Here is a 55,008-nt window from a genome sequence, read left to right as displayed (position 1 = left end):
TCTTCAGCGCCGATGGTAGTTGGGGGTTTCCCCCTGTGAGAGTAGGACGCCGCCAAGCCATTTAAAAGATCAGCCATCCGGCTGGTCTTTTTTTGCGTCTCAATGATTTAAAAGAAATCGTTTTTATGATATCTCCATCTTTCAAATTGAATTGAATTCGACCTAAAGGGATATGTTGCCTCTCTTCAATGCCCTCAAATTACAAGAGATGTGAATTGAAATAATTCATGGGTGCAAGATACGAATAACTGTACTGATCATGGAACAGGGGGGTTACTTGAGTCTGGCTATAGTATTGGGAAGGGAAGAAGGTTAGGATATTGAATGGATGTATAAATTATGAAGATAGGGTCTTTTTTTTAGACAGACGGCAAATTATGCAAGGAGATTCGGAGAAGACATTAACTAAGGCATTATGGAATCCCTGTAATACTGTAATGAATACTAAAATGGATTTCTTGTCTTACTTGTTCTTTTTCATTATACTAGGAGGAATTTATTAAGATAATAATGCAAATTGGATGTTAAGAAAGAAGGCAAATAAAATGGAATTATGGAAGGGATTTTGGTATTGTGGGTAAAAAAAGTAAGGAAAAGTTTGAAGTTGTTGAGGGTGAGACAATCGATGCTTGTTTAGATCGAATTAAAGCGGCAGGCTACTTTCCTGTAAGGCGGACGGAAGAACCCATCTTTGCCGAGAAAATCGAGAATGGCAAAGTCCAATATGTGCCAGTTGATCGAAAAATTGTATTCGAAGTAAAATTAATCGAGTAAAACACGAACGATTCATTAATATCATGTAAAAATATTCGATTTTAACTTGACATTAAAATGGCCGGAAGGTAAGATGAAGTTACATTAATACATCTCATATAATCATGGGGATATGGCCCAAAAGTTTCTACCTGATGACCGTAAATCATCGGACTATGAGAAAAGCATCTGACTAATTCGGAAACTAGCCAAGTCCTTTTTGTTTTTTTTCAAAAGGGCTTTCTATTCCGGGCAGTTTGCTTTCTCGATGAGGAAGCAAACTGCCCGGTTTTTTTAATTTACATGTTATAGATAATGATAAGCGTCCATCTGCATACTCGGGACGTCATAATATGAGTGTTGGAGGGAAAGATGATATGAAACCACAAGTTGGAGTTATTATGGGAAGTGTCTCGGATTGGGAAACGATGAAATACGCTTGTGAATCATTGGAACAGCTTGAGATTCCCTATGAAAAAAGGGTCGTTTCCGCCCACAGGACGCCGGATTTACTATTTGAATATGCAGAGAGTGCAAAAGATAGAGATATTAAGGTGATTATTGCCGGAGCTGGCGGGGCGGCGCATCTTCCAGGTATGACAGCAGCCAAAACGATTGTCCCTGTGATTGGCGTGCCGATACAATCTAAGGCATTAAATGGGATGGATTCGTTATTATCGATTGTTCAAATGCCTGGCGGCGTACCGGTTGCAACGGTTGCAATCGGAAAAGCTGGCGCAGTCAATGCCGGATTGTTGGCGGCTCAAATATTAGCAGCTTTCGATTCCAACCTTGCTGATAGGTTAGAATCTTTACGAGACGAAACCAGAGAAAAGGTGTTACAGAGCAGTGAACAACTTAAATAATACAATCATTTTACCGGGACAGACCATTGGAATTATTGGCGGTGGGCAATTGGGCAGGATGATGGCCTTGTCGGCTAAGGCATCGGGCTTTAAGATAGCGGTCCTTGAGCCGACTGCAGAAGGTCCATGTGCGCAAGTGGCGGATATTGAAATCATTGGTGCTTATGATGATATCGAAGCATTGAAAAGGTTGGCTGAGGTTAGTGACGTCATAACATATGAGTTTGAAAATATCAGTTCAGAAGCACTGGATTGGTTAAAGCAACATGCATTTCTTCCACAGGGCTCAGAATTATTAAAGATGACCCAGGATAGACTTACTGAAAAAAAGGCCATATCTGATGCAGGAGCTTCGGTTGCTCCTTATCGGGAAATACAAGATATTTCAGAAATTTACCTTCATATAGAAAAATTAGGGTACCCTAGTGTGTTAAAAACGACGCGGGGCGGTTATGATGGAAAAGGGCAGTTGGTCATTAAGGAAGAAGCCGATATCAAAAAGGCAGAATCCCTGCTCAAAACAGGTGTATGTGTGCTGGAAGCCTGGATACCTTTCGTAAAAGAAATCTCGATTATCGTGACGCGTAAGGCAAATGGCGAGGCAAGTCATTTTCCGATAGCGGAAAATATTCATATTGAAAATATTCTTCATAAAAGCATTGTTCCCGCACGTATTAGTCAACAAGCTGAACGGAAGGCTATTAATGAAGCCTTGCAGCTTGCAGAAAAACTTGATTTGGTAGGGACATTGGCGGTCGAGATGTTTTTAACCGCTCAGGATGAGATCATCATTAATGAATTAGCGCCAAGACCTCATAACTCAGGCCATTATACAATGGAAGCGTGTGAGACTTCACAGTTCGAACAGCATATAAGGGCTGTTTGTAATTGGCCGCTCGGTAATACGGCGTTATTGAAGCCGGTCGTAATGTTAAACATCCTTGGTGAGCATATTGGACCCTTAATGGATGAAATTCCGGCGATTTCTGATTGGAAGGTTCATCTTTACGGCAAGAAAGAGGCCAAGTTTAAGCGGAAAATGGGGCATGTGAATATTTTACGTCCAACGATTGAGGAAGCTCTTTTGGAAAGTGATCGAAGCAAAATATGGAATCAATAGGTTGAAACGGAGGAAGTAAAATGATTGAACGTTATACCCGCCCAGAGATGGGAAACATTTGGACAGAGAAAAACCGCTTTAATGCGTGGTTGGAAGTAGAAATTCTAGCTTGTGAAGCATGGTCTGAACTTGGAGTAATTCCAAAGGAAGATGTGAAGCTTCTTCGTGAAAATGCTACGTTCGATGTTGAGCGTATCAATGAAATCGAAAAAGATACACGCCACGATGTTGTTGCTTTTACACGTGCGGTTTCTGAAACATTGGGTGAAGAACGGAAATGGGTCCATTACGGACTGACTTCTACTGATGTGGTCGATACAGCTCTTTCATATATGATAAAGCAAGCGAATGATATCATCTCCAAGGATTTAAATAACTTCGTGGAGATCCTGAAAAATAAAGCGAAAGAACATAAATATACGGTTCAAATGGGACGTACACATGGAGTTCATGCGGAACCGACTACTTTCGGTTTGAAACTGGCACTTTGGTATCAAGAAATGAAACGCAATGTCGAACGTTTTGAAGAAGCTAGAAAGAACATAGAGGTTGGGAAAATCTCTGGAGCTGTCGGAACCTACGCAAACATCGACCCGTTCGTTGAAAAATTCGTTTGTGAAAAGCTTGGCCTTGAAGCAGCACCTATTTCAACACAAACATTGCAACGGGATCGCCACGCACATTATATGAGCACATTGGCTTTAATTGCGACCTCAATTGAAAAGTTCGCAGTAGAAATACGCGGCTTGCAAAAAAGTGAAACACGCGAAGTGGAAGAATTCTTTGCAAAAGGACAAAAGGGATCTTCGGCAATGCCTCATAAACGGAATCCAATCGGTTCTGAAAATATGACAGGTATAGCTCGTGTAATCCGCGGTTACATGATGACAGCATATGAGAATGTGCCATTATGGCATGAACGTGACATTTCACATTCTTCTGCTGAGCGCATCATCTTGCCGGATGCAACGATCGCATTAAACTACATGCTGAACCGTTTCAGCAACATAGTGAAGAACTTGACCGTTTATCCAGAAAATATGAAACGCAATATGGACCGTACACTGGGATTGATTTTCTCACAACGTGTGCTGCTGTCCCTTATCGATAAAGGACTTGTCCGTGAAGAGGCTTATGATACGGTTCAGCCGAAAGCGATGGAAGCATGGGAGCTTCAGGTTCCATTCAGAAGCCTGATCGAAAAGGATGATAAAATCACAAGCTTGCTTACGAAAGAAGAACTTGATGATTGTTTCGATCCTACACATCACTTGAAAAATGTTGATGTAATCTTTGATCGTTTAGGTTTATAAAAGTGAAGGCGGCAAACATAGCACCTCTAAACGGTGATATGTTTGCCTAGCCCGATCAATACAGGATGATTCGAAATATTCACAATGTGGGGGTCTGGACAGATGGAAAAACGAGAATTGTTGTATGAAGGAAAAGCGAAACAGATTTTTGCAACGGACAACAGTGAAATAGTATGGGTGGAATACAAGGATTCGGCAACAGCGTTTAATGGTGAGAAGAAGTCAGAAATCGCCGGAAAAGGTAAGTTGAATAATCAAATTACAAGCCTATTATTTTCAAAGCTTGCCCAAGAAAATATACCGTCCCATTTTATTGAACAGCTTTCCGACCGGGAGCAGTTAGTTAAGAGAGTATCCATCATTCCGCTTGAAGTCGTTGTACGAAATACGGCTGCCGGCAGTTTTTCTAAAAGAACTGGCATTGAAGAAGGCCACCCGCTTAAGAAAACGCTGATTGAGTTTTACTATAAAGACGACGAGCTCGGCGATCCTCTGTTAACGGAAGACCATATTGAAGAATTGGAACTTGCAAGCAAGGAAGATGTAGCCATTTTAAAAGAAAAGGCACAAGAGATCAGTATCGTCTTAACTTCCTTCTTTAAAGAATTGGACATTAAATTAATTGATTTTAAATTAGAGTTCGGTAAAACCCCGAATGGAGACATTCTGCTGGCAGATGAAATTTCACCTGATACCTGCCGATTATGGGATGTTAACACGAACGAAAAGTTAGACAAAGATGTATTCCGCCGTAATTTAGGCAGTTTAACAGATGCTTACGAAAAAATACTAGCAAAGTTGGAGGGTACTCAACATGTATAAGGTTAAGGTATATATCACACTACGCGAAAGTGTATTAGATCCACAGGGAGCTGCAGTGCAACAATCACTTCATAGCTTGACATATAACGAAGTTAGTGATGTTCGAGTGGGGAAATACATTGAACTTACAATTAAGGATACGGATCGTGATTTAGATCAACTTGTGAAGGAAATGTGTGAAAAACTATTGGCCAACACGGTAATTGAAGCTTACCGCTATGATGTTGAGGAGGTTATCACCCAATGAAATTTGCTGTCATAGTTTTCCCTGGTTCCAATTGTGATGTCGATATGTTCCATGCGATAAAGGATGCTCTAGGGGAAGAAGTGGAGTATGTTTGGCACTCTACAGACAATCTAGATCAGTATGATGGGATTCTCCTTCCAGGAGGTTTCTCTTATGGGGACTATTTACGCTCTGGAGCGATTGCACGATTTTCGAATGTAATGGCCGAAATCGTAAAAGCGGCACAAGCAGGAAAGCCTGTTTTGGGTGTCTGCAATGGTTTTCAGATTTTACTTGAAGCAGGACTTTTACCTGGAGCGATGCGCCGTAATGAAGGCTTGAAATTCATTTGCCGCAATGTAGGATTAAAGGTTGAAAATAATCAATCGATGTTCACGACAGGATATGAAATAAATGAAACGATTACGATCCCGGTTGCCCATGGTGAAGGGAATTACTACTGTGATGAAGAAACATTGGCTGAATTAAAACGAAATAACCGCATTTTATTCACTTATGACGGTGAAAATCCAAACGGAAGCTTGGAACAAATAGCGGGAATTACAAATGAACAAGGAAATGTCCTCGGAATGATGCCTCATCCCGAACGTGCTGTTGATTCACTGCTTGGCAGTAAAGACGGCTTAAAGATTTTTCAATCCATCGTAAAAAACTGGAGGGAATCACATGTTATTACAGCTTGAACCAAGTCCGGAAAAAATTAAATCGGAGCGATTGTACGCAAGTATGGGACTATCCGATAAAGAATTTGCCATGGTGGAGAAAATCTTAGGCAGACTGCCGAATTATACGGAAACTGGATTGTTTTCGGTTATGTGGTCAGAGCATTGTTCCTACAAAAATTCAAAACCCATCTTAAGAAAATTCCCGATTACTGGGGAGAAAGTCCTTCAAGGACCTGGTGAAGGAGCTGGTATCGTTGATATCGGTGACGATCAGGCTGTCGTTTTTAAAATAGAAAGTCATAACCACCCATCTGCTATCGAGCCTTACCAAGGTGCCGCTACTGGTGTCGGCGGTATTATCCGTGATGTCTTCTCCATGGGTGCGCGTCCGATTGCGATGCTGAATTCGCTTCGCTTCGGTGAGTTAGACAATGATCGCGTGAAATATTTATTTAAAGAAGTGGTTGCAGGGATTGCAGGATACGGAAATTGTATCGGAATTCCAACTGTCGGCGGAGAAATTCAATTTGATCCATCATATGAAGGAAATCCTTTAGTCAATGCTATGTGTGTCGGTTTGATTGATCATAAGGACATTAAAAAAGGCCAAGCACATGGAGTGGGCAACACAGTCATGTACGTGGGTGCCAAAACTGGACGTGATGGTATTCATGGAGCAACATTTGCATCTGAAGAGCTTTCAGAGTCATCAGAAGAAAAACGCCCAGCCGTACAAGTAGGAGATCCATTCATGGAGAAACTGCTTTTGGAAGCATGCCTTGAATTGATTCAAAATGATGCCCTTGTTGGGATTCAAGATATGGGAGCAGCGGGTCTTACAAGTTCATCTGCCGAGATGGCGAGTAAAGCTGGATCAGGAATAAAAATGAATCTTGATTTAGTACCGCAGCGTGAAACAGGAATGACAGCATATGAAATGATGCTTTCTGAATCACAAGAGCGGATGCTGATCGTTGTAACTAAAGGACGCGAACAGGAAATCGTTGACTTGTTTACGAAATATGATCTAGAGGCTGTTTCCGTCGGTGAAGTGACGGATGACAAAAACCTAACATTATCGCATCAAGGTGAAATTGTTGCAGAGGTTCCAGTTGATGCATTGGCTGAAGAAGCTCCGATTTATCATAAGCCATCTGCAGAACCGCAATATTTCCGTGATTTCCAAAGCATGAAGGCTGAAGTGCCAGTCATAGAAGATTATAAAGAAACACTGATATCACTATTGAAGCAACCGACGATTTCGAGTAAGGAATGGGTTTATGATCAATATGATTACATGGTCCGCACGAATACAGTCGTCTCACCTGGATCGGATGCGGCGGTAGTACGAGTTCGGGGCACAAATAAGGCCCTTGCTATGACGACGGATTGTAACTCCCGCTATATATATTTAGATCCAGAAACGGGAGGTAAAATCGCAGTCGCTGAAGCAGCACGTAACATTATTTGCTCGGGTGCGGAACCTTTAGCGATTACGGATTGCTTGAATTTTGGGAATCCTGAAAAACCTGAAATATTTTGGCAATTGGAAAAAGCTGCAGACGGTATGAGTGAAGCTTGCAGAAGCTTAAGTACTCCTGTAATTGGCGGAAATGTCTCCCTTTACAATGAAACGAATGGTGAAGCGATTTATCCGACACCTGTAGTTGGGATGGTTGGTCTTGTCAGTGACCTTCAGCACATCACTACACAATCGTTTAAAAATGAATCCGATTTGATTTATGTGGTCGGCGAAGCGAAAGTTGAATTTGGAGGCAGTGAATTACAGAAAATGCTTGAAGGTAAAATCTTTGGACGCGCTCCAGAACTTGATTTGGCCGTTGAACAAAAACGTCAGCAGCAAATTCTAACTGCAATCAAAAAAGGACTTGTTGCATCAGCCCATGACCTTTCGGAAGGCGGTTTGGCAGTGGCTTTAGCCGAATCTTTATTCGGGGCTAGCAAACTTGGGGCAAAAGTGAATATAACCGGCGAACCGGTATCTGCATTATTCAGTGAAACGCAATCACGATTCTTACTGTCCATCAATCCTGAAAACCAAACGGCATTTGAAGCACTTGTTGAAGATGCGATATGCATAGGTTCAGTAACGAATAATAATAAATTAGTCGTGGCAACAAGTGATAGCAAAGTATTGGAAGCGGACGTTGAAGATTTACAAACAGCTTGGAAGGGAGCCATACCATGCTTGCTGAAATAAGAAGCCTAAACGAAGAGTGCGGTGTATTGGGAGTCTGGGGACATCCCGATGCAGCACAGCTTGCTTACTACGGTTTGCATAGCTTACAGCATCGTGGTCAAGAGGGAGCTGGCATCGTCGTGACGGATGGTGAGCAGATGTCCATCACTAAGGGTGAAGGTCTTGTCACAGAGATTTTCACGGCCGAAAAAATGCAGGCACTTTCCGGTACCGGAAAAGCGGCAATTGGCCATGTCCGTTATACAACGGCAGGCGGCGGCGGGTATCAAAATGTTCAGCCTTTCTTGTTCAATTCACATACAGGGGGGCTGGCCCTTGCTCATAATGGGAATATCGTCAATGCCCATCAGTTAAAAGCACAGCTTGAAGGACAGGGCAGCATTTTTCAAACGACATCGGATACGGAAGTTCTGGCACATTTGATAAAACGGTCCGGCTACTCAGATATCAGGGATTCCGTGAAGAACAGTTTAAGCATGCTGAAGGGAGCCTATGCCTTTGTCATCATGACAGAAAACCAAATGATCATGGCAAGAGATCCGCATGGTTTCCGTCCACTTTCCTTGGGGAAAATAGGTGATGCATATTTCGCTGCATCCGAAACATGTGCCCTTGATATTGTAGGTGCAGAATTCATCCGCGATATTGAGCCGGGTGAACTGGTTGTCATTAATGATGAGGGAATCACTTCCGAGTACTTTTCACTTTCCAGTCAACAGGCAATGTGTACGATGGAATATGTGTATTTTTCCCGTCCGGATAGCAACATTGATGGGATCAATGTTCATACGGCACGAAAAAACCTTGGCAAGCAAATGGCACTGGAAGCTAAAATAGAAGCAGATGTAGTTACAGGTGTACCCGATTCCAGTATTTCGGCAGCGATAGGCTATGCTGAAGCGGCCGGCATTCCCTATGAAATGGGCTTAATAAAAAACCGTTATGTTGGACGGACGTTCATTCAGCCATCCCAGAGTCTGCGTGAACAAGGCGTGAAGATGAAACTTTCACCTGTAAGAGGGGTCGTAGAAGGTAAGCGGGTCATAATGGTTGATGATTCAATCGTCCGTGGGACCACAAGCAGAAGGATTGTCCGCATGTTAAAAGATGCAGGAGCCAAAGAAGTGCATGTTGTAATCAGCTCGCCACCGATCAAGAATCCATGTTTTTATGGAATAGACACGTCTAAAAAGGAAGAACTGATTGCGAGCTCTAAATCGGTGGAGGAAATAAGGGAAATCATTGGTGCTGATTCATTAACTTTTTTAAGTGTCGAAGGTATGGTCGAAGCAATTGGCCGACCATTTCCTGGAGAAACGCGCGGTTCATGCCTAGCTTGTTTCACTGGAAATTATCCGACTGAAATTTTTGAGTACGAACGAGAAAAAACAAAATGTTAATCAAGTCGGCAATGAAGATTGATTTTCGGAGGAGGATTTCAAATGGCTAATGCATATAAACAGGCTGGTGTGGATATTGAGGCTGGTTATGAAGCGGTAAATCGAATGAAAAAACATGTAAAGCGCACATTTCGTCCAGAAGTAATGAATGGTCTTGGCGGTTTTGGAGGCATGTTTGACTTATCTTCCTTGAACCTTAAAGAACCTGTGCTCATTTCAGGTACGGATGGAGTGGGTACGAAACTTTTGTTGGCGTTCATGATGGATAAACACGATACAATTGGTGTGGATTGTGTAGCTATGTGCGTCAATGATGTTGTCGTTCAAGGTGCTGCACCTTTATACTTTTTAGATTATATTGCCTGCGGTAAAGCAGATCCAGAACGAATTGAAATGATCGTCAAAGGAATTGCAGATGGCTGTGAGCAGGCAGGCTGTGCTTTAATCGGCGGAGAAACGGCGGAAATGCCGGGCATGTATGAAACGGAAGAATACGATGTTGCAGGCTTTACTGTAGGTGCAGTTGAAAAATCACGTCTAATTACGGGTGAGGCAATCACGGCGGGTGATGTCGTTATTGGACTTGCTTCAAGCGGCATCCACAGTAATGGATATTCTCTTGTTCGTAAAATCCTTCTTGAAGACTCAGGTATGGGGCTTCATGACTTCGTACCGGAATTGGGTTGCAAGTTAGGTGAGGAATTACTGAAACCGACAAAAATCTATGTAAAATCCATTTTATCAACATTAGAAAAATTTGATGTTAATGGTCTTGCCCATATTACGGGTGGCGGGTTCATCGAAAATATTCCCCGTATTCTACCTGAAGGATGCGGTGTGGAAATCGAGCTAGGAAGTTGGGAAATTCCATCTGTATTCGCGTTCCTTGAAGAAAAAGGGAACCTTGTAAAAGAGGAAATGTTCAATATTTTCAATATGGGTATTGGAATGACGGCTGTCGTGAAAAAAGAAGTGGCATCTGATGTGGTAGCCCATCTACGGTCTTGCGGCGAAGAAGCATCGGTTATTGGAACGATTGTGGACGGAAATGGAGTGTCGTTTAAATAATGAAGCGCCTTGCTGTCTTTGCATCAGGTAATGGTAGTAATTTCCAATCAATAGCTGAAGCAATAAAAAGTGGAAAATTGGCGGCGGAAATCTGTCTTGTCGTTTGTGATCGGGAAGACGCTTATGTACTTGAGAGAGCAAAGCTTGAGAACATTGATTCTTTCGCCTTTTCAGCGAAGAATTACTCTAACAAGACTGAGTATGAATCGCTAATCCTGGAGAAACTTCGCCAATATGAGATAGAGTTTATCATTCTGGCTGGCTATATGCGTTTGATTGGTCCGACATTATTACAAAAGTATACACAGAGAATTGTGAACATCCACCCTTCACTCTTGCCTAGTTTTCCAGGCAAGGATGCAATTGGCCAGGCTTTTGACGCTGGAGTGAAGGAAACGGGGGTAACCGTTCATTATGTTGATGATGGAATGGATACAGGACCGATCATTGCCCAAAATGCAGTGCCAATTCTTGAGGGGGATACGAAAGACATTCTTCAAAAAAGGATTCAGGAAATGGAGCATGACATGTATCCGTCAGTTTTGCAGGAGCTATGCCACAAGAAACTTACTTAATGGAGGGACCAACATAACATGAAGAAACGTGCTTTAATTAGTGTATCGGATAAAACAGGTATCGTAGAATTTGCTCAAGGTTTAATTGAGGCAGGTTTTGAAATTATTTCTACAGGCGGTACCAAAAAAACACTGCAGGATAATGGCGTTGATGTAATTGGAATCAGTGATGTCACTGGTTTTCCGGAAATCTTGGATGGACGTGTAAAAACACTTCACCCGAATGTCCATGGAGCAGTGTTGGCAAAACATGATGACAAGGATCACGCAGCACAGCTTGCAGAGCATAATATTGAACCCATTCAACTTGTCTGTGTAAACCTATATCCGTTCCAAGCGACTATTTCCAAATCAGAAGTCACTGTGGAAGATGCTATTGAAAACATCGATATCGGTGGACCGACAATGCTTCGTTCTTCTGCTAAAAACCACGAATATGTGACTGTTATCGTTGATTCAAATGATTATCCTACCGTATTGGCTGAGCTGAAACAAAACGACGGAGTATCAAAAACCACGAATCGCCGTTTGGCTGCAAAAGTCTTCCGCCATACAGCTGCATATGATGCTGTCATTTCGGAGTATATGACTGAGCTTACCGATGAAGAGAATCCTGAATCATTGACTGTTACCTATGAATTGAAACAGTCCCTTCGTTATGGGGAAAATCCACATCAAAAAGCAGCATTCTATAAAAAACCGCTTGGTTCCGTTTTCTCAATTGCTGAAGCGCAGCAATTACATGGAAAAGAGCTTTCATACAACAACATTAATGACGCTGATGCAGCACTTCAAATCGTTAAGGAATTCAATGAGCCGGCTGCTGTTGCTGTTAAACATATGAATCCTTGCGGCGTCGGTGTAGGAGCGACCATTTTAGAAGCGTATGAAAAAGCTTATGAGGCAGATGCTACTTCCATTTTCGGTGGAATCATTGCTTTGAACCGTGAAGTTGATAAAGCGACTGCGGAAAGGCTTCATGAAATTTTCCTTGAAATCATCATTGCTCCTGGATTTACAGATGAAGCAGTGGAAGTATTAACAAGCAAGAAAAACCTTCGTTTATTAACGATCGATTTCGATGCGGCTAAAAAACCTGAGCGTAAATTGACTTCCATTGAAGGCGGATTACTTATTCAAGATCGAGATGCACATAGCTTAAAGGATGCAGAGGTAAAAGTTGCAACGAAACGTGAGCCTACTCCTGAAGAATGGAAAGCCATGGAACTTGGCTGGAAAATCGTAAAGCATGTAAAGTCGAATGCAATAGTGGTTAGTAACGGTCAAATGACCTTAGGTGTTGGCGCAGGTCAAATGAACCGTGTCGGTGCTGCAAAAATTGCTCTGGAACAAGCTGGGGAAAGAGCGACAGGAAGTGCATTGGCATCAGATGCTTTCTTCCCAATGGATGATACTGTAGAAGCGGCAGCAAAAGCGGGCGTCACGGCAATTATTCAGCCTGGTGGATCTGTAAAAGATCAAGATTCAATCAAGAAAGCTGATGAATATGGGATTGCAATGGTATTTACAGGAATTCGTCACTTTAAACATTAATCAAAAATAGAGGTGCGATAATGAATGTACTAGTAATTGGCCGGGGCGGCAGGGAGCATGCCATAGCCCGCAAATTATTTGAAAGCAAACGGGTTGGGACAGTTTTTGCAGCACCTGGAAATCCAGGTATGACAGATGTAGCGACTCTTGTTCCAATTGAAGAAAACAATCATGAGGAATTGGTTGCCTTCGCAAAAAAGAATGCAATTTCATTAACGGTGATTGGGCCCGAAACGCCATTGTTGAATGGACTTGCAGACGACTTTACGGATGCAGGCTTAAAGGTATTTGGCCCTAATGGCCGTGCTGCAGTCATTGAGGGAAGTAAATCCTTTGCTAAAGATTTAATGAAGAACTACAGCATTCCGACAGCGGAGTATGAAACATTTTCTGATTATGATTCTGCAAAGGCATATATCGAAAAAATGGGTGCCCCCATTGTCATAAAAGCGGATGGCTTGGCTGCAGGAAAAGGTGTCGTTGTTGCAATGACGATGGAAGAGGCGTTAGACGCCATCCATGATATGCTAGTCGGGGCAAAGTTCGGCGAAGCTTCTGCCAAAGTCGTTATTGAGGAATTTCTCGATGGCGAGGAATTCTCATTGATGGCATTCGTGAATGGGGAAAAAGTGTATCCGATGGTCATTGCTCAAGATCACAAGCGAGTTTTTGATGGAGATCAGGGTCCGAACACAGGTGGAATGGGTGCATACTCACCAGTGCCGCAAATTTCCGATGAAATGGTTCAGACTGCAGTCGAAACAATTCTTCAGCCTACAGTAAATGCGATGATTTCAGAAAATCGGCGTTTTACAGGTATATTATATGCCGGGTTGATTGCTACTGAAAAGGGCACAAAAGTCATTGAGTTCAATGCACGTTTTGGCGATCCGGAAACACAAGTTGTTTTACCACGCCTAAAAACCGATTTCGTAGATACGCTTGAAGCGGTTCTTTCTGGGGAGGATTTACAACTTGAATGGCATGAAGAAGCTGTTCTTGGAGTGGTCGTGGCAGCTGATGGATATCCAGGGGATTATAAGAAGGGTTCAATCATTAAAGGCTTGGAAAAGATTGATCCGAATGCCCATGTTTATCATGCTGGAACGGCTAAAAATGATGAGGGGAATTTCATCTCAAACGGCGGACGTGTACTTCTGGTTGCTGCAAAAGGGAATGATTTGGCCTCAGCCCAAGCTGAAGTATATAAAGAGTTGGGGCATATTGAGAAAGACGGCTTATTCTGGCGAACGGATATTGGATACCGTGCAATTTAATGCGATTTTTCATTATAATAAAAAGAAGCTGACTCTAAACGGAGTCAGCTTCTTCTTTAGAAAAAACTTAATATGAATTGGACTCTCTATCCTGTTTTGGTTCATTTTTCATTAAGGTTTGTCCATTTTCCATTGCATCCGTGAGGGGGCAATAGCGGAGAATGCCTTCGCCTATTTTCATTGCAGAAAGCATGACCACAATAATATAAGATTGGTTTTTCCAGGGTTTCTTTACCATTCTAGCCATTGCCCATGTTAGAAAGGTAAAACCACACGTAATTCGCATTAAGGCATTTATTATACTGATATTTTGTTTAAACTTCATATTTTGTCCATCCCTTCACAAAAATTTAACAATATTCTGGATAACGATACTGTTCTAATGAGGTAAGTATGTTACTATGAAATAAAATTGGATTGAAAATGGTTTTTTCATACATCTGTTTCTAAAAAATTATGGGGGAATGTTTATGCTTGAACAGCGCTATAGATGGAAAAATAAACATCTAAGAGAACATATAGATGTGCTGGATGGCAATAGGGCACCACACATTCTGCTTAAAAATACGACTTATTTAAATCAGGCTTTACGAAAATGGGTGAAAGCGAATATATGGATATATGATGATCGCATCATATATGTCGGCGATAAGCTTCCGGATAATATAGACCGCTGTGAAATGGTTGACTGCACAAACCAGTATTTAGTCCCGGGTTATATTGAGCCGCATTCACATCCTTCTCAATTATATAATCCCCTTTCTTTTTCACGTTATGCATCTCATTTTGGGACAACGACATTGATCAATGATAACTTGCCGTTTCTATTGCAGTTGGATAAAAAGAAAGCGTTTTCTCTTTTGAAAGAATTACGCAATATTCCTGTAACGATGTATTGGTGGAGCCGTTTTGACGGACAGACGGAATTGATCGATGAAGATACGGTATTTTCCCATAGGGCAGTTAAATCCTGGCTGGAGCATGATGCCGTATTACAGGGCGGGGAGCTGACAGGATGGCCGAAGCTTCTCGATGGGGATGACATGATGCTGCACTGGATTCAGGAAGCCAAGCGGATGAGGAAGAAAATAGAAGGACACTTTCCAGGTGCTTCAGAGAAGACCTTAGCAAAAATGACCCTGTTCGGCGCCGATTGTGATCATGAGGCAATGACAGGCGATGAAGTCATGGCGCGCTTGCTGCAAGGATATTATGTATCACTAAGACATTCTTCGATCCGGCCTGATCTTCCAAAGATGATAAAGGAAATTCATGAACTGGGCATCGATCATTATGACAAATTCTTTTATACGACAGATGGTTCGCCGCCGTCTTTTTATGAGGGTGGTCTCATAGACTGCTTGATCAAAATAGCGATAGAGCATGGCGTTCCGGTCATCGATGCTTACAATATGGCAACTATCAACATTGCACGATATTATAATATTGAATACCTTCATGGCAATATTGCCACTGGAAGGGTAGCGAACATTAACTTCCTGACCGATGTAAAGGAACCCGCACCGGTTTCAGTAATGGCAAAAGGGAAATGGGTGAAAAGGGATGGTGAAATCATTCCTGATTTACAGGAAATCGAATGGAGTGATTTTGATTTTAAACCACTTGATCTTGATTGGGATCTTAGTTTAAAGGAAGATTTTGAATTCTCCATGCCGTTTGGGATTGAATTGGTCAATAATGTAATTACGAAACCGTACTCCCTTTCCAATGATGTAGGGTATGAAGAGCTGAACTTCGAGGATGATGAATGCTTTTTCATGCTTATTGATCGGGAAGGGAAATGGCGCATCAATACAATATTAAAAGGGTTTGCGGATAAATTGTGTGGCTTTGCTGGCTCTTATACCAATACCGGTGATATCATACTAATCGGTAAAAGGAAAAAGGATATGCATTTGGCATTTAACCGGCTGAAGGAAATTGGCGGTGGAATCATTTTAACGGAACATGGAAAGGTGATCCATGAACTTCCTCTTAAACTAATGGGAGTCATGTCCACCAAAGAGGTTCCTGAATTGATAAAAGAAGAAAATGAATTGAAACATTTGCTGCGTGAGAGGGGATATCGCTTCGATGATCCTGTTTACACCCTTTCATTCTTTTCGACAACCCATCTGCCATATATAAGGCTAACCCAGCGAGGAGTATATGATGTCATGAATAAAACTATACTCTTTCCCACTATAATGCGTTAAAATATAAGAGAAGAAATGGCTAATAATTCAGAGGAGTGGAAAGATGAATTTAAAGAGAGTTCTTTTCATCGTTATTGCTATTTTACTGCTGGCAGGCTGTTCGGCGAAAGAGGATCCTGCATCGGATGACAGTAAGCCAAAAGATCCGGCTGTCATCAAAAATAGAGATGTGAAAAATGAATCTTCCAATGAGTTTCCACTTACAGGTATATCCACCGATGAAGGCAGTGAGCAAAGGGCTGTAGCAGTGATGATTAATAATCATCCGAAAGCACGCCCGCAATCGGGCCTCTCAGAAGCCGATATGGTCTACGAAATGCTCGCAGAAGGTGACATAACCAGATTTTTAGCTATCTTCCAAAGTGAAACGCCAAGCCGAATCGGTCCGATTCGGAGTGCAAGGGACTATTATATCGAATTGGCAAAAGGCCTGGATTGCATCTATGTGTGTCATGGGAATAGCCCCGAGGCAAAAACCATGCTGGACAAAGGGTATATTGATAACTTGAACGGATTATATTATGATGGTACTTTGTTTCATCGTTCGGCAGATAGAAAAGCACCGCACAATTCCTACATCTCTTTTGAGGATATCCAAAAAGGCGTGAAGGAAAAGGGATATGAGATGAATGGTGCACCGGAACCTTATACTTTCCTTTCAAAAGAAGAGGCGGCTGGCCTTCAAGGGGAACAGGCACTGAAAACCGAGATATCCTACGGATCAGACGAGTATGATGTAAAGTATGAATACGACGCCACGGAAGAGAAATATAAACGTTATTCGAATGGTGAGCAAACAGTCGAATATAAATCGAATAAACCTATTTTACTGGATAATATATTGATCATTGAGGCCACTCATCAAGTGATCGACGATAAAGGTCGCCGTAAAATCGACTTGAAAAGTGGTGGAAAAGGTTATTTACTTCAAAAAGGAACAGCGAATGAAGTAGAATGGGTTAATAAGGATGGTCGGATTATACCAGTGAAAAACGATAACGAAGTAGGGTTGATTCCAGGGAAAACTTGGATCAATATTATTCCGAATGAACCTGGTTTAGTAGGAGACGTCTCATTTTGATACCCATGAATTGAGGGGGAGTAACATGCAAATTGATAAGTTAAGAGGAAAAGAAACGGATCAGCTGTTTAAGTCGATCCTTTCCTTGCGTGATTTGGACGAATGTTATCGATTTTTTGATGATTTATGTACAGTTAATGAAATTTCATCGTTAGCACAGCGTCTTGAAGTAGCCCGGATGCTTGAAGAAGGTAAAACCTATCATAAAATCGAAACGGAAACAGGTGCAAGCACGGCTACGATTTCCAGGGTCAAACGCTGCTTGAATTACGGAAATGACGCTTATTCAATGGCTCTTAACCGTATTAAAGAAAACGTTGAGGAAACAACTGAATCTTAATGCATTCGATTTTTTATATGGTGAATCAGAAAAAGCCGAGGAATTCATTTCCCGGCTTTTTATTTTGAGTTTGGCCTTTCTTTTGTCAGCTGTCTTTTTGCCGTATCCGTGTTATATTGGTTTTTAGATTCAGAGGTTTCCATTTGGTAAACATTTTATCGATACTTCTCTTTTTTAATGAAAAATCTTAATGCTATAATGGTGTAATGGGAAGTGTGAATGGAGGATTATTATGTACGATTTTCGCGAGTGGAAACATGTTTTCAAACTCGATCCAAATAAAGAAATAAGTGATGAGGCTCTTGAAAAAGTCTGTGAATCCGGTACGGATGCAATCATGGTCGGGGGAACGGATGGAATCACGCTTGAGAATGTGCTTCATTTAATGGCACGGGTCAGACGATATACCGTCCCATGTGTAATGGAGATTTCTTCTGTTGAAACGGTGACGCCAGGGTTTGATTTATATTTCATTCCAAGTGTCCTGAATAGCACCAACCCGGATTGGATGATGAAACTGCATCAGCAAGCAGTCAAAGAATACGGATACCTTTTGAATTGGGATGAAATTTTCGTTGAAGGGTACTGTATTCTGAATGCCGAGTGTAAGGCTGCTCAATTGACGAAAGCCAATACCCAACTGGATATGGATGATGTGGGAGCATACGCGATGATGGCAGAAAAGATGTTCAACCTGCCGATTTTTTATCTGGAATACAGCGGTGATTATGGCGATATCCAGATGGTGGAAGCAGCCAAAGAGAGCTTGGAGAATACCGTACTTTTCTATGGCGGTGGGATAAAATCAGTTGAACAGGCCAAAGAGATGTCTAAGTTTGCGGATGTCATCGTTGTTGGCAATGTGATTTATGAAGATTTGAAAGCGGCACTTGCAACTGTTACGGCAGTTAATGAAAACATGAAATAAATATAGTATACTAAAACATAAAACGGAAACGAATGTTCGTATAGGTGGTGTGATAATGCAATATTTAGCGGAAAAATTACTAATAGGTTTGAATGAACAGCAACAAAAAGCAGTAAAGTCAACTGATGGCCCACTTTTAATCATGGCTGGGGCAGGAAGTGGAAAGACGCGTGTGCTGACTCACCGAATAGCTTACTTGATGGTCGAGAAGGAAATAGCACCTTGGAATATCCTTGCAATCACGTTCACTAACAAAGCTGCACGTGAAATGAAGGAGAGGATCCGTGCCATACTTGGCGGTGCGTCAGAGGATATCTGGATTTCGACCTTCCACTCGATGTGTGTCCGCATTTTACGAAGAGATATCGATCGTATCGGTTTTAATAGGAACTTTTCGATATTGGATACGACGGATCAGCAATCGGTCATTAAGCAAATCATGAAAGATCGTAATATGGATACAAAGAAATATGATTACCGGGCGATTTTGGGTAGCATCAGTTCAGCAAAAAATGAATTGGTCGGGCCGGAAGAGTACCAGAAGACAGCGTCGGATTACTTTACTAAGGTAACTGCCGATGTATATACGGAATACCAAAAACGGTTGAGGAAAAATTCAGCGCTCGATTTCGATGATTTGATCATGATGACGATTCAATTGTTTCAACTGGTACCGGAAGTACTTGAATACTATCAGCGCAAGTTTCAATACATTCATGTTGATGAGTACCAAGATACGAACAGGGCTCAATATATGCTTGTTAAACTACTTGCTTCACGTTTCCGTAATCTCTGCGTTGTCGGGGATTCTGATCAATCGATTTATCGCTGGCGCGGTGCGGATATTGCGAACATCCTTTCATTTGAAAAAGATTATCCGAATGCCAACATGATTTTCCTTGAACAGAATTACCGCTCGACGAAAAAGATTCTTGCAGCGGCGAATAAGGTCATCGATAACAATCAAAACCGGAAGCCGAAAAATCTTTGGACCGAGAATGCAGATGGTAATAAGCTATTCTATTACCGTGCAGACAATGAACAAGGGGAAGCGCAATTTGTAGCCGGAAAGATAAATGAGTTAGTTCGGGACGGCAGTAGGAAGTATTCCGATATAGCAATCCTTTACAGAACAAATGCACAATCACGTGTCATGGAGGAAGTTCTGCTTAAATCCAATATAAACTATGCTATAGTCGGGGGCACTAAGTTCTATGACCGTAAAGAGATTAAGGACTTGCTTGCCTATCTTCGCCTTATTGCGAATCCTGACGATGACATCAGTCTCCGCCGTGTAATCAATGTACCAAAACGCGGAATTGGTGCAACTTCAATGGACAAAGTGGCAGATTATGCAGATCAGTATGATGTTTCCATTTATAAAGCACTTGAATCCGTGGAAATGGTAGGGATTAGCGGGAAGGCTACCAAAGCGGCTAGGGAATTCCATACGCTGATCACTAACTATACAAATCAGCAGGAGTACTTATCCGTAACGGAACTGGTGGAGGAAGTCATTAAGAAAACCGGTTATCGTGAGATGCTGCAGGCAGAAAAAACGATTGAATCGCAAAGCCGGCTTGAAAATATAGATGAGTTTTTATCTGTTACGAAAGCATTCGAAAGTAACAGCGAGGACAAATCATTGGTCGGCTTTTTAACTGACCTGGCGTTGGTTGCCGATATAGACCAACTTGATGAGAACTCTGAAGAAGTTACTAATACTGTAACGTTGATGACCCTGCATTCAGCGAAGGGACTTGAATATCCGGTGGTCTTTTTATTGGGCCTTGAAGAAGGGGTTTTCCCTCACAGCCGCTCGCTCATGGATGAAGAGGAGATGGAAGAAGAACGCCGTCTGGCCTATGTGGGAATTACAAGGGCTGAAAATGAGCTATTCATAAGCAATGCCCAAATGCGGACATTGTATGGACGGACCAGTATGAATCCAGTTTCACGTTTCATCAGTGAAATACCAGAGGAACTCCTTGAAGATCTTAAACCAAAACCGGCTCCTAGAGCTAGGCAAACACCTTTCAGTTCTTCGAGAACTGGATCTCCTTCAACAGCTTCCACAAGAAAAGTTCCTGCCTTTGGTAGAGCCGTTTCTGCACCATCCGCAACCGGTGGTGAAGAGATCGGCTGGGCTGTCGGTGACCGTGCATCCCACAAAAAGTGGGGTATAGGAACCGTGGTGAGCGTAAAAGGGGAAGGCGAAGGGAAGGAACTGGATATCGCATTCCCAAGTCCAATCGGTATCAAACGCCTACTGGCTAAATTTGCACCAGTTGAAAAAGCTTAAGCTATTAATATGAATCTTACTGGTAAAGAATAGGGATATCTGACTTTAGACACCGCTCTTCTATAAGAAGTGCGGTGGAGTCTTCTTTAGAAAGGATTGAACGTATGGACTTACAAGCTGCTGAGAAGAAAGTTCTAGAACTGCAAACGTTATTGAACCAATACAGCTACGAATATTATGTGATGGACCAGCCATCAGTACCTGATGCTGAATATGATCGGATACTCCGTGAGCTTATCGAGTATGAGGAGAAATTCCCGGAACTGCAAACGCCTGATTCTCCGACACAACGGGTCGGTGGCGCCATTTTAGATATGTTTGAAAAAGTGGAGCATACCACACCGATGCTTAGTTTAAGCAATGCATTCAATGAAAGTGACTTACGGGATTTCGACAGAAAGGTCAGACAATCTGTAGGTGACGATTTTACCTATGTATGTGAATTGAAAATTGATGGACTTGCCGTCACTCTTCAATATGAGAATGGATATTTCGTAAGAGGGGCAACACGTGGAGATGGAACGATCGGTGAAGATATTACAGCAAACCTGAAAACGATCAAGTCGATTCCATTGAAGATGCGTGAGCCGGTTGCCATAGAAGTACGCGGTGAGGCATTCATGCCAAAAAAATCATTTGAAACTTTAAATAAGGCTAAGGAAGAACGTGGTGAGGAACCATTTGCAAACCCACGGAATGCAGCTGCTGGCTCGTTAAGGCAGCTTGACCCAAAACTTGCTGCGAAACGGAACTTGGATATTTTCCTTTATGCGATTGCCGATTTAGGAGAAACAGGGGTCCAATCCCACAGTGAAGGTCTGGATTTGTTGGATCGATTGGGGTTTAAGACGAATCGGGAAAGAAAAACATGCTTGAATATAGAGGAAGTACTAGCCTATATAGTAGAATGGACAGAACAACGTCCAAACTTAGCCTATGATATTGATGGAATTGTCGTAAAGGTGGATTCCCTTGAACAGCAGGATGAATTAGGTTTTACTGCAAAAAGTCCGCGTTGGGCCATCGCTTATAAATTCCCAGCTGAAGAAGTCATTACAACCCTACGGGATATCGAGCTGAATGTTGGACGTACGGGTGTATTAACCCCAACAGCTGTGTTGGATCCCGTTCGGGTAGCGGGTACGACTGTGCAGCGAGCATCTCTTCATAACGAAGACTTAATCCGTGAAAAGGACATTAGAATCGGAGATCAAGTGGTCGTGAAAAAAGCGGGCGATATCATTCCAGAGGTGGTCAATGTACTGGCAGAACGCCGTACAGGGGAAGAGGTCGAGTTTCAGATGCCGACTGAGTGCCCGGAATGCGGCAGTGAACTTGTTCGGCTGGATGGTGAGGTTGCTTTACGTTGCATCAACCCGAAGTGTCCTGCACAAATACGGGAAGGCTTGATTCACTTTGTATCCCGGACAGCTATGAACATAGACAGTCTTGGTGAAAAAGTGATTAGCTTGTTGTTTAAAGAGGAACTCATACAAGATGTGGCTGATATTTATAAGCTTACATATGATCAACTCATTGCATTGGAACGGATGGGGGATAAATCCGTCAATAAACTCCTTCAAGCAATCGAAGCTTCGAAAAGCAATTCGTTGGAAAAATTACTATTCGGGTTAGGCATTCGCCATGTTGGTTCGAAAGCGGCCAAGACACTTGCACGGGAGTTCGTGACGATGGAAGCCTTAAGCAAGGCGAGTCGTGAAGAATTAACATCCATTAATGAAATAGGGGATAAGATGGCCGATTCCATCGTAGCTTATTTTGAATTGGAAGAGGTCCATGCGCTATTGAACGAGTTGGAAGCAGCCGGTGTGAATCTTACTTTTAAAGGGCCAAGAGCTGTTCCTATTGAAGATATCGATTCCGCTTTTGCAGGTAAAACAGTCGTTTTAACGGGTAAATTGCATCAGCTAACACGTAATGAAGCAAAAGAAAAATTAGAGGCGCTAGGAGCTAACGTTGCTGGAAGTGTCAGCAAGAAAACCGATTTGGTCGTAGCTGGCGAAGATGCCGGTTCCAAACTGGAAAAAGCGGAAAGCCTAGGCATCATGGTATGGGATGAAGAGAGACTGATTGAGGAACTAAAAAAATAAGAGGTGTAGATATGAAGAAACACTCTATTTTGGGGATGATTCTTATACTGCTTCTTGCTGGATGTGCGCCTAGTTTTGAGGATAAGCAAGAGGTAGTTCAAGACTCCAAAGACAAAAAAGAGACGGCAATTATTCCGAAGTATAAAATTTCGGATGAATATTATCAAACGATCCTACCGTTTGAACCATCAAAAGCACGCGGTTTGGTCGTATCTAATTTAAATACCCGATATGATATTGAAGAATTCGAAAATGGATTGATGCGGTTGGCCCAAACCCAATTCGACCCGGAAGATTACCTGTTTCAAGAGGGGCAAATGCTTGATAGTGCAAAGATATCTTCCTGGCTGAACAGAAAGTATACCAAAAGTCAGTTGAAAGAAAAGGGTATGGATGCCTCAAAGAACGTTGGCTTGAATCCGGTTGACCCAGGTAAAGGTGACATTGATAAGCGAAATGAAGAAAATCCAATCTATCTTGCCCATATTCTAGAACATAATTACTTAGTCAAAACAAAAGATAATTCAGTGAGTCTAGGCGGGGTTGTAATAGGTCTTGCGCTGAATTCAGTGCATTACTATCAAAAAGAGGCATACGGTGCCACCTATGAACAGAAAATCGATAGTAAAAAGCTAAAGCAAGAAGGGGAGAAAATTGCTGCAGAAGTCTTAAAAAGACTGCGTAAAATGGACAAGCTGAAAAATGTCCCGATTACGATTGCCTTATTCGAGCAAAAGGAAAAGTCTTCAGTAGTCCCTGGGAATTTCATTGCCTATACCAACATTGATAAGAACTCTGACAATATTGGAAAATGGACAAACTTGGACGAAAAGTATTTCCTATTTCCTTCTGCTAGTGCAGAAAAAAAATATCGTGATGACGTCAAGACTTTCACGAACTTTAAAGAAGATGTCGAAGAATATTTCCCTAACTTTAACGGAGTCATCGGAAGGGCGTTCTATATGGATGATCAATTACAAAGTCTGAACATCGATATCCCTATTCAATTTTATGGGAACTCGGAAGCGATTGGTTTTACCCAATATGTTGCTGGGCTTGTAATGGAACGTTTCCCTAAATATATTGCCGTACAAGTATCCATTACCTCCGTAAATGGACCTGAAGCGCTCATTGTCCGTGAAGCAAATCAGGACGAACCAACCGTGCATATATATGAATGAAAAAAGATGAAGCTTAACGGCTTCATCTTTTTTTGCGGCAATCTCTGAAATCCACTCTTTCATTTAATTCCGGGAGGCGAATTTCAAAATAACCTTTAGCAAGGAACATAATAATAGTAAGTAAACCCTTCCATTTTAGGAAGCGAATACTTGAAAAAAGGAGAGCATTTGTCGAATTTTAAAGGTCTTCTTGTCATTTTCCCGGAAATTCCGGCAACTTCCCCATATTTCCCGGAAAATATCGCTTTTTCCTTGTGAAATAATTGAATTTCGACATTGTATCTCTTGTTGCTTTACTGTGTAATAGTTTGATATGATTTAAACGATGATTTTATGGAGAAAAGCGACGAATTTCAGTCGATTTGGATATTTTTTCGGAGGTGAAGAGAATGTCACGTATTTCTATGGAACAAGTTAAACACGTTGCCCATTTGGCTCGTTTGGCAATTACGGAAGAGGAAGCACAACAGTTTCAACATCAGCTTGACCAAATGATTTCATTTGCGGAGCAGTTGAATGAGCTTGATACGGATCAAGTAGACCCGACTTCTCACGTTTTGGATATGAAAAATGTAATGCGCGAAGATATTGCAAAACCAGGATTGCCAGTAGAAGAAGTAGTTAAAAATGCACCGGATAGCAAAGAAGGATATATCCGTGTACCATCTATAATTGAATAAGGAGGGACAATGATGTCGTTGTTCGAACAAAAGGTTTCTGAGCTTCATGAACGCTTACATAAGAAAGAGATCAGTGTCACTGATCTTGTTAACGAATCGTATGAGCGAATTGGACAGGTAGAGGACAAGGTAAAGGCATTTTTGACACTTGATGAAGAAAACGCCCGCAAGCAAGCAAGACGATTGGATGAACAATTGGTAAAAGGTGAGAACAAAGGCGCTTTGTTTGGTCTGCCAATCGGAGTGAAAGATAATATTGTCACTAAAAATTTACGGACGACTTGCGCGAGTAAAATCTTGGAGAACTTTGATCCGATTTATGATGCAACCGCCGTTCAAAAGTTGCAGCAGGCAAAAACGGTTACGATCGGGAAATTGAATATGGATGAATTTGCAATGGGTTCTTCTAATGAGAACTCCGCATTTCAGGCGACACGCAATCCCTGGAATACGGATTATGTACCAGGCGGTTCTTCGGGTGGTTCAGCTGCCTCTGTCGCTTCCGGTGAAGTCCTATTCTCTTTAGGTTCCGATACGGGTGGATCAATCCGCCAACCAGCGGCATATTGTGGAGTTGTCGGCTTAAAACCTACATATGGACGGGTTTCCCGATTCGGACTTGTGGCTTTTGCTTCTTCTCTTGACCAAATTGGACCGGTTACAAGAACGGTCGAAGATAACGCCTATTTGCTTGAAGCGATTTCAGGTGTAGATCCAATGGATTCGACCTCTGCTAATATTGACGTACCGAATTTTGTTAATTCATTAACAGGCGATGTAAGAGGATTGAAAATAGCGGTACCTAAAGAATATCTTGGTGAAGGCGTTGGCGAAGAAGCACGTAATTCCGTACTTGAAGCATTAAAGGTATTAGAAGGACTTGGGGCTGAATGGGAAGAGGTTTCCTTGCCACATTCCAAATATGCTTTAGCTGCATATTATCTGCTTTCTTCATCTGAAGCTTCAGCTAACCTTTCACGTTTTGATGGAGTGCGTTTCGGCCATCGTACAGATAATGCAGAAACTCTTATAGAAATGTATAAGCAAACTCGTGCAGAAGGATTCGGTGACGAAGTGAAACGCCGTATCATGCTTGGAACTTTCTCCTTAAGTTCCGGATATTATGATGCATATTATAAAAAGGCTCAAAAAGTACGTACTTTAATCAAAAAAGACTTTGAAGATGTCTTTGAAAAATATGATGTCATCGTTGGGCCGACGACACCTACGCCTGCATTTAAAATTGGTGAAAAAGTCGACGATCCATTAACGATGTATGCGAATGATATCCTAACGATTCCAGTCAATCTTGCTGGCGTACCGGGTATATCCGTGCCATGTGGATTCGCAGCGAATGGGCTTCCGCTTGGACTGCAAATGATTGGAAAGCATTTTGATGAAAGTACGATTTACCGCGCGGCTCACGCATTTGAGCAAGCAACAGATTTTCATAAACAATTTCCTAAGCTGTAAGGGGTGAAAAAAATGGACTTTGAAACGGTAATTGGTCTAGAAGTACACGTAGAATTAAAAACGGATTCTAAAATTTTCTCAGCGAGCCCGAATCATTTTGGTGCCGCTCCAAATAGTAACACGACTGTAATTGACCTAGGCTACCCAGGCGTATTGCCTGTCGTCAATAAAAAGGCTGTTGATTTTGCAATGAAGGCTGCAATTGCTCTGAATTGCGAAGTGGCGGAAATTACGAAATTCGACCGAAAAAACTATTTTTACCCGGACAATCCTAAAGCATACCAAATTTCACAGTTCGATCAACCGATCGGTGAGCATGGTTGGATTGAAATTGAAGTCGATGGCAAGAAAAAGAAAATCGGTATTACCCGCATTCATATGGAAGAGGATGCTGGAAAGCTGACACATAAAGGGAACTATTCACTTTGTGATTATAACCGCCAAGGTACCCCTCTTGTTGAAATCGTATCCGAACCGGATATCACTTCCCCTGAAGAAGCATATGCTTATTTGGAAAAGTTGAAATCCATCATTCAATACACAGGCGTTTCCGATTGTAAAATGGAAGAAGGCTCACTTCGCTGTGATGCTAATATTTCCTTGAAACCTGTCGGGCAAAAAGAATTCGGAACGAAAACTGAATTGAAAAACTTGAACTCATTCAACTTCGTTCGCAAAGGATTGGAGCATGAAGAGATCCGACAAGCGGAAATCTTGAATGAAGGCGGGATAATCGAACAGGAGACCCGCCGGTTTGACGATGCTACAGGCAGAACGGTACTAATGCGAATTAAGGAAGGTTCCGATGATTACCGTTACTTCCCGGAGCCAGACTTATTGACAATCCATATCGATGAAGAATGGAAAGCACGCATTGCTGCTGAGATTCCAGAACTTCCGGATGCCCGGAAAAAACGTTATGTCGAGGAATTTGGCTTACCGGAATATGATGCCGCCGTTTTAACGGTAACGAAAGAAAGTGCTGATTTCTTTGAAGCGACAGTAGCTTCAGGAGCGGATGCAAAACTAGCATCAAATTGGATCATGGGTGAGGTTTCTGCTTTCTTGAATGCAGAAGGAAAAGAGCTGCATGATGTCAAATTGACTGCTGAATCGTTGGCAGGAATGATTAAGCTGATTGAAGATGGTACAATTTCTTCTAAAATCGCTAAAAAAGTTTTCAAAGAATTGATTGAAAACGGTGGGGACGCTGAAACGATCGTCAAGGAGAAGGGACTAGTCCAAATTTCCGATGAAGGCGCGTTGCGTACGGCTGTTGAAGAAGCGTTGAATAATAACCCGCAATCAATTGAAGATTTTAAAGCCGGGAAACAAAAAGCAATCGGCTTCCTTGTCGGGCAAATTATGAAAGCGACAAAAGGACAGGCTAATCCACAGCTTGTTAATAAAATTTTGGTTGAAGAAATCAATAAACGTTAATATTGACCGTATCACTTTTTTAAGGTGGTACGGTTTTCTCATGATTAAGGAAAGCAAAAATGAGAAAAATAATCGGAATTTCAAGCGGGAAAAAAATTTTGATTTTTTCGGAGTTATCTGTAGGGGTAACTCCTTTTTGTGTCGTCTATTACATGGATGCATAGCAGGAAAGGAGGAAGAGAAGTGACGGATGAGTTAGTTGAGAAGGTCAGGGCTGGGAATGATCATGCATTCCGATTGTTGATTGAAACGTATAAACAGACGATTTATAGAACCGTCTATTCCGTCTTAAGAAATCAAAAGGATGCAGAAGATGTTACCCAGGAAGTCTTTATCAAAATCTATACTTCTCTTCCTCAATATAACAATCAAGGGTTCAAAACTTGGATTACCCGTATTGCGGTCAATCATGCAATAGATCTAAAGCGAAAAAGGGTACGTCAAAAGGAAGAACCGCATGAGGAACGTTCATCGGAAGCTAATTTGGGCTTAACTGATGATGTCGAGGCAGTATACTTTCGGAATGAAAGGCGAAAGCAAGTATTACGGAAGCTGAATGACCTTCCGGAGGGGTATCGGGACGTTGTATATGGCTATTACATAAAGGAAAAGACATTCAAGCAAATTGCGGAGGAACAGCAGATTCAAGTTAAATCTGTGGAGGTAAAGCTATATCGGGCAAGAAATTGGATGAGAAAACATTGGAAAGAGGAGGATTTTTCATGAATCATGTTCCTGAAACAGGATGGGTTGCATATTTGGCAGATGAAATACCAGAGTCTCTAAAAATAGAATATGAAAATCATCTATACTCCTGTGACAAGTGTTTGTCCGCCTATTTGGAGGCAATGGAAAAAGAAGAATCCAGTCTGGAAATTGAAGGATTTGATATTGCCGGTCCTGTCATGGACTCGATTAGCCGATTGAAAGGCGGGTATGTTGAAGAGGATAAGCAACTCCGAAAAGAGAATTCACTCCGGACGATCACAAGACATTACCTGATTGCGGCCGGGTTTACGATCCTATTAATGGCAGGTGGAGTATTTCAATCATTTACAGAATACGTGGATTCTATGGAATCCAGAAGTGTAAAGGAAACTCAGTCCTTAACCGATGGGATTATTGATAAAACATTTAATTGGATGGACTCTATTGAAAAGAAAAATAAGGAGGGGTTTAGGAATGAATAAAAGTCCAGTAATAGCTTTTTTATTATCGTTTCTGCCAGGTTTCGGACATTTTTACCTGGGAAGGAAATATAAAGGGTTATTTTATTTTCTTGCTACGGCCGGATTGGGGCTTGGAGGTCTTTTTCTTTCATTGATCAGTCATGCGGATGCATTTCTAGCTTTATCCATTATTGGAATGGTGTTTTATTTCATAAGTATATTTGATTTGGTGGTCACCTCACTAATGAACCCCAAAAATGAAGCGGACTTAGAGGGAATGGTAGAACAGCCGGAAGCGGAAAGATTCTATGTAATCATCCTTTCATTTGTTCCAGGATTAGGGCATTTTCAACTGGGCCTCATGAATCGGGGACTCATTTTTCTAATCGGCTTTTTAGGCATGGGCACTATGGTGATATTCATCAGTGTGATGACACAAATGGAAGGTTTGTTAATATTCATGGCTCTTTTGCCTGTTATCTGGATTTACAGCTTTTTTGATTCGGTTCAACAGCTGAATAAAAAGCAAAGAGGTGAGAAGCTTATTGATCGGTCCGTTTTGGAAGATTTCGAAGAGAGACGGGAATCCGGGAAGAAGAGTAAATCGGTCGCGACTTTATTCGCTATATTCCCTGGTGCGGGTCACTTATATTTGGGGCTGCAAAAACGGGGGATACAATTGATGGCCGGTTTTTTATTCGCCATTTACATACTGGATTTACTCCGTTTAGGTTTCTTCTTTTTCCTTATACCGATCATCTGGTTTTATAGTTTTTTTGATGGATTGCAAAAAGCCTCGAAAATGGAGGAGGGTCCTGTTGAAGATACGCCCATCATTTCGGGAATCGTAAATCACCAAAAATGGGTAGGGTTTGGGTTGGTGGGACTTGGAATCTATTTTTTTGCTAGTAATATAATCGTCCCGGCCCTTGCCCCTCATTTAGATGAATGGATTGGGAGAAACCTGGAATATTGGTTCAAAGATTATTTTCAAAAAGGACTGGTATGCATCCTTCTAATAGGTGGGGGAATCAAATTGCTTTCGGGAAGTAAAAAAGGGAGAGTTAAGGAGGGGACAAAATGAGAACATGGAGAGTCGGAACGATTTCAATGGGAATCTCTCTGGTTAGTCTAGGTTTGGTTTTACTGGTTTCTCAAATTGCGGATATGAATTTGACGACGATTTTGCTATCTTGGTGGCCGTTGCTGTTCATTATCTTGGGTATGGAGATTCTCTTCTATATTTATTTTTCCAGAAAAGAAAGTTCCTTTGTAAAGTATGATATTCTTAGTGTTTTTTTTGTGGGGCTGCTTGGAACGACGGGGATTGCTTTAATTCTGCTAACATCAAGCGGATTGATGGATCAAGTTAGGGCAGCCGTGAATAGTGAAGAAAAAACGGTCAATTTGCCTGGTTTCAATGAAAAGGCCGGGAAAGACATAGAGAGAGTTGTCCTGGATACCGGCTCATACCCATTGACGATCGAAAGTGGTGCGGATGAGGAAGTTTCCATTTTTGGAACTTATGATGAGCGGGTAATGGAAGATGGTGATTCTTTGTTGAAGAAAGCGGAAGACTATTTAATGATTGAGAGAAATGGTGATACGCTTTATATAAGCTTCAAGGATTTGCCGAAAAAAAATGGATTTTTGGACAATGGTACAATGAATCTTAAGGCCACTCTTATAATTCCTGCTGACTTGGCAGCAGAGATAGACGGACAAAGTACCGATCTTGTGGTGAAGCCTAGAAGGCTTTTGAATGATTGGAATGTGAAGGATAGCGGGAATCTTAGCGTATGCCTACAGGGCAATAGTGATATCAAGATAGATGCTAGAGGGGTTGAGGAACTTGAAGGACCTGAGGATATCTGGAAGGTGACGGAAGTGAATGAAGAAGAAACAGGTGAAGAAGGCATTGTAAAAAAGAATGGGATATTCAATACTGGAAAAGGGAAGCATACTTTGACGGTCACCGATACATTTAACGTAAATGTTCAATATCAATGATTGAAATCATTTACTAGAATAAAATTGTAAAAAGCATTATAATTTCCCTGATAAGATTTCTAGTAAAGTGGATATAAAGATATGGACCGAAAAAGCGGTCCTCTTTTTTTCGAATATTGCTTTTCATGTAATGAAGGATTAAGATGTAAATTATGGAATTAATATGTATAAGGATGATGGGAAATGAAGAGAGCAAGGTTGATTTACAACCCGACTTCGGGCCGGGAAGCCATTAAGAAGAGCCTGCCAGGTGTGCTAGCAAAACTTGAAGAAGCTGGTTATGAAGCTTCTGCACATGCGACTACCGGTGCTGGGGATGCGACGAAAGCGGCTAAAATTGCGATTGAACGAGGCTATGATATTGTCATTGCAGCAGGAGGCGACGGAACGATTTATGAGGTTGTTAATGGACTGGCCACTGCAGAGAAACGTCCGAAACTAGGAATCATTCCGACGGGAACGACAAATGATTTCGCGCGGGCACTGCATTTACCGAAGTCAATCGAAGGGGCAGCCGAAATTATTGCCGGAGGGCATACGATGCCGATCGATATTGGTAAAATGAACGATAGGTACTTCATCAATATTGCTGGTGGGGGCCGATTGACTGAATTGACTTACGACGTGCCGATCAAGCTGAAAACCATGCTTGGGCAGCTAGCGTACTATATTAAAGGAATTGAAATGCTTCCTTCAATTAAACCGACGGAAGTCTCTATTGAATATGATGGAAAGCTTTTTGAAGGAGAGATCATGCTTTTCTTGGTGGCTAACACGAATTCAGTCGGCGGCTTCGAGAAACTGGCTCCTGACGCCTCTCTGAATGATGGTATGTTCACGTTGCTCATTTTAAAAAAGGCCAACCTTGCTGATATTGTGCGTGTCGCAACATTGGCAATGCGCGGTGAACATATCCATGATAAAAACGTCATTTATGAAAAAGCCAATCGAATTAAAGTACAGGCCAAAAAGGATATGATGCTTAATTTGGATGGGGAATTTGGCGGGATGGCCCCAGCTGAATTCGTAAATCAGTACCGCCATTTTGATGTATTCATCCCACAAGGAATACTGCCGGACGATCCGGCAAAATAGGGTGAAAAGGCCACTGAATCTGGTGGCCTTTTCAACTTTAATTAAGCAAGGAGAATGTGAGAACATGTATATCAGGAAAGCGACACCGGAAGATGCGGACAAGGCAGCAATATTGACCCGGTTAGCGATTAAAGAAATTGCAGAGGTATTGACAGGTGAAACGGAAGAAGAAAGAATACTTTACGTTCTTGCCGATTTGTTCAGGAAAAGCGGAAATCGGATTAGCTATGAAAATACGTTCGTAAGTGAACATGATGGACAAGTATCGGGATTGATCATTGCCTACCATGGCAAGGATGCCGAGAGCTTGGATGAACCGATAGTGAAACGATTAAGGACGAAAATGAAAGATCCAAGCGTTACGCTTGATAAGGAAGCAGAAATGAAAGACTTTTATTTGGATACATTATGCGTTGACCCGAATTTTCAAGGAAAAGGGATTGGTAGTGCACTGATTCAATATGTTGAGGGGTACGCTAAACAGAAGGGGTATCCAAGGGTTTCTTTAGTCGTTGAAAATGAAAATGAAGGGGCGAATCGTCTCTATAGCAGATTAGGATATAAAGAAATGAAAACCATTACGATTAGCGGCCATGAATTTGGCTATATGGTAAAAGAAATAGAAGAACCTCCTGTTTAACAGGGGGTCCTTTTTCGGTGTTTTTTAAAATTGGCGCTTGTTGCAACTACATTTGCTGGCCATTCATGGCGGCCCAATCGGCGTAAACTCCGGTACCATTACAGCCTGGACAGTCGTGTATATCGGAAAAATGATATTCCGTCGGTACGAAGGAGCTGTATCCTCGTCCGTAACAATCCGGACAGAAGCCTTTTTCCTCCATGCTTGCTCGATGTTTTTCTAGCCTTGTAGCGTTCCAGGCTGATATAGAGTTAAATAAACTCATTTCCTCACCTCGTTTATTTTTCCTTATTTTTCTTTTTTTGTTGAACTTTTATACATGGAACTATGAAAAATCGTAATTCCTTCCCCTATATTTTTATGAAAACTAAGGTAAATTGGTGAGTGGTTTTGTGGCAAGGGCTCGATTGTGGTAAAATACAGGCTAGCATAAAAAAGAAAAGAGAAGATGATATGAAAAAAACAGCACCTGTTGCTAAAAACGATATTATAGAGGTTTTATTTGAAGATTTAACACACGAAGGAGCTGGAGTGGCTAAAGTCGATGGCTATCCTATCTTTGTTCAGAACGCCCTTCCTGGTGAAAAGGCAAAAATTAAAGTGATGAAGGCTAATAAAGGTTATGGCTTCGGACGCTTAATGGAGATTATAGAAAATAGTCCATACCGGGTTGAGGTCACTACTGAAGACTTCCATAAATACGGTGGATGTCAGCTGCAACATATGAGCTATGAAGGACAGTTGGAATTCAAGGAAAAGCAAGTACGTGATGTGATGACACGCATCGGGAAACTTGAGGATGTGAAGGTTCACCCAATCATCGGGATGGAGAATCCAACTCATTATCGCAATAAAGCTCAAGTGCCTGTTGGTGAAAAGGATGGCAGGCTAATAGCTGGATTCTTCAAACCGCGGACACATGAAATTGTTGAAACGAAAGAAAGCATTATCCAAAATCAAGCGATCAGTGAAGCCGTTCAAGTTGTTAAAGAGATTTTCAGTAAACTTGGTATCCCTGCTTATAATGAGGAGGCACATAAAGGTGTATTGCGGCACATCATGGCCCGTTATGGCAAGCAAACAGGGGAATTGATGATTGTTCTTGTTACAAGAACAAATAGTATCCCTTTCATCGAAACTATCGTAAAGGAAGTCGTTGAACGTCTTCCACAAGTGAAATCCATCGTTCAAAACGTGAATTCCAAGAAAACGAATGTTATCTTAGGCGATAAAATGACTTTATTGTGGGGCGACGAAGTGATCCATGATATGATCGGTGATGTTAAATTTGCGATTTCAGCAAAATCATTTTACCAAATCAATCCAGATCAAACGAAAGTCCTTTATGATAAAGCCCTTGACTATGCAGGGCTAACGGGTGAAGAGACGGTGATAGATGCCTATTGCGGCATAGGAACCATTTCTTTATTCTTAGCTAAAAAAGCGAAAAAAGTAATCGGTGTCGAAGTAGTGGAAGAAGCGATAGAAGACGCACGCCGCAACGCTGAATTGAATGAAATCTCAAATGCCGAATTCATTGTTGGCGATGCAGGCAACGTTATTGCTGAATGGTATCAAAAGGGCAACACTGCTGATGTCATCGTAGTGGATCCTCCTCGCAAAGGTTGTGAAGAATCCCTTCTAAATACGATCATCGAGATGAAACCGAATAAAGTCGTATACGTGTCATGCAACCCAGGCACTTTGGCTCGTGATCTTCATATCTTGGAAGAAGGCGGATATAAAGCAATCGATATCCAACCTGTTGATATGTTCCCAATGACGACACATGTTGAAAATGTAGTGTTATTAGAGTTGAAATAATGAGAAAGAGTCCGGTCACTCATGACCGGGCTCCTTTTTAAAGTGGAGGATATGTTTTTTTTACATGTATATTCTTGACTCCCTAACTTGGACATATATTAGGATTATCAAAAGGGCGGCAGGTGATTTTATTAATTTTCAAAAAGCGGTGGCTGTAAGTGTTGGAAGCTTTATGATGGGTATTGGAATCAATGGTTTTTTAGTTCCTCATCATTTAATAGATGGCGGAGTTATTGGAATTGCACTCATCCTTCATTATTTCTATGGTTTTCAAACGGGGCTATCGATGTTGATCCTTAGCATTCCCCTATTTTTATATGCCTGGCATTATGAACGGCCCTTTTTCTACAGCAGCATTCACGGATTATTATTGACATCCCTTTTTATGGATTGGCTCAATCCATTGAAAAAGGTCTTTTCCATTTCGATACTAGCTAGCTCTTTGATTGGCGGTGCCATCATCGGGGTGGCCATAGGGCTCATGCTTCGATATGAGACTAGCAGCGGAGGAACGGATATGTTAGCCAAAATCATTTCCAAATCTACCTCTATAGACATTGCTTTAGCCATTATCCTCATAGATACATTAATCATTTCCGCCGCCGCCTTCACCTTAGATATAGAAATTTTCCTTTTTTCATGTGTGACGATCTTCACCATTGGGCTAATCACCTCTCTTATGAAAGTGAGGAAATCAATACGGTAATCAGTTTCTTAAAATATGGGCTACGTTATCTATTGCCTTTTGCAGTTTTTCGCTATTTTTGCTATACATCTCTTTAGCTTCGTTTGATTCAGTTCCTAGGGCAAATAATTCTAAGTCTGCTTGGCATTTTTTCAAGGTTGCGAGCATTAAAGGTTTTTCTAGAGGAGATGGCACTTTAATTTTATCATCAAAAAGGTCCAGGTTTAATTCTCCATTAGAGTTTGCTTGTCCGAGAAAGACATTCTCGATGGTTACACCTAACTTATCCAGTTCAGTTTTCAGCCAATTTCGGTTTAGGCCAATCGTGGATAGGGGTTCATCTAGAATTTGACCATCCATTATAACAGTCTGAGCCTCCTTGACAGAAGCAACTGTCATTTTTAAATCTTTTGCCGTTAGAGGTTGGTCTTCTTTCTTTAACAGTACGGAAAAATCACCGTTAGCCTCTAATAAGGCAAACTCGACTGTTGATATATCAAAGACATCCTTACTTCGGAGTAACCACAATAATTCATCGGTTGTATACTTTTCCTTTTTTAAATTGTCCTCCATGACTTTTCCATCTTTAATAAAAATTGTTGCTTTCCCTTCGACTAAATCACGAACAATTTTGCTTTTCATGGAAAGTAATCCTGCAATGAAAGGAGCAAATGCAAAAACGAGAATGGAAAGAACACCGTGAACAATATTTCCTTCAACCTTTGTGGCTAACTCTGCGCCAACGTTCCCGATGGTTATGCCAGTGACGTACTCAAAAAAGGAAAGCTGAGATATTTGTTTTTTACCTAACCATTTTGTGATTAAAAAAAGAACAATTAAGAAAAATAGTGACCGTAAAACGATTTCTAACCATTCAGGCATTACTTAGCACCCCCTGCAATTCATAGGTATTTAAAACCCCTTATATTGTGGTTCTTCCCGTTCTAACTCACCCACTCGCTTTTGTACATCCTTCAGTATTTCATTCACCACCAGCATCGTTTCATGCAAGGTGCGTTTAGATTCATCATCTTGAGTCCGGAGTGCTAGGCTGGATAAGCCTGCCTCAACTCCTTTTAGGCTAGAGACACATTGTTTTACATCAGAAGCTATCGTCATGGAGCATCCTCCTTATCCTTTAGGTCTAAAAATAATGGCTCCGATCATACCAAAAATGATGGCAGCTGATATCCCGGCACTGGTTACTTCGAACATGCCAGATACAACACCGATCAAGCCATGCTTTTCCGCTTCGGCTAACGCTCCGTGTACAAGGGAATTTCCAAAACTGGTAATGGGCACTGTCGCTCCTGCACCCGCAAAATCAATGAAAGGTTCATATAATCCAAAACCATCCAAAAGCGCTCCCGTAACAACAAAAGTACATAAAGTATGGGCAGGCGTGAGTTTAAATACATCAAACATTATCTGCCCGATTACACAAATGGAGCCCCCGACTACAAAAGCCCAAAAGTAAATCATAATTGTGGTTCACCGCCATATTCAATTGATACGGCATGGGCAATGCATGGAATCGTCTCACTTTGTTGAAAGGAAAGGGGAGATAACAAGGCACCGGTAGCCACGACGAGCATTCGTTTTATTTCACCCTTTTTCATGCGATTTAATAAATGACCATACACAACGGTTGCGGAACATCCAGGTCCGCTCGCTCCAGATAGGACCGGTTGATCATTCTTGTATATCATTAAACCGCAATCTTTATATTGATTTTCCTCAATGGGAGTTCCATGTTTTTTAAATAATTCCAATGAAACTTCATGTCCAATTTTTCCTAAATCCCCGGTCACTATTAAATCATAATAAGATGGGGAGAGGTTCCGTTCTCTTAAATGGGCTTCAATCGTATCCACAGCAGCCGGGGCCATGGCACCTCCCATATTGAAAGGGTCAGTCAATCCCATGTCGATGACACGGCCTATCGTAGCTGAAGTGACTCTTGGGCCTTCCCCGGCACTGCTTAATAAAGCCACACCTGCCCCCGTAACGGTCCATTGGGCTGTTGGAGGTTTTTGCCCACCGTATTCAGTTGGGTAGCGAAATTGCTTTTCAACTGCTGTGTTATGACTTGATGCTCCTGTCAATAAGTAATCTGCCCCTTTGGTATTGACAAGGTATGCTCCGAGAGCCAGTCCTTCCATAGAGGTTGAGCAAGCTCCAAATAAGCCGAGATAAGGTGTTCCCAATGTTCGACAGGCAAAACTCGTAGGGGTTATTTGATTGATAAGGTCGCCTCCGAGGAAAAATTGGATTTGTTCCTTTTGAAGACCCGCCTTTTCGATTGCTTTTGTACTCGCTTCTTCTATGAGGACTTTGTGAGCCTTTTCATAGGAATCTTGATTTAGCCATAAATCCGAATGAAGTAGATCGAAATCATCAGCAAGCAAACCGTTTGCTTCAAATGGACCACCAACGGTTCCGGTTGAGATGATGACAGGATTTTGATCAAACACCCATGTGCGATGTCCCGTAAGCATTATAAACCACCCCATTGTATGAGTATTGTTTTTATCATTGCTACGATAAAAGCGGAAAATACACCGAATAAGATAACGGATCCAGCCAATTTGAACATATTGCCGCCGACTCCTAAAACGAAACCTTCCGTCCGGTGTTCAATCGCTGCCGATATAACGGCATTACCGAATCCCGTAAGCGGCACAGCAGAACCAGCACCGCCAAATTGGGCGATTCTGTCATACACCCCAAATCCGGTGAGAAGCATGGCGACGAAAATTAATGTGCCTGCAGTTGGGTTTCCAGCTGTCTGGTCCGTGAAGTCAAAGTAATGGATATAAAAGTTCGAAATGACCTGTCCGATCAGGCAAATTATACCGCCAGTCATAAATGCTTTTACGCAATTCAGTAGTATTGGCCTTTTGGTTTCCAGTTGGTTTTGAAGTTGCTGATATTCCTGTTGGACAGGTGTCAGTTTTTTCTTTTTATTATTTGACATCCTCGTATCACTTCTTTCATTTGTTACGTTTTTTCATTCAATAAGGCTTTTATCCTTTTGAATTCCCTATTTAAGGAGTCCATTTTAGTATGGTCTTTCTCAAGTTCCTGCTCCAGCTGCTCCAGTTCTATAAACATCTTTTGATCTGTCGAGATCAGGATTTTATAATCAGGAAACATGTCTTCCAGTTCTGTTTGCGATTTCTTTTCAATCTTTTTTAAGCGTAGTCGATCGAAGTTTTCCACTTTAATGGCCACTAGCAGTTCCTTATTGGAATTCACGGCTTTTACATCCGCGACTTCGTCCTGGTTCATTAGCTTATTTTTAGCTTGATTGGCTGCCGTTTGGTTAATTGGCTTGTTGGTATGTACTTTGGATATATTCAAGTCCCGATCCTTATTACTATCTTTTTGACTGGAATTTGCCGAACATCCTGTCATAAGCAAAACGATTAATATGAAAAAAAAAGGAATGAAACAGTTTAGCTTGTATGGCAAGGTACCGTCTCCTTATAGATGGATTAAAGATATAAAAAAGGTTGGTTGCCTCAACCAACCTTTTTATATGATTTCTTATTGCTTATATTGTGGTTCTTCTTGCTCAATCTGATCAATTCGGGGAGAAACGCTGTCAACAATCGATTGTGTTTGTTGAGCAGCTTGTTGATAAAGTTGTTTTGCTTGCTCGTTGTCTGTTGAAAGGGCAAAGGTCTCGAAGCTTGCTTGAGCACTTTTTAGTCCAGCTAAAGTCGTCTTAACATCACTAATTACTGTCATGGTGTTACCTCCTTGGTTTTCCACTGCCTTTTTAGAGTAAGGAAAAAATGATTAAATATACCTTCCAAATTTCTCAAGGTTTTTTTAATACCTTCTTTTCATTAATCAAACGTTTGATTAATGAAAAGAAGGCATATGGGGTACGATAGCGGTAGGTTTTTTCTCTACTGAAAATGGATTGTTTACAGGAGGGAGATGGCATTTGCTCGGAGTTCAATCATTTGGATTAGTGGTGCTGTGCATATGGGGCTTTTCATTGACAAGGTTTCATCTTTAAAGTTGTAAATGTTTGGGTGCCTATAAGATCAACTGTTGAAGAAGAAGAAACATACCTCACCGGAGTTCATCAAGGTGGATGGCTACTTTGAGCAGGACGAAGAATTGACAAGGTAAGGTCTATAATTATATTAATGGTAGAATCAATTAAGAGGTGAATTTTAAATGGGAGCATGTAATCTTAACCATTCGCAGCAAGATGTCAGGCAGAAATTTGAGAGTCAAAAGGCATTTTTACCAACCGCATTGAGTCAAGCAATAGATTGTTATCTGGAAAAAGGGAATTCACAGGAAACATTGAATGAACTTTTTCATCTATTGAAGAAGTATGACTTGTCTACTCAGGAGGAAAAGGAATCAAGAAATGAAAAATTGAAACAGGTCATGTTGTAATCGAGAAAGAACGGGAGCGCAAGGGATGGCTCACGTTCTTTTTTTGTTTTTTCATTATGGAATATATTTTTTTTAACTTTAGGAGGGCTTACATTATTTAAGGGATTTTTGTGATACTATCTCATGAACTATTGTTGTGGGCCACTACTTAGATAACATTGAAGGATTTGAGGGTAGGAAAGCAGCCGCAGGGATGTAGCTGACTCCTATTTTTTTTATTGGGAGCATCAATTTAAAGAAGAGAGCAGGGCTCAGCCATTTAATATGGCGGTCATCAATTGAAGATTCTTGGAAACAAGGCTCGTCGTTGACAGCTTACAGATAGTCCACATTTAAATGGGTTCCTGACAACGCTGGAGGTCGGCCAAAAAGAGGCTGAAAAGGGCTTATCAGGCGGTATGAAACGGAAACCTAATATCGCGTTAGGTACGTGCCCCTGATATCCTTTTGATGGACGAACCAACCGTGGGCATCGATCTTCATTCCAAACTCGAAATTAATCAATATGTAAAAATACTGGAAAGGCAAGGGAAAACAATTGTGTATATTTCACATGATATGAGTGAAATCGTAAAGCTCTGTGAACGATGGTGTTCTTCAAAATGGTGTGTTTAAATTCAGGGTACACTTAAGGGAGCAGCTGAAAGTTTTTTTGGTAAAGTGGATATTATAACATTTGTAGGCAGAATTTGTTATAAGGGCTGTTAAGGGAGACCAAGGATGGTTTTAAGGAGTGATTAATCAGTTAAAGTACGCCAGACAAGGGTTTGGTGGTCCTTTAAAATTTAATCAATCGTTTGATTAAATTCATTTATTGGAATTACTGATTATCAAACCCTTCCGATAAAAGATACAAAAAGCAGGGCCCATAATGAGCTCCTGCTTTTTGTATTAAAAGCCATCCTCTGTTGCGGTGAAGGGAATGTTTAGGTTTCTTTCGACGGCACGAAGTCTTTGATTTAGTCGGTTCAGCCTATTCGAATGGCGTTGATCAGTTTGACTTAGCCTGGTTATTTCCTGGTTAACACGGTTCAATTCTCGATTTATCCGTGTGATTTCTTGGTTCTGCCGAGTGAGTTCCCTCGTTTGACGCTCATTTTGACGCTCAAGTTCTCGGACTCTTCGTTCAAGTTGTTGAGGCTCCCTTTCAAAATCGAACTGTTCGGGCACGTGGCTATATGAATTTTCTTGAATCTGCTGAAGGTTCCAATCTTGCTGTGGTGCATATTCAAATCTTTCTGGCTGTTGGAAATAGGGGTTAAAATTAGACTGATAGTACTGTTGATTTCCATTTTGTTGTGGATAAGGATAAAATCCGTATGAATTCATAGTCAACTCTCCTTTTTAAAATCAGGATGGATACGTAATAACTTATGTAAGTTCCGGTGAAGTGTCTAGGCGTTTGCCCATAATAGTGGGAAGAAGAGATAATTTTACCGAAAAAATTTCAATAAATTTGCAGAAACCATGCTGTTCCTATATCGTTTAGTATAGGAGAAAATCTTTCATCCATCTTGAAACCAATCTTAAAGATAATCCGTATATATAGAAAAGAGTGTAAGTCAGGAGTGTAAAGATAATGAATCGATTTCTTGCTGGTTTTGTTCCGATATTGATTGCATTTCCAATGGTTTTGCCGTTTTGGATGATTAGCTATTTTGGATTGAATCAACCGTTTGTCCTATCTGTTGTCATATCCTTAGCAGGAGGGGCGCTTTCCTATTGGTTAAGTTCCGTTTATTTTTCATCAAGATTCCTGAAAAAGCATGAATTGACGAGAAAAGAATACCAATATATAAAGAAAAATTTAATTGAAGCAAAACCGAAAATATGGCGGGTGCAAAAGGCACTAATCTCGGTCAGGCATATCTCTTCTTTTAAACAGAGGAAGGATATGATTAAAATGATCAGGAAAATATATAGTCTCACGAAAAAAGAACCGAAGCGCTTTTACCAGGCGGAGCAATTTTATTACTCGCATCTGGATTCAGCTACGGAGCTCGCCGAGAAATATGTTTTTTTATCACAGCAGCCAAAAAAGAATAAGGAACTTGAACTTTCCTTAACAGAAACTCGTAAAACCTTAAAGGAACTCACTAAAACGATAGAAAAGGATTTATATAAAGTGATTGCCGATGATATCGATAACCTTAACTTCGAATTGGACGTTGCTAAACAATCCATTAAAACTAGAAAAGAGTCACAAGTAATTGATGAAAGCAGGAGGTTAAAATGAATAACAATGATCCAAACCTGTTGAATAAAACGAATAACGCCAGTTTGATCGATGATCTTTTAGCCAATCCATTCGATGGGGTGCAGGAACTTGAGAAAGTATCTTCCCAGGAAGCGAAACCGGTTAAACTGATTGATGTCATTCCTGAAGAGAACAGGGCAAAGGCTTATCAGCTCGCCGAACAAATCGATCCAACGAATCATCAAGCGATGATATCCTATGGTACACCCGCCCAATCAAAGCTCCTGACCTTTTCAAACTCGATGCTTGAGCATGTCCAGAAAAAAGATGTAGGTGAAGTGGGCAACATTATCAGTGATTTAATGAAGAAGTTAAACGAGCTGAGCCCGGATGAGCTTAAACCGGATAAGCCCTCATTTTTTGCACGCATGTTCGGGAAGCTCTCGGGATCTGTACAGGAGGTGCTCTCCAAGTATCAAAAAACAGGGGCCCAAATTGATCGAATCAGTGTAAAACTCGACCGGAGCAAGAATATCCTGTTATCGGATATTGTAATCCTTGAAAAGCTATATGAAACGAATAAAGAATATTTCCAGGCTTTGAATGTTTATATTGCAGCAGGGGAAATCAAACTCGAAGAAATCCATGAGAAAACGATTCCGGAACTAAGGAAGTCCGCTGAATTAAGCAATGATCAAATGAAATTTCAAGAAGTCAATGATATGCGGCAATTTGCTGAACGGTTGGATAAAAGGCTTCATGATTTGAAATTGAGTCGTGAAATCACGATTCAAAGCGCACCGCAAATCAGGCTGATCCAAAACACGAATCAGGCACTAGTCGAGAAAATACAATCTTCGATCATGACGGCCATTCCACTTTGGAAAAATCAGGTTGCGATTGCATTGACCTTAATCAGGCAGAGGCATGCTGTAGAAGCGCAAAAGCAGGTTTCCAAGACTACAAATGACTTGTTATTGAAGAATTCTGAAATGCTGAAAACGAATACCATTGAAACGGCTAAGGAAAATGAGCGGGGACTTGTCGATATCGAAACATTAAAGAATACGCAAGCTAACTTGATTTCCACGCTTGAGGAGACCATGCGGATTCAAGAAGAAGGCAGGCATAAACGCCGACAAGCCGAACAGGAATTGGCGTCAATGGAAAATGAACTGAAACAGAAACTATTAGAAATAAAGGGATAAGGGGAGATAAAATGGAAACTATTGAAGCTATAAAAACGAGAAGAAGCATTGGAATCGTCAAGCAAGATCCGGTACCTAAAGAAATGATCGAGCAAATCATAGAAGCTGGAACATATGCACCTAATCATCACCGAACGGAGCCCTGGCGTTTTTTTGTATTGACAGGAGAAGGAAGAAATGAACTTGGGCAGGTATTCGAAGAAATAACAAGAATTGAAAATTCTGATGATACCCCTGAAAATTTAATCAGTAAGCTTGAAAGGCAAAAAAAGAATCCCTTAAGGGCTCCTGTCATTATCGCAGTGGGCATAGAGCCTAGTGATAAGAAAAATGTCCTCGTTTCCGAGGAATATGCGGCAGTGAACAGTGCCATCCAAAACATGCTTCTTGCTGCACATTCCCTAGGTCTGGGAGCAGTATGGAGAACGGGGAAAATAACTTATCATGAAAAGGTCCGGGAATATTTCAAGCTATCCTCAAAGGGGGAAATACTGGCTTTCATATACTTGGGTTATCCTGACATGGAGCCGAAACCTGCTAAGAAAACACCGATTAATGAATTGACCACTTGGATCGGATGAAAGATTAAGGATTAGGGGCAGCTGCAGCAGTGCAAAATCACTGCTGCAGCTGTTTTTTTGCCTTCAATAAGGCTTCCATATATCTGCTTTAACGAAATGGATTTGGCCTCATCAGGCTTCGTTTCAAGTGACGATTGATGAATTAGGTTGTACAATACATAGGAAGAATAAACTTTGATGAATTAGGATGTGTCTATAGATGAGAACGATTGATCCATTTGAGATCCTCGATGGAAAAGCGATTAAATATTTGGATGTTTTTGGCGTTGAGGATGGCATTGCTTTAAAGAGTAAGTATGAAGATAAAACGTATTGGATATATGATTATTATTGCATGCATCAGACTTGTGATTGCCAGGAAGTATACCTTGAATTCGTTGAGGAGCGCAAGACCAATAAACAGGCTGGACAGCATTTTGGAGTTAGGGTTTCTTTCAGGGATAATCAATTTGCCCTGGAGGATTATAATATATCCAAGCAAAAGGCGATGGATATCGCGGAAGATACGTTAAAGTACAGTAAAGATGTAATGGAGTTATTTAAACAGCGGTATCAGCAAATGAAGGAAAAAGGCACGCAAATTATCATGGAAAGTGCCAAGGCAGCTAAAATGCCGCACGTCCATGAAAATCCAGTAATTGGAAGAAATGAACCTTGTCCATGCGGAAGCGGGAAAAAATACAAAAAATGCTGTGGCGCAGCTTAACATCCATGGAAGCTGACTCGATTCGGGGTCGCTTCTTTTTTAGTTGCGAAAAGCGCTTAGCTTTAAAATGAAATTTGATAATTGATAAAAAACATGTAGAATAAACAGAACATTTGTTCTATAATATGAATTACCAGATAATAAAAGAAAAAGAAATAAAAAGTAGTTATTTAGACGGAATTTTCCGAAAACTTCTTTTTTATTTTTAAAAATCTGGTATATATAAGGGAGAAGAGTTTTTTGATCTCATCTCTTTCAACGGTAGACGGCAACCAGACGGGATGAAAATCCCCACACTGTTGGCAGTTTAACTTATTGAACGAAGGAAGGGGTAATCAAATGACAAGAGAAAAAAGATTAATACCTTACAAAGTACTTGAAGTAATGGACACGGTTAAAGAGAAGATTCCTGAGGGTGTCGAGCTTGTGAAGGCCCCGGCAATTTGGGAAAAAGGCAATTATGGTGAGGGTGTGATAGTTGCCGTCATCGATACAGGCATTGATAAAGGACATCCAGATCTTAAAGAAAGAATCATCGGAGGGAAGGATTTTACCAATACCGGGGATTATCAAGATGATAACGGACATGGGACACATGTGAGCGGTACAATTTTGGCCGCCGTTAATAATGCTGGTGTAGTTGGAGTGGCTCCTAAAGCAAGCGTATTAGCGTTAAAGGCCTTAAATGGTCAAGGGCAAGGCGAAATAGATTGGATTAATGGAGCTTTAGAGTATGCAATCAATTGGCGGGGACCTAATGAAGAAAAGGTTTCTGTTATTTCACTTTCACTAGGCGGCCCAGCGGATGAAGCTGAACACAAACTCATTCAAAAGGCTCTTCAGAACGATATCCTTGTCGTTTGCGCCGCTGGAAATAGTGGCGATGGGCGTCATGAAACGGATGAAATGGATTATCCAGGAGCATATCCCGAGGTAGTGGAAGTAGGAGCTGTGGATTTAAACAGAAATTTAGCTGATTTTTCAAATACAAATGATGAAATTGACTTGGTGGCGCCAGGGGTTGGTATTCTTTCTACGTATCCAGGAAATAAATTTGCAAGGCTGAGCGGAACGTCGATGGCTACGCCTCATGTAAGCGGTGCAGCAGCCCTCTTGAAAGTGATTGCGGAAAAGGAATTTGACCGCGAATTAACTGAATCGGAATTATATGCACAGTTAGTGAAAAGTACGGAAGACCTGGGAATAAGCAAAAAGGCACAGGGCAATGGAATGCTTAACCTAACGATAACGGAACAAAGAGTGGAAAATTCCATTAATACTACCATAAAATCAGAAAACCTTCAGTTTCCGAGTAAATCGGTAGTCATGGAAAATTAGAAGTGAAAAAAGGTGCCCCATGATTCTTGGGGCACCTTCCATAATGATTATTTTTTATTTTTCCTAAGAGCTGCAAAAAGCGCTACAATGGAAAGAATTAGTGATATGACAGCCAGAGTGATGATCAGCGTTTGATTGCTATCACCTTCTGTTGTTACGGAATCCTTTGCATTGTCAGTAGTCTTGGAATTATTAGTGTCTGCTTCATTTTTGTGACCATGGTCCGTAGATCCAGCAGCATCCTTGGGAGCTACCGAAATTTCCGTTACAGAATGCGGTAGGTCTGAGCCTTCATCACCGCTCCATTCAACAATTTCACCATCTTCGTAATATTGAAATGCATCCCAGGCCACTTTCGTTTCTTCTTTAGGATTTTGGGCAACGAATGAGAATTGCTGGAATTGTCCAGCGGTTATTCCTTCTTCAGTTGCTGCCCAAGTTACCGTTTTTACATGCCCATCTTTGTCAGCCTTGGTTGTCACTTTCCATCCTGGTACAGGCTGATAGCTTTCAAAAGTAACCCCTTCAGGTACTTTTAAAGTCACCTTTGTGGTGGCAGTCTCTTTTTCAACGGGCACTTTGAGTGTATAAGTTTCCCACGCCTCAGGTGCAGATGAGGTTGGCTTGACCGTAACGTGTGCATACGCAGAACTAGAGAAAATGAATAATGCAGCAAATGTGGAAATAAGAAGCTTTGAAATGTTTTTCATTTGTATTTATCCCTCCTGTTATGAATTCCCTATGAAAATTGTAAAATCAGCATTGATTGAATCCAGGCTATCAGTTAATCCGTGAATATGGATATTCCACTTTCCTGGCATGGTTAATATAGACTTTGATGCAAATGTACCTGTGCTTTTTTCCTTCATTTGCAGCTTTATCTCACCGCCTGGGGTATCTACGGGCTGCATAGTGATTGTAAGCTGTTCTATTTCAGCTATCGGCTTGCCTCCATTGGATAGATCTACTTGAATCAGGTTATCCCCGACTTTATTCGGAGTCACCATTAATGTGACCTCATTATTTTCGTCAGTCAGTAACGTTTTCTCTATTGGACCGGGAGAAGACATGGCAGTTTGGACATTTGTCAATAGAGCCGCAACAATGAGTACGACGATTCCTAAACCAAACTCCATTCCCACACTATAACCAAGTTTTTTAACCCGCTTTTTCCCCCTGAAATAATGAAAGGCCCCTAAAACGATCATGACTAACATGAGACCAATTTTCGCAAGTAACAATTGTCCATATGTTGTATTTATCAATGAATGGATAGTCGGTACATGCTGTAAACTGCTATAGATCCCGCTAATGATCAGTATGATTACAAACAGAAACGACCATCTGGAAAACCTTTGAATGATTGACCAGTAAAAGGTTTTCTTATCGTCTGCCTGCCGATTAGCAAGTCCAGGCAAAATAACCAATAAGGCCAAAAGGCCGCCAAGCCATAAAGCCATGGACAATAAGTGGAGGAAATCCATCAAAACGGCCAGAACCTGATTAGGAACAGCTGCCGTATGTCCAGTTAAAGCCTTACAAACCATCAAGATTGCTATTATGATGAAAGAAAGGAAGGGTAGTGATTTAATCAGTGTGTTCTCGAGCATGAAATAAATAACTAAAAACAGAAGGAGCAACAATAGAATTTCTATGATCCAGATGGTACCGAAGCTTGTAGCATTCAATACTTCTTTTATAAAAGTCCCATTAAACGCATCCGCCCAACCTACACCAGCGTCAATCGTCACTTTTAAAGGCAGACTGCAGAAGATGGAAAATGCTAGACCTGCATATGAAAGCCAAAGGTATAGACGAGCCCTGCTGCTGGCTTCAAAAAGACGAGAACCCTTCATTAAAGATAATTGGAAAAAAAGGATTCCGGTAAGGGCCGCGAAGCATATGTATTGAAGACTTTGCAGGAAAACGGTGATGGAATCCGGAAAACCTGCGTTCACTTTGGAAATTTCTTGATTTGGTAGGACCGTTGAATCTCCAAATTGAAAGGGGATTGTCCCTTCAATGGGATGGCCATCGCTGGAAACCACTCTCCATTTTATGTAGTAAATCCCCTCATCAATAGTGCCTTTCCACTTAGCTTCCAGTACTTTTTCACTTTGTTCCGAGATTGCACTATCTTGAATTTGAATTTTGTCCCCATCTTGGCTGAATACCTCAAGCGAATGGAAAGCTGGTTGTATATTCTCACTGAATTGAATGCTGATCTTTTCAGGAAGAGTATCCATCACTTCATTCGGGCTAGGATTAGAGCTTATTACTGTAGCATGACCAGAAGCCATTGCCGGGTATAAAAGCAAACTGAATAGGCTGACTACCAGCCATAAATAATTCTTCATCTTGGTGTGCCATCATCCTTTCATCAGATTATGTAAGCTTATTATAAAAGGAAAATGTGAAAAAACAGTGAAAATAAATTAGTTATCTAAAGGCAGTTTGAGAGGTTCACTAAAAAAGTGATAACAATAAGGTTAGATTTGCCTAGCTTCCACCATTATAGCCAATAAAACATCGGATGGGAAATATTGGTGGTAATTCCCCTGCGTAAAAATCAAAAGGCCTGTGGCGCAAACCCGATTAAGAAGTAATTTTTCAAGGATAAAGCAAAGACGGCTATTTCAGTTACAGTTTCAAAGGATCGGGAGCGACGTAGTCCTTGTTTTTCTGAAAGGATATGGATGTGGAAAAGGATAAGGAAGAGACCGTGGATGATGTCAAAAAAAAGAGGCGGTAATTGAGGCAACGCAAATGGGTACAGCTGGCAAAACAGAGACCGTTACATCCAATAACGCAGGAGGGCAAAGGATACTTAAAGGGGAACCAACCTGATGAGGCTGTGTCATTCTTGAGGGAAATCAAGGATTTCTTTACCTCCCTATTTTAATTTTATCAAGTATGGTTCCGAAACCTGCAAAAAAGGACAAGATAAAGGCTTGTCCTCCGATTTATACTTATATGGGCAAAATGATTTGGACCTCGGTTCCATGGTTTAGTTCGCTGTTAAAACGGACCTTCCCCCGGTGCGCTTCAATGATTCGGCAGCTGACTGTCAATCCTAACCCTGTTCCTTTTTCTTTAGAAGAATAGAAAGGTTCACCAAGATGCTTTAACCGTTTTTTTTCTATTCCGCTTCCATTATCTTTGATGGTAATGGAAAGGTTATTGTCCATGCGCTCGAAATCAATCAAAATGTGATCGGCGGATGCCTCCATTGAATTCTTGAGCATGTTTATGAATACTTGTTTTAATTGGTTTGCCTCACATAACAGAAGCGGTATTTCGTTTTTAACAGATATTGATATTTGGGTGGGGTACGAGTCCGCCTCTGGTTTCAACAATGTTTTGACATCATTCATCAGTTCGATGATTTGATGTTTGCTGAATGGAAGTTCCTGTGGTTTTGCCAGAACGAGTAACTCGCTTACAATTAGATTGATCCGGTCCAATTCACTTAACATAATCGTGTAGTATTGTTCATAGGGATGGTCGCTCTTTTTAAGCAGCTGGACGAAGCCCTTTAAAGAAGTCAACGGGTTTCGTACTTCGTGGGCTACACTTGCGGCTAGCTCGCCAACTATCGACAATTTTTCGGTTCTTCTCAAGCGTGCTTCGGTTTCTCGAATTTGAGTGACCTCTTTAGCATAAGTGATGATCCCGACCAAATCTTCGCCAACCATCATCGGGACAAACGTACATGAAAGTAAGATGGACTTCCCGTACTTCGTTATGAATTCTATATCTTTCCCTTTTTTGATCCCCTTATGGTTTTCCATGACATATTGGCAAGATGTACGGATTAAATCCGCATCTTCTGCTGAAAATTTCAAATTAATGAATGAGGCACCATGTATTTCTTCTTTTTGAAAGCCTGTTACCGTTTCAAACCTTGGATTTACGGTCGTGATCAATCCGTTTAAATCAAGCATCAGCATCGGATAAGGATTGTGTTCAAACAATGATTTATAGCGTTGTTCACTATCGAATAATTGTTTCTCCGCGACAACCCTTTCAGAAATATCCCTGCCAATGACGACTAAGCCTTTTCGTGAACCATCCTCATTGAACAGAGGAACTTTGATTGTATCAAAGGTCTTGTGATTGCCGTCGGGAAGAGGGATGATTTCCTCACATCTTGTGATTTCCCCTTTTACCCACGTTTCTTCATCGGAACCTTCACAGTATATCAACGCCTCTTTATAAAATTCGGAGTATTCTGCGAGTTCTCTGTCTTTTTTTCCTTTATAGTCTACATGCTCCAATTGAAATAATTGCAGCCCGAAGGCATTGGATTCAAGCCATCGGCCATCACCATCCTTGAAGTTAACGAAATCCACCATTGAATTGATGAGGGTACGCCGACGTTGTTCCGCTTCTTTTAATTGTTTGAATTCTTCCCTTTTAGCTAAGTAAAGGTATAAGATCAAGCCTATAGATAAAAGGAAAAAAATGCCTTCCGCTCTTTGAAGTTGAATGAAGAACTCTTTGTTATGGATATTTGTAGTTAAAAAATAGTCGAACACGACTAGTGTAAGAATCCCGGATAGGATATAAATTGCTAAAATGGAGCGTTTGGACATGGAGATTCTCCCTGATTTTAAGACATTTCAAAGGTAAAATTACATACACATTTTAACAAACTATCGAAAAAAAATATATGCAGAATCCTAAATAAAAAAACAGGGGCCAATGCGGTCACCTGTTTTTTCTGAATAAGGATAGTTTCTTTTTCTTTTTTGCACGCTTATAGATAATGAAAAATAGTAAGAAAAGGAGTGCAAGTGCAGCTAGCGTATATTGGTTCATTTCAACGGATAGGAATCCATATGGGATTAGAGATAGGAAGAAAAAGTATATAAGGTTGCCTAGTGCCGTCGCAAATAAAAAATCCTTGAAAGTGACGGTGCTGACTCCAGCTGCCAAGTTAATTAAACTTGTTGGGATAAGCGGGAAAATCCTGCCGGTAAAAACGTACATGAAACCATGCTCTACAACAGTTTCTTGCCACTTTTTGCCCATCTTCTTTAAAAGAAGTTCCTGAAACCAGTTTCTTGCTGCATAAAAAATAAACCCTGACGCAACAACACTTGTAAACCAACTCCATAGGTAGCCATATATGAATCCGAATATCGTGACATTGATAGTCAGGAGCAATATTAAGGGGATGATTGTAAATGAATTTTGGACAAACATCAATACGAATGTCACAATAAATGTAAGCAATAAGTTTTCCATCAATATGCCAATAACTGAATCCAAGTCACTTTTCCAAATCAAAGTAAATAATTCTGCATTTAAAAAAATAAATAATACCATTACCAATAGACCGGTTAAAGTCAGGACTTTTTTCAAAGGGTCACCACCATTCTGACTAATAGTTTATCATTTTCAAGTTCATTGGTGAAAAAAGAGCTGTCGCATGATGCAGACAGCTCTGTTTACATTATAGTGGGTTAACGACGCGAAGATTCCTTTATAGCCACTTTTCAAACTGAATTCTTTTGTTCATTCCATAAATAATTGGCGCACCAATCAAGAGGACAACGAACTCACCAACAGCCGTGGTCATCCAACTTAACCAGAATGGTAAGCCAAAGGCAAGGTTCAGTTCAATTGCAATTAAGAACATTGTGAATGTGAAAAAGATAATCGTGGCGATCATTCGTCCTTTAATGCTTTTTATGGACCGAGATACAAAAATGACAAGCAATAAGGCGAGTACGGATTGCCCTACCCCGAAAATCAAATCAAATGGCACCATCGGCGAAAAAAGCAGATTAGATATGAAGACGCCGCCCACGATACCGTAGATATACTTTTTATTGAATACAATCAGATGATTCAACATTTCCGGTACACGAAATTGGAACATCTCAAAAGCAATTGGTTTAAACACCAATGAGACCGCCACATACAAGGGAGCCAATAACCCGTTTATCACGAGTGTACGAACATTCATTTTACTCTCTCCCTAGTTTTTTATCGTGGGATGGTTACGAACCACGTTAAGGCTTTTGCCCGAAGATTAATAGTATCTCATGTAAGCTTGTTTGGTCAATTTGTAAAGAATGGTTGTATTTATAAGGCAGGGGAAGTCCAAAAGGGTTTTGATTTATTGTAATGAAGGATGATATTATTTTTGTATGAACTTCAAAGGAGTGAAAATTATATGTGTATCGAGAGTGTCAAAAGCCATTTTAAACAATGGGACCGGGAAGGCGATGTAATGGAGTTCGAAACATCGAGTGCTACGGTGATTGAGGCAGCAGTTACCATCGGCGTTATCCCAGCACGGATCGCTAAGACTCTTTCCTTTAGGGGGGAAGGTGAACATGCTATTTTGGTTGTAGCGGCAGGGGACGCAAAAGTGGATAATAAGAAATTTCGTCAGGTGTTCGGATTCAAAGCACGAATGTTATCACCTGAGGAAGTGCTCGAACAAACGGGCCATGCCATCGGAGGAGTTTGCCCATTTGGACTTGCAAACGATCTAGATGTTTTTCTTGATGTATCAATGAAGCGCTTTGAGTCATTGTTCCCGGCATGCGGCAGTACGAACTCTGCAATAGAACTTACACTCGCAGAATTATTTGAATATTCAGGAGCAAAGGGTTGGGTGGATGTTTGTAAGGCTTGGGAAGGAGAGGGGAATGAGGAAACGGCGGTAGGCAATGCTGTTGATGGCATTTGATTTATGGTGCCAAAAAGATCCAGATGAATGGGATTGAGTCCACTTAGTGGACTTTATTTATTGATGACATGGACATTTTATTATTCAGTTAGCGGTTAAAGCCTTATAAACTTGTTCGAATGCGATTGCTCCAAAACTTTGAAGAGGCAATCGCTCTTAAAGCGGTTCGTGATTGGTAAAACGTGCAGAAAGTTCATAAGCGGAGGATGAAAGATGTTAATTGGAAGCCATGGAAAAAGCAATAGCAGCTATCTTAGTCTTAAAACTCTTTATGAAGAAAATATTACGGTAAAGAGCATAGCCCAGGAGCTTGAGTTTTGCCATAAAAACGATCTGGCGCTGGATATCCAGAAAGCTCTGGAAAAAAAGAATTTTGATATATTGGCAGTGCAAGATCAAGGAGAAATCATCGGATATATAGATAGGGAAGAACTAGGTGAAGGGAGCGTTTCGGAATATTTAAGAAATTTTTCACCAAGGGAAATGGTTTCGGATTCAACCCCTTTGATCCAGCTTCTCCATATTTTTAAGAATAAAACAAGGGTGTTCGTATTGGAGAATAATTCAATTAAAAAGTTGATCACCCATGCCGACCTTCAAAAGCCTCCAATCAGGATGCTCATATTCGGATATATTACCTTATTGGAAATGAGGATGAGCGATATCATCATGGATAGATTTGGCGATGGCACCTGGCATCCAATGATCAGCGAAGACCGTTTAGAAAAAGCAACCGAATTATATAGGAGGAGAATCGATAAAAATGAAGATATCAATTTAATAGAGTGCCTGCAAATCAGTGATAAATTCGACATCATACATAAGGATAAACAACTGAGGTGTTTCTTCCAAATCCCTTCAAAAAGTAAAGGGAAAAAGGATGCAAATGCCATCCGGAAATTACGTGATAAGATTTCCCATGCTAATGAACTGGGTCTGGACATGTCGTGGATGGAAATCATTGAGGTTGTCGAGTCCTGTGGCCAACTGCTCGAAATCTCTGAATCCTATCAGTATGAAAAATAAGGATCCGGCTATTAGCTGGTTCTTTTTTATCGTTTAGATCCAGACAGAAAAAAACTGCCCATATCAGGCAGTTTCCCCGTAAACTCAAAACTCCGGTAGTTGATCCAGGTTATTTTCTTTTATCCCATCGGGCTCACTCCGCAATATGTCACGGCCATATTTATGAAAGACGTCAACATTGGCCAGGTTGCCTGCTTTGGCTTCCGAAAGGGCAGTGGGGTAGTCGAGCTCGCGGCCGGAGTCCGTCTTGATGGCGATAATATTGTCCTCTTCATTTTTCCTTACGGCGATGATTTCTTCTTTTCCAGCTGAATCAAGTTGGTTTGCTTGCGGTGTTCCTTGCTGTTTATAGGATTCATAGGCTTTTTCAAATTGGTCCATGTTTTAGACACCTCCTATTTATAGGGTGAGCTATTTGGTCTGCAATATACAAACCGGATTTCGTCCGACTTGAGCCGTTAATTCGTCCAGAAGTGCCGACTTTTCGGCACTTTTTTTTAGTGAATGCTGTTGTCTTGGCCTTTTGAAGTGGCATGGCACTTGCATCTTGTATGTGTGGTAGTAAAAAAATATCCACTTAATTAAGGGAGGAATATGAATCATGAATGTAAAACAAGGGGAAAGCACTTTCAATGCAAAACAACAGATTAGGACAATGAAGGCAGCAGTCGTCAATGAATTTAACCAAGAACTTGAGATTAAAGAAGTACCCATCCCAGACTTGGTTTATGGTGAGATATTAGTGAAAATTAAAGCATGTGGCGTGTGTCATACCGATTTACATGCGGTACATGGCGATTGGCCAGTTAAACCTAAACTTCCGCTTATCCCTGGACATGAGGGTGTAGGCATTATAGAAAAGGTGGCAGAAGGCGTAACTTCCTTGAAAGTAGGTGACCGTGTTGGGATCCCATGGCTTTACTCGGCCTGTGGCGATTGTGAGTATTGTCTGACTGGAAGGGAGACGCTTTGCTTGGATCAACTGAATGCAGGCTATTCCGTGGACGGGGGATATGCGGAATACTGTAAAGCACCTGCCAAGTATGTGGTGAAGGTTCCTGAAGGGCTAGACTTTGCGGAAGTTTCACCGATTTTCTGTGCGGGTGTAACGACTTATAAAGCACTTAAAGTATCAGAAGCGAAACCTGGTGATTGGGTAGCGATCTATGGAATTGGCGGATTGGGACATGTTGCCCTTCAATATGCGAAAGCGATGGGCTTTAATGTCATTGCTGTCGATATTCAAGATGATAAGCTTGATCTGGCAACGGAGCTGGGGGCGGATTTCACTGTTAATGGGCTTAAGACTGATCCTGTACAAGCCATAAAGGATAAAGTTGGTGGTGTGCAGGCAGCCATTTCTGTAGCAGTTACGAAAAAGGCATTCGAACAGGCATACAGTTCAGTCAAGAGGGGCGGGACACTGGTCGTAGTTGGACTGCCGAATGATGAACTTCCAATCCCGATTTTTGATACAGTACTAAATGGGGTAACTGTAAAAGGGTCAATCGTAGGCACGAGAAAAGACTTACAGGAAGCTGTTCAATTTGCTGCAGAGGGAAAAGTAAGAACAAATATTGAAACAAGAACACTTGATGAAATCAACGACGTGTTTTCGATGATGGAAAAAGGAGAAATCAACGGGCGCATCGTATTGACTTTAGAATAAGAACAAAAGGAGGATGCCATAGAATAAACTGTACCCTGTAGAGTAGACACTTAAAAAAAGTGTCTACTCTACAGGGTCTTTTTTTGTACAATGGAATGA

General features: G+C 41.2%; 55 protein-coding genes and 2 riboswitches. Of the genes, 40 read left to right on the top strand and 15 right to left on the bottom strand.

Features of this window, described 5'->3' with window-relative positions; all coding sequences use genetic code 11:
• Positions 1 to 573 precede the first annotated feature (573 nt).
• The 13 genes from ACFX4L_RS15580 to purD all read left to right on the top strand — a co-directional run bounded on the left by ACFX4L_RS15580 (position 574) and on the right by purD (position 13,881).
• Positions 574 to 774, top strand: coding sequence for an NETI motif-containing protein (locus ACFX4L_RS15580; RefSeq protein WP_061461264.1), 201 nt, complete (start codon positions 574 to 576; stop codon positions 772 to 774).
• Positions 775 to 848: 74 nt separating this feature from the next.
• A riboswitch (purine riboswitch) is annotated at positions 849 to 950 on the top strand.
• Positions 951 to 1,130: 180 nt separating this feature from the next.
• Complete coding sequence (gene purE / locus ACFX4L_RS15575) at positions 1,131 to 1,619, top strand: 5-(carboxyamino)imidazole ribonucleotide mutase (RefSeq protein ID WP_230135718.1); 489 nt, start codon at positions 1,131 to 1,133, stop codon at positions 1,617 to 1,619.
• Positions 1,603 to 2,739, top strand: coding sequence for a 5-(carboxyamino)imidazole ribonucleotide synthase (gene purK, locus ACFX4L_RS15570; protein WP_377405601.1), 1,137 nt, complete (start codon positions 1,603 to 1,605; stop codon positions 2,737 to 2,739). Before purE ends, purK begins: the two co-directional genes overlap by 17 nt.
• Before the next feature lie 20 nt (positions 2,740 to 2,759).
• A complete protein-coding gene (gene purB, locus ACFX4L_RS15565) occupies positions 2,760 to 4,052 on the top strand; it encodes an adenylosuccinate lyase (RefSeq protein WP_125163158.1) in 1,293 nt (430 codons plus the stop codon).
• A 102-nt stretch (positions 4,053 to 4,154) separates the two neighbouring features.
• Positions 4,155 to 4,874 carry a phosphoribosylaminoimidazolesuccinocarboxamide synthase gene (gene purC / locus ACFX4L_RS15560; protein ID WP_061461268.1) on the top strand — a complete coding sequence of 240 codons (720 nt, stop codon included), beginning with the start codon at positions 4,155 to 4,157 and terminating at the stop codon, positions 4,872 to 4,874.
• On the top strand, positions 4,867 to 5,121 hold the full coding sequence (gene purS, locus ACFX4L_RS15555; protein WP_034306118.1) for a phosphoribosylformylglycinamidine synthase subunit PurS: 255 nt from the start codon (positions 4,867 to 4,869) through the stop codon (positions 5,119 to 5,121). Before purC ends, purS begins: the two co-directional genes overlap by 8 nt.
• Entirely contained in the window at positions 5,118 to 5,804 is a 687-nt protein-coding gene (gene purQ, locus ACFX4L_RS15550; protein WP_125163156.1) for a phosphoribosylformylglycinamidine synthase subunit PurQ, read from the top strand. The genes purS and purQ overlap by 4 nt, the downstream gene beginning before the upstream one ends.
• Positions 5,788 to 8,007, top strand: coding sequence for a phosphoribosylformylglycinamidine synthase subunit PurL (gene purL / locus ACFX4L_RS15545; RefSeq protein ID WP_377383886.1), 2,220 nt, complete (start codon positions 5,788 to 5,790; stop codon positions 8,005 to 8,007). Before purQ ends, purL begins: the two co-directional genes overlap by 17 nt.
• Positions 7,992 to 9,407, top strand: coding sequence for an amidophosphoribosyltransferase (gene purF / locus ACFX4L_RS15540; RefSeq protein WP_377405599.1), 1,416 nt, complete (start codon positions 7,992 to 7,994; stop codon positions 9,405 to 9,407). Before purL ends, purF begins: the two co-directional genes overlap by 16 nt.
• Before the next feature lie 42 nt (positions 9,408 to 9,449).
• On the top strand, positions 9,450 to 10,475 hold the full coding sequence (gene purM / locus ACFX4L_RS15535) for a phosphoribosylformylglycinamidine cyclo-ligase (protein WP_377405597.1): 1,026 nt from the start codon (positions 9,450 to 9,452) through the stop codon (positions 10,473 to 10,475).
• Positions 10,475 to 11,050, top strand: coding sequence for a phosphoribosylglycinamide formyltransferase (gene purN / locus ACFX4L_RS15530; RefSeq protein ID WP_377405595.1), 576 nt, complete (start codon positions 10,475 to 10,477; stop codon positions 11,048 to 11,050). Before purM ends, purN begins: the two co-directional genes overlap by 1 nt.
• Before the next feature lie 18 nt (positions 11,051 to 11,068).
• Complete coding sequence (purH, locus tag ACFX4L_RS15525) at positions 11,069 to 12,604, top strand: bifunctional phosphoribosylaminoimidazolecarboxamide formyltransferase/IMP cyclohydrolase (RefSeq protein WP_377405593.1); 1,536 nt, start codon at positions 11,069 to 11,071, stop codon at positions 12,602 to 12,604.
• A gap of 20 nt (positions 12,605 to 12,624) precedes the next feature.
• Entirely contained in the window at positions 12,625 to 13,881 is a 1,257-nt protein-coding gene (gene purD / locus ACFX4L_RS15520; protein ID WP_317778345.1) for a phosphoribosylamine--glycine ligase, read from the top strand.
• A gap of 67 nt (positions 13,882 to 13,948) precedes the next feature.
• On the opposite strand, the gene ACFX4L_RS15515 is transcribed toward purD, so the two are convergent.
• Complete coding sequence (locus ACFX4L_RS15515; protein ID WP_377383880.1) at positions 13,949 to 14,206, bottom strand: YgaP-like transmembrane domain; 258 nt, start codon at positions 14,204 to 14,206, stop codon at positions 13,949 to 13,951.
• 145 nt (positions 14,207 to 14,351) lie between these two features.
• Between ACFX4L_RS15515 and ACFX4L_RS15510 the strand changes: the two genes are divergently transcribed.
• From ACFX4L_RS15510 to ACFX4L_RS15425, 18 genes are all read left to right on the top strand, one after another.
• Positions 14,352 to 16,097, top strand: coding sequence for an adenine deaminase C-terminal domain-containing protein (locus tag ACFX4L_RS15510; RefSeq protein WP_377405591.1), 1,746 nt, complete (start codon positions 14,352 to 14,354; stop codon positions 16,095 to 16,097).
• Between the two features lie 43 nt (positions 16,098 to 16,140).
• A complete protein-coding gene (locus tag ACFX4L_RS15505; protein WP_089362519.1) occupies positions 16,141 to 17,178 on the top strand; it encodes a DUF3048 domain-containing protein in 1,038 nt (345 codons plus the stop codon).
• A 25-nt stretch (positions 17,179 to 17,203) separates the two neighbouring features.
• Positions 17,204 to 17,518 carry a YerC/YecD family TrpR-related protein gene (locus ACFX4L_RS15500; protein ID WP_061461279.1) on the top strand — a complete coding sequence of 105 codons (315 nt, stop codon included), beginning with the start codon at positions 17,204 to 17,206 and terminating at the stop codon, positions 17,516 to 17,518.
• Between the two features lie 232 nt (positions 17,519 to 17,750).
• On the top strand, positions 17,751 to 18,446 hold the full coding sequence (gene pcrB / locus ACFX4L_RS15495; protein ID WP_061461280.1) for a heptaprenylglyceryl phosphate synthase: 696 nt from the start codon (positions 17,751 to 17,753) through the stop codon (positions 18,444 to 18,446).
• Positions 18,447 to 18,501: 55 nt separating this feature from the next.
• Positions 18,502 to 20,748 (top strand): DNA helicase PcrA, encoded by a 2,247-nt coding sequence (gene pcrA / locus ACFX4L_RS15490; RefSeq protein WP_377405589.1) that lies wholly within the window; start codon positions 18,502 to 18,504, stop codon positions 20,746 to 20,748.
• A gap of 104 nt (positions 20,749 to 20,852) precedes the next feature.
• Complete coding sequence (gene ligA / locus ACFX4L_RS15485) at positions 20,853 to 22,859, top strand: NAD-dependent DNA ligase LigA (protein WP_377383870.1); 2,007 nt, start codon at positions 20,853 to 20,855, stop codon at positions 22,857 to 22,859.
• An 11-nt stretch (positions 22,860 to 22,870) separates the two neighbouring features.
• Positions 22,871 to 24,040 (top strand): CamS family sex pheromone protein, encoded by a 1,170-nt coding sequence (locus ACFX4L_RS15480; RefSeq protein ID WP_061461283.1) that lies wholly within the window; start codon positions 22,871 to 22,873, stop codon positions 24,038 to 24,040.
• A gap of 389 nt (positions 24,041 to 24,429) precedes the next feature.
• A complete protein-coding gene (gene gatC / locus ACFX4L_RS15475; protein ID WP_061461284.1) occupies positions 24,430 to 24,720 on the top strand; it encodes an Asp-tRNA(Asn)/Glu-tRNA(Gln) amidotransferase subunit GatC in 291 nt (96 codons plus the stop codon).
• 12 nt (positions 24,721 to 24,732) lie between these two features.
• Positions 24,733 to 26,193, top strand: coding sequence for an Asp-tRNA(Asn)/Glu-tRNA(Gln) amidotransferase subunit GatA (gatA, locus tag ACFX4L_RS15470; protein ID WP_377405587.1), 1,461 nt, complete (start codon positions 24,733 to 24,735; stop codon positions 26,191 to 26,193).
• Between the two features lie 12 nt (positions 26,194 to 26,205).
• The gene (gene gatB, locus ACFX4L_RS15465; protein ID WP_061461286.1) at positions 26,206 to 27,633 is read left to right on the top strand and encodes an Asp-tRNA(Asn)/Glu-tRNA(Gln) amidotransferase subunit GatB; all 1,428 of its coding nucleotides are present in this window, start codon (positions 26,206 to 26,208) and stop codon (positions 27,631 to 27,633) included.
• A gap of 183 nt (positions 27,634 to 27,816) precedes the next feature.
• Positions 27,817 to 28,359, top strand: coding sequence for a sigma-70 family RNA polymerase sigma factor (locus tag ACFX4L_RS15460; RefSeq protein ID WP_377383864.1), 543 nt, complete (start codon positions 27,817 to 27,819; stop codon positions 28,357 to 28,359).
• Entirely contained in the window at positions 28,356 to 28,823 is a 468-nt protein-coding gene (locus ACFX4L_RS15455) for a hypothetical protein (protein ID WP_317778341.1), read from the top strand. The genes ACFX4L_RS15460 and ACFX4L_RS15455 overlap by 4 nt, the downstream gene beginning before the upstream one ends.
• Positions 28,816 to 29,886: a hypothetical protein gene (locus ACFX4L_RS15450; protein WP_377383861.1), complete on the top strand. Its 1,071-nt coding sequence runs from the start codon at positions 28,816 to 28,818 to the stop codon at positions 29,884 to 29,886. Before ACFX4L_RS15455 ends, ACFX4L_RS15450 begins: the two co-directional genes overlap by 8 nt.
• Positions 29,883 to 30,812: a LiaF transmembrane domain-containing protein gene (locus ACFX4L_RS15445; RefSeq protein WP_284471953.1), complete on the top strand. Its 930-nt coding sequence runs from the start codon at positions 29,883 to 29,885 to the stop codon at positions 30,810 to 30,812. Before ACFX4L_RS15450 ends, ACFX4L_RS15445 begins: the two co-directional genes overlap by 4 nt.
• A 183-nt stretch (positions 30,813 to 30,995) precedes the next feature.
• Positions 30,996 to 31,907, top strand: a complete 912-nt coding sequence (locus ACFX4L_RS15440) for a diacylglycerol kinase (RefSeq protein ID WP_061461288.1) — start codon at positions 30,996 to 30,998, stop codon at positions 31,905 to 31,907.
• A 64-nt stretch (positions 31,908 to 31,971) separates the two neighbouring features.
• Positions 31,972 to 32,547 carry a GNAT family N-acetyltransferase gene (locus tag ACFX4L_RS15435; RefSeq protein ID WP_284471952.1) on the top strand — a complete coding sequence of 192 codons (576 nt, stop codon included), beginning with the start codon at positions 31,972 to 31,974 and terminating at the stop codon, positions 32,545 to 32,547.
• A 453-nt stretch (positions 32,548 to 33,000) separates the two neighbouring features.
• Complete coding sequence (rlmD, locus tag ACFX4L_RS15430; protein ID WP_061465941.1) at positions 33,001 to 34,371, top strand: 23S rRNA (uracil(1939)-C(5))-methyltransferase RlmD; 1,371 nt, start codon at positions 33,001 to 33,003, stop codon at positions 34,369 to 34,371.
• A 64-nt stretch (positions 34,372 to 34,435) separates the two neighbouring features.
• On the top strand, positions 34,436 to 35,077 hold the full coding sequence (locus ACFX4L_RS15425; protein ID WP_377405585.1) for a YitT family protein: 642 nt from the start codon (positions 34,436 to 34,438) through the stop codon (positions 35,075 to 35,077).
• Here the strand turns inward: ACFX4L_RS15425 and ACFX4L_RS15420 are convergent, their stop codons facing one another.
• From ACFX4L_RS15420 to ACFX4L_RS15390, 7 genes are all read right to left on the bottom strand, one after another.
• Entirely contained in the window at positions 35,078 to 35,938 is an 861-nt protein-coding gene (locus tag ACFX4L_RS15420) for a DUF421 domain-containing protein (RefSeq protein ID WP_284471949.1), read from the bottom strand.
• Positions 35,939 to 35,968: 30 nt separating this feature from the next.
• On the bottom strand, positions 35,969 to 36,175 hold the full coding sequence (locus ACFX4L_RS15415; protein WP_061461292.1) for a DUF1657 domain-containing protein: 207 nt from the start codon (positions 36,173 to 36,175) through the stop codon (positions 35,969 to 35,971).
• A gap of 12 nt (positions 36,176 to 36,187) precedes the next feature.
• Positions 36,188 to 36,538, bottom strand: coding sequence for a stage V sporulation protein AE (gene spoVAE / locus ACFX4L_RS15410; protein ID WP_061461293.1), 351 nt, complete (start codon positions 36,536 to 36,538; stop codon positions 36,188 to 36,190).
• Positions 36,535 to 37,554, bottom strand: a complete 1,020-nt coding sequence (gene spoVAD, locus ACFX4L_RS15405) for a stage V sporulation protein AD (protein ID WP_377405583.1) — start codon at positions 37,552 to 37,554, stop codon at positions 36,535 to 36,537. The genes spoVAE and spoVAD overlap by 4 nt, the downstream gene beginning before the upstream one ends.
• Entirely contained in the window at positions 37,554 to 38,033 is a 480-nt protein-coding gene (gene spoVAC, locus ACFX4L_RS15400; protein WP_317778335.1) for a stage V sporulation protein AC, read from the bottom strand. The genes spoVAD and spoVAC overlap by 1 nt, the downstream gene beginning before the upstream one ends.
• A gap of 23 nt (positions 38,034 to 38,056) precedes the next feature.
• Positions 38,057 to 38,530, bottom strand: coding sequence for a YhcN/YlaJ family sporulation lipoprotein (locus ACFX4L_RS15395; RefSeq protein ID WP_377405581.1), 474 nt, complete (start codon positions 38,528 to 38,530; stop codon positions 38,057 to 38,059).
• Positions 38,531 to 38,605: 75 nt separating this feature from the next.
• The gene (locus ACFX4L_RS15390) at positions 38,606 to 38,809 is read right to left on the bottom strand and encodes a DUF1657 domain-containing protein (RefSeq protein WP_053344237.1); all 204 of its coding nucleotides are present in this window, start codon (positions 38,807 to 38,809) and stop codon (positions 38,606 to 38,608) included.
• Between the two features lie 441 nt (positions 38,810 to 39,250).
• Between ACFX4L_RS15390 and ACFX4L_RS15385 the strand changes: the two genes are divergently transcribed.
• Positions 39,251 to 39,478, top strand: coding sequence for a hypothetical protein (locus tag ACFX4L_RS15385; RefSeq protein ID WP_377405579.1), 228 nt, complete (start codon positions 39,251 to 39,253; stop codon positions 39,476 to 39,478).
• Positions 39,479 to 40,369: 891 nt separating this feature from the next.
• Here the strand turns inward: ACFX4L_RS15385 and ACFX4L_RS15380 are convergent.
• Positions 40,370 to 40,807 (bottom strand): hypothetical protein, encoded by a 438-nt coding sequence (locus ACFX4L_RS15380; RefSeq protein WP_089362530.1) that lies wholly within the window; start codon positions 40,805 to 40,807, stop codon positions 40,370 to 40,372.
• 250 nt (positions 40,808 to 41,057) lie between these two features.
• On the opposite strand from ACFX4L_RS15380, the gene ACFX4L_RS15375 reads away from it, so the two are divergent.
• From ACFX4L_RS15375 to ACFX4L_RS15355, 5 genes are all read left to right on the top strand, one after another.
• Positions 41,058 to 41,714 carry a 5-bromo-4-chloroindolyl phosphate hydrolysis family protein gene (locus ACFX4L_RS15375; protein WP_061461298.1) on the top strand — a complete coding sequence of 219 codons (657 nt, stop codon included), beginning with the start codon at positions 41,058 to 41,060 and terminating at the stop codon, positions 41,712 to 41,714.
• A complete protein-coding gene (locus ACFX4L_RS15370) occupies positions 41,711 to 42,883 on the top strand; it encodes a toxic anion resistance protein (RefSeq protein WP_089362531.1) in 1,173 nt (390 codons plus the stop codon). Before ACFX4L_RS15375 ends, ACFX4L_RS15370 begins: the two co-directional genes overlap by 4 nt.
• 11 nt (positions 42,884 to 42,894) lie before the next feature.
• Complete coding sequence (locus ACFX4L_RS15365) at positions 42,895 to 43,464, top strand: nitroreductase family protein (protein WP_284471944.1); 570 nt, start codon at positions 42,895 to 42,897, stop codon at positions 43,462 to 43,464.
• Between the two features lie 199 nt (positions 43,465 to 43,663).
• Positions 43,664 to 44,170 (top strand): SEC-C metal-binding domain-containing protein, encoded by a 507-nt coding sequence (locus tag ACFX4L_RS15360; RefSeq protein ID WP_089362533.1) that lies wholly within the window; start codon positions 43,664 to 43,666, stop codon positions 44,168 to 44,170.
• A 339-nt stretch (positions 44,171 to 44,509) separates the two neighbouring features.
• Positions 44,510 to 45,508, top strand: a complete 999-nt coding sequence (locus ACFX4L_RS15355) for a S8 family peptidase (RefSeq protein WP_377405577.1) — start codon at positions 44,510 to 44,512, stop codon at positions 45,506 to 45,508.
• A 47-nt stretch (positions 45,509 to 45,555) separates the two neighbouring features.
• On the opposite strand, the gene ACFX4L_RS15350 is transcribed toward ACFX4L_RS15355, so the two are convergent.
• The 5 genes from ACFX4L_RS15350 to ACFX4L_RS15330 all read right to left on the bottom strand — a co-directional run bounded on the left by ACFX4L_RS15350 (position 45,556) and on the right by ACFX4L_RS15330 (position 51,482).
• Complete coding sequence (locus tag ACFX4L_RS15350; RefSeq protein ID WP_284471941.1) at positions 45,556 to 46,218, bottom strand: YcnI family copper-binding membrane protein; 663 nt, start codon at positions 46,216 to 46,218, stop codon at positions 45,556 to 45,558.
• Positions 46,219 to 46,236: 18 nt separating this feature from the next.
• On the bottom strand, positions 46,237 to 47,865 hold the full coding sequence (locus tag ACFX4L_RS15345) for a copper resistance CopC/CopD family protein (protein ID WP_284471940.1): 1,629 nt from the start codon (positions 47,863 to 47,865) through the stop codon (positions 46,237 to 46,239).
• 612 nt (positions 47,866 to 48,477) lie between these two features.
• Positions 48,478 to 50,103 (bottom strand): PAS domain S-box protein, encoded by a 1,626-nt coding sequence (locus ACFX4L_RS15340; RefSeq protein WP_377383835.1) that lies wholly within the window; start codon positions 50,101 to 50,103, stop codon positions 48,478 to 48,480.
• A gap of 115 nt (positions 50,104 to 50,218) precedes the next feature.
• Positions 50,219 to 50,875 (bottom strand): TVP38/TMEM64 family protein, encoded by a 657-nt coding sequence (locus ACFX4L_RS15335; RefSeq protein ID WP_377383832.1) that lies wholly within the window; start codon positions 50,873 to 50,875, stop codon positions 50,219 to 50,221.
• Between the two features lie 121 nt (positions 50,876 to 50,996).
• Positions 50,997 to 51,482, bottom strand: a complete 486-nt coding sequence (locus tag ACFX4L_RS15330) for a QueT transporter family protein (RefSeq protein WP_377383829.1) — start codon at positions 51,480 to 51,482, stop codon at positions 50,997 to 50,999.
• A gap of 6 nt (positions 51,483 to 51,488) precedes the next feature.
• Positions 51,489 to 51,533, bottom strand: a riboswitch (PreQ1 riboswitch).
• Between the two features lie 159 nt (positions 51,534 to 51,692).
• Here ACFX4L_RS15330 and ACFX4L_RS15325 point away from each other — a divergent pair.
• Both ACFX4L_RS15325 and ACFX4L_RS15320 read left to right on the top strand, forming a co-directional pair.
• On the top strand, positions 51,693 to 52,214 hold the full coding sequence (locus ACFX4L_RS15325; RefSeq protein WP_089362538.1) for a YbaK/EbsC family protein: 522 nt from the start codon (positions 51,693 to 51,695) through the stop codon (positions 52,212 to 52,214).
• 213 nt (positions 52,215 to 52,427) lie between these two features.
• Complete coding sequence (locus tag ACFX4L_RS15320) at positions 52,428 to 53,240, top strand: hypothetical protein (RefSeq protein WP_089362539.1); 813 nt, start codon at positions 52,428 to 52,430, stop codon at positions 53,238 to 53,240.
• Between the two features lie 84 nt (positions 53,241 to 53,324).
• Here the strand turns inward: ACFX4L_RS15320 and ACFX4L_RS15315 are convergent, their stop codons facing one another.
• Positions 53,325 to 53,621: a DUF3892 domain-containing protein gene (locus tag ACFX4L_RS15315; protein ID WP_061461310.1), complete on the bottom strand. Its 297-nt coding sequence runs from the start codon at positions 53,619 to 53,621 to the stop codon at positions 53,325 to 53,327.
• A gap of 274 nt (positions 53,622 to 53,895) precedes the next feature.
• Between ACFX4L_RS15315 and adhP the strand changes: the two genes are divergently transcribed.
• Complete coding sequence (gene adhP / locus ACFX4L_RS15310; protein ID WP_061465944.1) at positions 53,896 to 54,909, top strand: alcohol dehydrogenase AdhP; 1,014 nt, start codon at positions 53,896 to 53,898, stop codon at positions 54,907 to 54,909.
• Positions 54,910 to 55,008: the final 99 nt, after the last annotated feature.

This window comes from Peribacillus sp. YIM B13482 (assembly GCF_042787975.1).
GTDB classification, from domain to species: Bacteria; Bacillota; Bacilli; order Bacillales; family DSM-1321; genus Peribacillus; species Peribacillus simplex_A.
Note: the sequence above shows the minus strand (reverse complement) of the source record. Positions and strands in the feature narration are given on the sequence as shown.

Coding starts and splice junctions, on each gene's coding strand:
- purE (WP_230135718.1), top strand. CDS start 1,131: ATGAAACCACAAGTTGGAGTTATTATGGGAAGTGTCTCGGATTGGGAA.
- purB (WP_125163158.1), top strand. CDS start 2,760: ATGATTGAACGTTATACCCGCCCAGAGATGGGAAACATTTGGACAGAG.
- purC (WP_061461268.1), top strand. CDS start 4,155: ATGGAAAAACGAGAATTGTTGTATGAAGGAAAAGCGAAACAGATTTTT.
- purS (WP_034306118.1), top strand. CDS start 4,867: ATGTATAAGGTTAAGGTATATATCACACTACGCGAAAGTGTATTAGAT.
- purQ (WP_125163156.1), top strand. CDS start 5,118: ATGAAATTTGCTGTCATAGTTTTCCCTGGTTCCAATTGTGATGTCGAT.
- purL (WP_377383886.1), top strand. CDS start 5,788: ATGTTATTACAGCTTGAACCAAGTCCGGAAAAAATTAAATCGGAGCGA.
- purF (WP_377405599.1), top strand. CDS start 7,992: ATGCTTGCTGAAATAAGAAGCCTAAACGAAGAGTGCGGTGTATTGGGA.
- purM (WP_377405597.1), top strand. CDS start 9,450: ATGGCTAATGCATATAAACAGGCTGGTGTGGATATTGAGGCTGGTTAT.
- purN (WP_377405595.1), top strand. CDS start 10,475: ATGAAGCGCCTTGCTGTCTTTGCATCAGGTAATGGTAGTAATTTCCAA.
- purH (WP_377405593.1), top strand. CDS start 11,069: ATGAAGAAACGTGCTTTAATTAGTGTATCGGATAAAACAGGTATCGTA.
- purD (WP_317778345.1), top strand. CDS start 12,625: ATGAATGTACTAGTAATTGGCCGGGGCGGCAGGGAGCATGCCATAGCC.
- ACFX4L_RS15515 (WP_377383880.1), bottom strand. CDS start 14,206: ATGAAGTTTAAACAAAATATCAGTATAATAAATGCCTTAATGCGAATT.
- ACFX4L_RS15510 (WP_377405591.1), top strand. CDS start 14,352: ATGCTTGAACAGCGCTATAGATGGAAAAATAAACATCTAAGAGAACAT.
- ACFX4L_RS15505 (WP_089362519.1), top strand. CDS start 16,141: ATGAATTTAAAGAGAGTTCTTTTCATCGTTATTGCTATTTTACTGCTG.
- ACFX4L_RS15500 (WP_061461279.1), top strand. CDS start 17,204: ATGCAAATTGATAAGTTAAGAGGAAAAGAAACGGATCAGCTGTTTAAG.
- pcrB (WP_061461280.1), top strand. CDS start 17,751: ATGTACGATTTTCGCGAGTGGAAACATGTTTTCAAACTCGATCCAAAT.
- pcrA (WP_377405589.1), top strand. CDS start 18,502: ATGCAATATTTAGCGGAAAAATTACTAATAGGTTTGAATGAACAGCAA.
- ligA (WP_377383870.1), top strand. CDS start 20,853: ATGGACTTACAAGCTGCTGAGAAGAAAGTTCTAGAACTGCAAACGTTA.
- ACFX4L_RS15480 (WP_061461283.1), top strand. CDS start 22,871: ATGAAGAAACACTCTATTTTGGGGATGATTCTTATACTGCTTCTTGCT.
- gatC (WP_061461284.1), top strand. CDS start 24,430: ATGTCACGTATTTCTATGGAACAAGTTAAACACGTTGCCCATTTGGCT.
- gatA (WP_377405587.1), top strand. CDS start 24,733: ATGTCGTTGTTCGAACAAAAGGTTTCTGAGCTTCATGAACGCTTACAT.
- gatB (WP_061461286.1), top strand. CDS start 26,206: ATGGACTTTGAAACGGTAATTGGTCTAGAAGTACACGTAGAATTAAAA.
- ACFX4L_RS15455 (WP_317778341.1), top strand. CDS start 28,356: ATGAATCATGTTCCTGAAACAGGATGGGTTGCATATTTGGCAGATGAA.
- ACFX4L_RS15450 (WP_377383861.1), top strand. CDS start 28,816: ATGAATAAAAGTCCAGTAATAGCTTTTTTATTATCGTTTCTGCCAGGT.
- ACFX4L_RS15445 (WP_284471953.1), top strand. CDS start 29,883: ATGAGAACATGGAGAGTCGGAACGATTTCAATGGGAATCTCTCTGGTT.
- ACFX4L_RS15440 (WP_061461288.1), top strand. CDS start 30,996: ATGAAGAGAGCAAGGTTGATTTACAACCCGACTTCGGGCCGGGAAGCC.
- ACFX4L_RS15435 (WP_284471952.1), top strand. CDS start 31,972: ATGTATATCAGGAAAGCGACACCGGAAGATGCGGACAAGGCAGCAATA.
- rlmD (WP_061465941.1), top strand. CDS start 33,001: ATGAAAAAAACAGCACCTGTTGCTAAAAACGATATTATAGAGGTTTTA.
- ACFX4L_RS15425 (WP_377405585.1), top strand. CDS start 34,436: ATGTATATTCTTGACTCCCTAACTTGGACATATATTAGGATTATCAAA.
- ACFX4L_RS15420 (WP_284471949.1), bottom strand. CDS start 35,938: ATGCCTGAATGGTTAGAAATCGTTTTACGGTCACTATTTTTCTTAATT.
- ACFX4L_RS15415 (WP_061461292.1), bottom strand. CDS start 36,175: ATGACGATAGCTTCTGATGTAAAACAATGTGTCTCTAGCCTAAAAGGA.
- spoVAE (WP_061461293.1), bottom strand. CDS start 36,538: ATGATTTACTTTTGGGCTTTTGTAGTCGGGGGCTCCATTTGTGTAATC.
- spoVAD (WP_377405583.1), bottom strand. CDS start 37,554: ATGCTTACGGGACATCGCACATGGGTGTTTGATCAAAATCCTGTCATC.
- spoVAC (WP_317778335.1), bottom strand. CDS start 38,033: ATGTCAAATAATAAAAAGAAAAAACTGACACCTGTCCAACAGGAATAT.
- ACFX4L_RS15390 (WP_053344237.1), bottom strand. CDS start 38,809: ATGACAGTAATTAGTGATGTTAAGACGACTTTAGCTGGACTAAAAAGT.
- ACFX4L_RS15385 (WP_377405579.1), top strand. CDS start 39,251: ATGGGAGCATGTAATCTTAACCATTCGCAGCAAGATGTCAGGCAGAAA.
- ACFX4L_RS15380 (WP_089362530.1), bottom strand. CDS start 40,807: ATGAATTCATACGGATTTTATCCTTATCCACAACAAAATGGAAATCAA.
- ACFX4L_RS15375 (WP_061461298.1), top strand. CDS start 41,058: ATGAATCGATTTCTTGCTGGTTTTGTTCCGATATTGATTGCATTTCCA.
- ACFX4L_RS15370 (WP_089362531.1), top strand. CDS start 41,711: ATGAATAACAATGATCCAAACCTGTTGAATAAAACGAATAACGCCAGT.
- ACFX4L_RS15365 (WP_284471944.1), top strand. CDS start 42,895: ATGGAAACTATTGAAGCTATAAAAACGAGAAGAAGCATTGGAATCGTC.
- ACFX4L_RS15360 (WP_089362533.1), top strand. CDS start 43,664: ATGAGAACGATTGATCCATTTGAGATCCTCGATGGAAAAGCGATTAAA.
- ACFX4L_RS15355 (WP_377405577.1), top strand. CDS start 44,510: ATGACAAGAGAAAAAAGATTAATACCTTACAAAGTACTTGAAGTAATG.
- ACFX4L_RS15350 (WP_284471941.1), bottom strand. CDS start 46,218: ATGAAAAACATTTCAAAGCTTCTTATTTCCACATTTGCTGCATTATTC.
- ACFX4L_RS15345 (WP_284471940.1), bottom strand. CDS start 47,865: ATGAAGAATTATTTATGGCTGGTAGTCAGCCTATTCAGTTTGCTTTTA.
- ACFX4L_RS15340 (WP_377383835.1), bottom strand. CDS start 50,103: ATGTCCAAACGCTCCATTTTAGCAATTTATATCCTATCCGGGATTCTT.
- ACFX4L_RS15330 (WP_377383829.1), bottom strand. CDS start 51,482: ATGAATGTTCGTACACTCGTGATAAACGGGTTATTGGCTCCCTTGTAT.
- ACFX4L_RS15325 (WP_089362538.1), top strand. CDS start 51,693: ATGTGTATCGAGAGTGTCAAAAGCCATTTTAAACAATGGGACCGGGAA.
- ACFX4L_RS15320 (WP_089362539.1), top strand. CDS start 52,428: ATGTTAATTGGAAGCCATGGAAAAAGCAATAGCAGCTATCTTAGTCTT.
- ACFX4L_RS15315 (WP_061461310.1), bottom strand. CDS start 53,621: ATGGACCAATTTGAAAAAGCCTATGAATCCTATAAACAGCAAGGAACA.
- adhP (WP_061465944.1), top strand. CDS start 53,896: ATGAAGGCAGCAGTCGTCAATGAATTTAACCAAGAACTTGAGATTAAA.